The 55,433-nt window shown below is 62.8% G+C and carries 54 protein-coding genes (1 of these 54 running past the window's edge); 31 read left to right on the top strand and 23 right to left on the bottom strand.

Annotated elements, in window-relative coordinates; translation table 11 throughout:
- The 4 genes from ACAX43_RS25545 to ACAX43_RS25530 all read left to right on the top strand — a co-directional run.
- Positions 1–211, top strand: partial view of a cytochrome ubiquinol oxidase subunit I gene (locus ACAX43_RS25545; RefSeq protein ID WP_370711188.1) — the final stretch only. Its footprint begins 1,202 nt before the window's first position; the window shows 211 of its 1,413 coding nt (coding positions 1,203–1,413); its start codon lies beyond the left edge, outside the window; it ends in the stop codon at positions 209–211.
- Positions 212–248: 37 nt separating this feature from the next.
- Positions 249–1,256 (top strand): cytochrome d ubiquinol oxidase subunit II, encoded by a 1,008-nt coding sequence (cydB, locus tag ACAX43_RS25540; protein ID WP_370711187.1) that lies wholly within the window; start codon positions 249–251, stop codon positions 1,254–1,256.
- Positions 1,228–1,422, top strand: coding sequence for a hypothetical protein (locus ACAX43_RS25535; RefSeq protein WP_370711186.1), 195 nt, complete (start codon positions 1,228–1,230; stop codon positions 1,420–1,422). The genes cydB and ACAX43_RS25535 overlap by 29 nt, the downstream gene beginning before the upstream one ends.
- 334 nt (positions 1,423–1,756) lie before the next feature.
- Entirely contained in the window at positions 1,757–2,518 is a 762-nt protein-coding gene (locus ACAX43_RS25530) for a response regulator (RefSeq protein ID WP_370711185.1), read from the top strand.
- A gap of 7 nt (positions 2,519–2,525) precedes the next feature.
- Here ACAX43_RS25530 and ACAX43_RS25525 read toward each other — a convergent pair whose 3' ends face one another.
- Complete coding sequence (locus tag ACAX43_RS25525) at positions 2,526–4,334, bottom strand: hybrid sensor histidine kinase/response regulator (protein ID WP_370711330.1); 1,809 nt, start codon at positions 4,332–4,334, stop codon at positions 2,526–2,528.
- A 422-nt stretch (positions 4,335–4,756) separates the two neighbouring features.
- Between ACAX43_RS25525 and ACAX43_RS25520 the strand changes: the two genes are divergently transcribed.
- Both ACAX43_RS25520 and ACAX43_RS25515 read left to right on the top strand, forming a co-directional pair.
- Positions 4,757–5,548 (top strand): hypothetical protein, encoded by a 792-nt coding sequence (locus ACAX43_RS25520; RefSeq protein WP_370711184.1) that lies wholly within the window; start codon positions 4,757–4,759, stop codon positions 5,546–5,548.
- Between the two features lie 203 nt (positions 5,549–5,751).
- Positions 5,752–9,162, top strand: a complete 3,411-nt coding sequence (locus tag ACAX43_RS25515) for an alpha/beta fold hydrolase (protein ID WP_370711183.1) — start codon at positions 5,752–5,754, stop codon at positions 9,160–9,162.
- A gap of 26 nt (positions 9,163–9,188) precedes the next feature.
- Here the strand turns inward: ACAX43_RS25515 and ACAX43_RS25510 are convergent, their stop codons facing one another.
- On the bottom strand, positions 9,189–10,637 hold the full coding sequence (locus tag ACAX43_RS25510; RefSeq protein ID WP_370711182.1) for an FAD-binding oxidoreductase: 1,449 nt from the start codon (positions 10,635–10,637) through the stop codon (positions 9,189–9,191).
- The gene (locus tag ACAX43_RS25505; protein ID WP_370711181.1) at positions 10,634–11,623 is read right to left on the bottom strand and encodes an isopenicillin N synthase family dioxygenase; all 990 of its coding nucleotides are present in this window, start codon (positions 11,621–11,623) and stop codon (positions 10,634–10,636) included. Before ACAX43_RS25505 ends, ACAX43_RS25510 begins: the two co-directional genes overlap by 4 nt.
- 275 nt (positions 11,624–11,898) lie before the next feature.
- Between ACAX43_RS25505 and ACAX43_RS25500 the strand changes: the two genes are divergently transcribed.
- From ACAX43_RS25500 to hutC, 5 genes are all read left to right on the top strand, one after another.
- On the top strand, positions 11,899–12,726 hold the full coding sequence (locus ACAX43_RS25500; protein WP_370711180.1) for a transporter substrate-binding domain-containing protein: 828 nt from the start codon (positions 11,899–11,901) through the stop codon (positions 12,724–12,726).
- A gap of 134 nt (positions 12,727–12,860) precedes the next feature.
- Positions 12,861–13,511, top strand: a complete 651-nt coding sequence (locus ACAX43_RS25495) for an amino acid ABC transporter permease (protein ID WP_370711179.1) — start codon at positions 12,861–12,863, stop codon at positions 13,509–13,511.
- Between the two features lie 19 nt (positions 13,512–13,530).
- Positions 13,531–14,193: an amino acid ABC transporter permease gene (locus ACAX43_RS25490; RefSeq protein WP_370711178.1), complete on the top strand. Its 663-nt coding sequence runs from the start codon at positions 13,531–13,533 to the stop codon at positions 14,191–14,193.
- 19 nt (positions 14,194–14,212) lie between these two features.
- Positions 14,213–15,082 (top strand): amino acid ABC transporter ATP-binding protein, encoded by an 870-nt coding sequence (locus tag ACAX43_RS25485; protein WP_370711177.1) that lies wholly within the window; start codon positions 14,213–14,215, stop codon positions 15,080–15,082.
- Positions 15,083–15,132: 50 nt separating this feature from the next.
- Positions 15,133–15,933, top strand: a complete 801-nt coding sequence (gene hutC, locus ACAX43_RS25480; protein ID WP_370711176.1) for a histidine utilization repressor — start codon at positions 15,133–15,135, stop codon at positions 15,931–15,933.
- Between the two features lie 79 nt (positions 15,934–16,012).
- Here hutC and ACAX43_RS25475 read toward each other — a convergent pair whose 3' ends face one another.
- The 3 genes from ACAX43_RS25475 to ACAX43_RS25465 form a co-directional block, all read right to left on the bottom strand.
- Positions 16,013–16,693 carry an isoprenylcysteine carboxylmethyltransferase family protein gene (locus tag ACAX43_RS25475; protein WP_370711175.1) on the bottom strand — a complete coding sequence of 227 codons (681 nt, stop codon included), beginning with the start codon at positions 16,691–16,693 and terminating at the stop codon, positions 16,013–16,015.
- Positions 16,694–16,744: 51 nt separating this feature from the next.
- Complete coding sequence (locus tag ACAX43_RS25470) at positions 16,745–17,584, bottom strand: arylamine N-acetyltransferase (RefSeq protein WP_370711173.1); 840 nt, start codon at positions 17,582–17,584, stop codon at positions 16,745–16,747.
- Positions 17,585–17,774: 190 nt separating this feature from the next.
- Entirely contained in the window at positions 17,775–18,458 is a 684-nt protein-coding gene (locus ACAX43_RS25465; protein WP_370711172.1) for a hypothetical protein, read from the bottom strand.
- Positions 18,459–18,797: 339 nt separating this feature from the next.
- Between ACAX43_RS25465 and ACAX43_RS25460 the strand changes: the two genes are divergently transcribed.
- The 6 genes from ACAX43_RS25460 (at position 18,798) to ACAX43_RS25435 (ending at position 26,695) form a co-directional block, all read left to right on the top strand.
- Positions 18,798–20,279: a carbohydrate porin gene (locus tag ACAX43_RS25460; protein WP_370711171.1), complete on the top strand. Its 1,482-nt coding sequence runs from the start codon at positions 18,798–18,800 to the stop codon at positions 20,277–20,279.
- Between the two features lie 113 nt (positions 20,280–20,392).
- Complete coding sequence (locus tag ACAX43_RS25455; RefSeq protein ID WP_370711329.1) at positions 20,393–21,544, top strand: hypothetical protein; 1,152 nt, start codon at positions 20,393–20,395, stop codon at positions 21,542–21,544.
- Positions 21,545–21,610: 66 nt separating this feature from the next.
- The gene (gene efeB / locus ACAX43_RS25450; protein WP_370711170.1) at positions 21,611–22,906 is read left to right on the top strand and encodes an iron uptake transporter deferrochelatase/peroxidase subunit; all 1,296 of its coding nucleotides are present in this window, start codon (positions 21,611–21,613) and stop codon (positions 22,904–22,906) included.
- A 65-nt stretch (positions 22,907–22,971) separates the two neighbouring features.
- A complete protein-coding gene (locus ACAX43_RS25445) occupies positions 22,972–24,003 on the top strand; it encodes an iron ABC transporter substrate-binding protein (protein ID WP_370711169.1) in 1,032 nt (343 codons plus the stop codon).
- On the top strand, positions 24,004–25,608 hold the full coding sequence (locus tag ACAX43_RS25440; RefSeq protein ID WP_370711168.1) for an ABC transporter permease: 1,605 nt from the start codon (positions 24,004–24,006) through the stop codon (positions 25,606–25,608).
- Between the two features lie 28 nt (positions 25,609–25,636).
- The gene (locus ACAX43_RS25435) at positions 25,637–26,695 is read left to right on the top strand and encodes an ABC transporter ATP-binding protein (RefSeq protein ID WP_370711167.1); all 1,059 of its coding nucleotides are present in this window, start codon (positions 25,637–25,639) and stop codon (positions 26,693–26,695) included.
- On the opposite strand, the gene ACAX43_RS25430 is transcribed toward ACAX43_RS25435, so the two are convergent.
- On the bottom strand, positions 26,692–27,570 hold the full coding sequence (locus tag ACAX43_RS25430) for a LysR substrate-binding domain-containing protein (RefSeq protein ID WP_370711166.1): 879 nt from the start codon (positions 27,568–27,570) through the stop codon (positions 26,692–26,694). The two genes, ACAX43_RS25435 and ACAX43_RS25430, sit on opposite strands and share 4 nt — an antisense overlap.
- Positions 27,571–27,671: 101 nt before the next feature.
- On the opposite strand from ACAX43_RS25430, the gene ACAX43_RS25425 reads away from it, so the two are divergent.
- Positions 27,672–28,592, top strand: a complete 921-nt coding sequence (locus tag ACAX43_RS25425) for a DMT family transporter (RefSeq protein ID WP_370711165.1) — start codon at positions 27,672–27,674, stop codon at positions 28,590–28,592.
- A gap of 99 nt (positions 28,593–28,691) precedes the next feature.
- On the opposite strand, the gene ACAX43_RS25420 is transcribed toward ACAX43_RS25425, so the two are convergent.
- The 3 genes from ACAX43_RS25420 to ACAX43_RS25410 form a co-directional block, all read right to left on the bottom strand.
- A complete protein-coding gene (locus tag ACAX43_RS25420) occupies positions 28,692–28,943 on the bottom strand; it encodes a Txe/YoeB family addiction module toxin (protein ID WP_370711328.1) in 252 nt (83 codons plus the stop codon).
- 10 nt (positions 28,944–28,953) lie between these two features.
- Complete coding sequence (locus ACAX43_RS25415; protein ID WP_370711164.1) at positions 28,954–29,247, bottom strand: type II toxin-antitoxin system Phd/YefM family antitoxin; 294 nt, start codon at positions 29,245–29,247, stop codon at positions 28,954–28,956.
- 264 nt (positions 29,248–29,511) lie between these two features.
- Positions 29,512–30,810, bottom strand: a complete 1,299-nt coding sequence (locus ACAX43_RS25410) for an MFS transporter (RefSeq protein WP_370711327.1) — start codon at positions 30,808–30,810, stop codon at positions 29,512–29,514.
- Positions 30,811–31,000: 190 nt separating this feature from the next.
- Between ACAX43_RS25410 and ACAX43_RS25405 the strand changes: the two genes are divergently transcribed.
- From ACAX43_RS25405 to mdcH, 8 genes are read left to right on the top strand one after another with little or no spacing between them, the layout of a single operon-like run.
- On the top strand, positions 31,001–31,774 hold the full coding sequence (locus ACAX43_RS25405) for a GntR family transcriptional regulator (RefSeq protein WP_370711163.1): 774 nt from the start codon (positions 31,001–31,003) through the stop codon (positions 31,772–31,774).
- A gap of 8 nt (positions 31,775–31,782) precedes the next feature.
- Positions 31,783–33,444 (top strand): malonate decarboxylase subunit alpha, encoded by a 1,662-nt coding sequence (mdcA, locus tag ACAX43_RS25400; protein WP_370711162.1) that lies wholly within the window; start codon positions 31,783–31,785, stop codon positions 33,442–33,444.
- Positions 33,445–33,446: 2 nt separating this feature from the next.
- The gene (locus tag ACAX43_RS25395) at positions 33,447–34,475 is read left to right on the top strand and encodes a triphosphoribosyl-dephospho-CoA synthase (RefSeq protein WP_370711161.1); all 1,029 of its coding nucleotides are present in this window, start codon (positions 33,447–33,449) and stop codon (positions 34,473–34,475) included.
- The gene (locus ACAX43_RS25390) at positions 34,463–34,777 is read left to right on the top strand and encodes a malonate decarboxylase subunit delta (RefSeq protein ID WP_370711160.1); all 315 of its coding nucleotides are present in this window, start codon (positions 34,463–34,465) and stop codon (positions 34,775–34,777) included. Before ACAX43_RS25395 ends, ACAX43_RS25390 begins: the two co-directional genes overlap by 13 nt.
- Entirely contained in the window at positions 34,774–35,649 is an 876-nt protein-coding gene (locus ACAX43_RS25385) for a biotin-independent malonate decarboxylase subunit beta (protein ID WP_370711159.1), read from the top strand. The genes ACAX43_RS25390 and ACAX43_RS25385 overlap by 4 nt, the downstream gene beginning before the upstream one ends.
- Complete coding sequence (gene mdcE, locus ACAX43_RS25380) at positions 35,646–36,461, top strand: biotin-independent malonate decarboxylase subunit gamma (RefSeq protein WP_370711158.1); 816 nt, start codon at positions 35,646–35,648, stop codon at positions 36,459–36,461. The genes ACAX43_RS25385 and mdcE overlap by 4 nt, the downstream gene beginning before the upstream one ends.
- Positions 36,461–37,153 (top strand): malonate decarboxylase holo-ACP synthase, encoded by a 693-nt coding sequence (locus ACAX43_RS25375; protein WP_370711326.1) that lies wholly within the window; start codon positions 36,461–36,463, stop codon positions 37,151–37,153. Before mdcE ends, ACAX43_RS25375 begins: the two co-directional genes overlap by 1 nt.
- A complete protein-coding gene (gene mdcH / locus ACAX43_RS25370) occupies positions 37,153–38,085 on the top strand; it encodes a malonate decarboxylase subunit epsilon (RefSeq protein WP_370711157.1) in 933 nt (310 codons plus the stop codon). The genes ACAX43_RS25375 and mdcH overlap by 1 nt, the downstream gene beginning before the upstream one ends.
- A gap of 39 nt (positions 38,086–38,124) precedes the next feature.
- Here mdcH and ACAX43_RS25365 read toward each other — a convergent pair whose 3' ends face one another.
- From ACAX43_RS25365 to ACAX43_RS25335, 7 genes are all read right to left on the bottom strand, one after another.
- Positions 38,125–38,445, bottom strand: coding sequence for a type II toxin-antitoxin system PemK/MazF family toxin (locus tag ACAX43_RS25365; protein WP_370711156.1), 321 nt, complete (start codon positions 38,443–38,445; stop codon positions 38,125–38,127).
- A complete protein-coding gene (locus ACAX43_RS25360; protein WP_370711155.1) occupies positions 38,439–38,687 on the bottom strand; it encodes an AbrB/MazE/SpoVT family DNA-binding domain-containing protein in 249 nt (82 codons plus the stop codon). The genes ACAX43_RS25365 and ACAX43_RS25360 overlap by 7 nt, the downstream gene beginning before the upstream one ends.
- 175 nt (positions 38,688–38,862) lie before the next feature.
- Positions 38,863–39,963, bottom strand: a complete 1,101-nt coding sequence (yjfF, locus tag ACAX43_RS25355; protein ID WP_370711154.1) for a galactofuranose ABC transporter, permease protein YjfF — start codon at positions 39,961–39,963, stop codon at positions 38,863–38,865.
- Positions 39,960–40,991: an ABC transporter permease gene (locus ACAX43_RS25350; protein WP_370711153.1), complete on the bottom strand. Its 1,032-nt coding sequence runs from the start codon at positions 40,989–40,991 to the stop codon at positions 39,960–39,962. The genes yjfF and ACAX43_RS25350 overlap by 4 nt, the downstream gene beginning before the upstream one ends.
- The gene (locus ACAX43_RS25345) at positions 40,988–42,607 is read right to left on the bottom strand and encodes a sugar ABC transporter ATP-binding protein (protein WP_370711152.1); all 1,620 of its coding nucleotides are present in this window, start codon (positions 42,605–42,607) and stop codon (positions 40,988–40,990) included. The genes ACAX43_RS25350 and ACAX43_RS25345 overlap by 4 nt, the downstream gene beginning before the upstream one ends.
- A gap of 189 nt (positions 42,608–42,796) precedes the next feature.
- Positions 42,797–43,783: an ABC transporter substrate-binding protein gene (locus ACAX43_RS25340; RefSeq protein ID WP_370711151.1), complete on the bottom strand. Its 987-nt coding sequence runs from the start codon at positions 43,781–43,783 to the stop codon at positions 42,797–42,799.
- A 217-nt stretch (positions 43,784–44,000) separates the two neighbouring features.
- On the bottom strand, positions 44,001–44,609 hold the full coding sequence (locus tag ACAX43_RS25335; protein ID WP_370711150.1) for an alpha-ketoglutarate-dependent dioxygenase AlkB: 609 nt from the start codon (positions 44,607–44,609) through the stop codon (positions 44,001–44,003).
- A 144-nt stretch (positions 44,610–44,753) separates the two neighbouring features.
- Between ACAX43_RS25335 and ACAX43_RS25330 the strand changes: the two genes are divergently transcribed.
- Complete coding sequence (locus ACAX43_RS25330; protein WP_370711149.1) at positions 44,754–45,338, top strand: malonic semialdehyde reductase; 585 nt, start codon at positions 44,754–44,756, stop codon at positions 45,336–45,338.
- Positions 45,339–45,360: 22 nt separating this feature from the next.
- Here the strand turns inward: ACAX43_RS25330 and ACAX43_RS25325 are convergent, their stop codons facing one another.
- Entirely contained in the window at positions 45,361–45,690 is a 330-nt protein-coding gene (locus tag ACAX43_RS25325) for a hypothetical protein (protein WP_370711148.1), read from the bottom strand.
- Between the two features lie 367 nt (positions 45,691–46,057).
- On the opposite strand from ACAX43_RS25325, the gene ACAX43_RS25320 reads away from it, so the two are divergent.
- The gene (locus tag ACAX43_RS25320) at positions 46,058–47,221 is read left to right on the top strand and encodes a metallophosphoesterase (protein ID WP_370711147.1); all 1,164 of its coding nucleotides are present in this window, start codon (positions 46,058–46,060) and stop codon (positions 47,219–47,221) included.
- A gap of 127 nt (positions 47,222–47,348) precedes the next feature.
- Here ACAX43_RS25320 and ACAX43_RS25315 read toward each other — a convergent pair whose 3' ends face one another.
- Positions 47,349–47,873 (bottom strand): hypothetical protein, encoded by a 525-nt coding sequence (locus tag ACAX43_RS25315; RefSeq protein WP_370711146.1) that lies wholly within the window; start codon positions 47,871–47,873, stop codon positions 47,349–47,351.
- The gene (locus ACAX43_RS25310) at positions 47,870–48,127 is read right to left on the bottom strand and encodes a hypothetical protein (RefSeq protein ID WP_370711145.1); all 258 of its coding nucleotides are present in this window, start codon (positions 48,125–48,127) and stop codon (positions 47,870–47,872) included. Before ACAX43_RS25310 ends, ACAX43_RS25315 begins: the two co-directional genes overlap by 4 nt.
- Before the next feature lie 406 nt (positions 48,128–48,533).
- Here ACAX43_RS25310 and ACAX43_RS25305 point away from each other — a divergent pair, with 406 nt between their 5' ends.
- Both ACAX43_RS25305 and ACAX43_RS25300 read left to right on the top strand, forming a co-directional pair.
- Entirely contained in the window at positions 48,534–49,241 is a 708-nt protein-coding gene (locus ACAX43_RS25305; protein ID WP_370711144.1) for an MgtC/SapB family protein, read from the top strand.
- Positions 49,242–49,403: 162 nt separating this feature from the next.
- Positions 49,404–49,658 carry a GlsB/YeaQ/YmgE family stress response membrane protein gene (locus tag ACAX43_RS25300; protein WP_007176844.1) on the top strand — a complete coding sequence of 85 codons (255 nt, stop codon included), beginning with the start codon at positions 49,404–49,406 and terminating at the stop codon, positions 49,656–49,658.
- Positions 49,659–49,720: 62 nt separating this feature from the next.
- On the opposite strand, the gene ACAX43_RS25295 is transcribed toward ACAX43_RS25300, so the two are convergent.
- The 3 genes from ACAX43_RS25295 to ACAX43_RS25285 form a co-directional block, all read right to left on the bottom strand.
- Complete coding sequence (locus ACAX43_RS25295) at positions 49,721–51,235, bottom strand: acetyl-CoA hydrolase/transferase family protein (RefSeq protein WP_370711325.1); 1,515 nt, start codon at positions 51,233–51,235, stop codon at positions 49,721–49,723.
- A gap of 191 nt (positions 51,236–51,426) precedes the next feature.
- A complete protein-coding gene (locus ACAX43_RS25290) occupies positions 51,427–51,642 on the bottom strand; it encodes a hypothetical protein (RefSeq protein WP_370711143.1) in 216 nt (71 codons plus the stop codon).
- A 168-nt stretch (positions 51,643–51,810) separates the two neighbouring features.
- Positions 51,811–53,976: an FUSC family protein gene (locus tag ACAX43_RS25285; RefSeq protein WP_370711142.1), complete on the bottom strand. Its 2,166-nt coding sequence runs from the start codon at positions 53,974–53,976 to the stop codon at positions 51,811–51,813.
- 199 nt (positions 53,977–54,175) lie between these two features.
- Here ACAX43_RS25285 and ACAX43_RS25280 point away from each other — a divergent pair, with 199 nt between their 5' ends.
- Positions 54,176–55,177, top strand: coding sequence for a LysR family transcriptional regulator (locus ACAX43_RS25280; protein ID WP_370711141.1), 1,002 nt, complete (start codon positions 54,176–54,178; stop codon positions 55,175–55,177).
- Positions 55,178–55,433: the final 256 nt, after the last annotated feature.

The following is a 55,433-nucleotide window of genomic DNA, read 5'->3' as shown; positions in this document are numbered from 1 at the left end:
GCTCACCACGCAACAGGTCGGCATCTCGCTGATGGCGTTCGTGGTCGTCTACTTCCTCGTGTTCGGCACCGGCGTCTACTACATGCTCAAGCTGATGCGCTCGGGCCCGGCGCTGCCCGGGCAAACGCCGCACGGCGTGCCTGAGCCCACGCCGAATCAGACCGCGCGCCGCCCGCTGTCCGCCGCCGATCAGATGATCGACGCCGCGTAACCCTACCCCGCTTCACTACCTGCTTGCGAGAAAGAAAATGGACGTCACCGTAGCGTGGGCCGCGATCATCGCGCTGGGCCTTTTCATGTATGTGGTGCTGGATGGCTTCGATCTGGGCATCGGCATCGTCTTCCCGTTCTTCCCCGATGAGAAAGAGCGCGACCTGATGATGAACACCGTCGCGCCCGTGTGGGACGGCAACGAAACCTGGCTGGTGCTCGGCGGCGCCGCACTGTTCGCGGTGTTTCCGGCGGTCTATTCGACCGTGCTGTCCGCGCTGTATCTGCCGCTGATCTTCATGCTCGTGTGCCTGATCTTTCGCGGCGTGTCATTCGAGATTCGCGCCAAGGCCAATCGCACGAAACATCTGTGGGACCTGGCGTTCATCGGCGGCTCGGCGGGCGCGACGTTCTTCCAGGGCATTGTGCTGGGCGCGTTCCTGCAAGGCATTCCGGTGATCGACGGCGCTTATGCGGGCGACGCCTTCGGCTGGCTCACGCCGTTCAGTCTGCTGACGGGCCTCGGCCTCGTCATCACCTACGCGCTGCTCGGCTGCTGCTGGCTGGTCGCGAAGACCGAAGGCGATCTGCAACGCCGTCTGCATCGGGTGGTGTGGCCATTGACGATCGTGCTGCTCGGGTTCATCGCGCTGGTCAGTTTGTGGACGCCGTTACAGGACCCGAATATCGCGCAACGCTGGTTCCACGACGGCCTCTTCTACCGTCTGCTGCCGGTGCCGTTCCTCGTGGCGGTTTGCGCTTTCTTCATGCGCCGCGCAGTGCGTGCGCGGCATCACAACATGCCGTTCGTGCTGGCGCTGCTGCTCGTGCTGCTTGGTTACGTCGGCTTGCTGGTGAGCCTCTGGCCGTATGCGATCCCGTCGAGCATGACGCTCTGGGAAGCCGCCGCGCCGCGCTCGAGCCAGATGTTCACGCTGGTGGGCGCAGCGGTGATCCTGCCTATCATCATCGCCTATACGACGATGGGCTATTGGGTATTTCGTGGCAAGGTGCGTCATGGCGACCAACATCACTACCATCACTAAGCATGCGGGCGGCGGCGCTGCCCGTGACGCATCTCAAACGTCGGCGCGCAAACTACCCGGCTGGCTGTGGTTCATCGCGCTCTGGTGTTTCGGCGTGGCCTCGGCGGTGTCGCTCGGTTTCGCATTCAAGCTTCTGATGAATGCGACGTTATTCGCAGTCAAATGAAACCCGCTTTTGCGTGATTTTATCTGGCGCGCATAACCCTTCGGATTCCTGCGTGGACGACTTCAAAATGGGGGCATGCGGCTCGTCTACGTAGCAAGCCGGAACCTATGCGAGAGAGAGACCTGCCTTACCGCTAACATGGGTGCAGGGGCCCACCGGCGATCATACGAATAGCCAATCGCTGTCGTGTGTGCGGAAGGTGGTCGGCTCGCCACCGTTCGGCATATGATGATCCCGGGGTAGCAGGCAATGCCGCGATTCACGAAAATAGAAGTAAAACCAGCAGTACAGCAGTGCTAGTCCACCACGCGCAGGCCTGACTCGCGGAGACATCATGAAGTTTCTTGTGGCCGACGACCATGAACTGATCCGGCAAGGCGTCAAAGGAATGTTGCGCGGCCTCGACCCCGACGCCCAATTCGACGAAGCCGATACCTGGGAAACGCTTGCCGCCGCTGCGCGGCCGGACGCCGATCACGATCTCGCAATCGTCGATCTGCACATGCCGGGCATGAGCGGCGCTTCGTCGCTTGAAGTGCTGTTGAAGGCGCACCCCGCCTTGCCGGTGGTGGTGCTCTCCGCCGAAGAATCGCCCGACGAAATGCGCGCGGTGCTGGCCGCCGGTGCGCTCGGCTTCGTGCCTAAGAGGCAGCCCGCCAGCGTCATGCTCAAGGCGATCGAACTGGTGTTATCAGGGGGCGCCTATGTGCCGATGGAAGCGCTCAGTTTGCTGGGCTCGCGTGAGACGCAAGCCCAGCCCGCGCGCGCCGATGCGGGCGCCGCCGGGTTGTCCGCTCAGGGCGCCCCTCACGCATCAGCCCAAGGGGGCGCCGCACCGACTGAACCCATCGCGCAAATCCAGGCACTGCAACCGCACCAGCAGCATTTGCTGGAAAACCTGTCGCCGAGACAACAGGACATCATGCGGCTCGTGCATCGCGGCTGGACCAACAAGATGATCGCGCGTGAGCTGGGCGTCGCGGAAGGTACGGTCAAGGTGCATCTGTCGGTGATCTTCCGGGCGCTCGGCGTGCATAACCGGTCCACCGCGATTGCCGTGATCAACGGCTGGCTCGAAGCCGGAAAAACCCTGTAACAACGGATCAGAAGCAAGCCTCGCTCGCGCCGCCTGCCGCCGCCCGCCCCTTGTCCAACTCCGCCTGCTGCCAGAGCATTTCCAGCGTGCGCCGCAAACGCGCCGGCGTGACGGGTTTATGCAGCACCGGAATTCCCTGCAGGGCCAGCGCCGCCAGTTCCGCCGACGCCATATCGCCCGTAATCAGCAACGTCACGACGTCTTCGTGCCCGGCCCTTGCGAGCACATTGCGCACGGCCGTCAACGCCTGCGCGCCGGTTCGGTGATTCGCCAACTGGTAGTCGCATAACACGGCATCCGGCACGAAACCGTCTTCCAACGCCGCGAGCGCATCGACCTCGTCGCGCGCGCCACGCACGGTGCAGCCCCAGCGTCCCAACAGACTGGCGAGGCCTTCGAGAATCGACGGTTCGTCGTCGATGCAGAGTACGCGCCGCCCTTGCGCCGACGGGCCGCCCGCCACCGCTTCGTTCAGGCTTGCGACAATCCCGCCGGGGTCGCCCGCCTGCACCGGAAAGCGAAACACCGAGCCTCGGCCCGGCGCCGAGCGCAACTGCAACTCGCCGCCGAGCATCTCGACCAGCCGCTTGACGGTCGGCAGGCCGAGACCATGACCCTGGCGCGCGTCGCGCTGCGGATTGGCGACCTGATAGAACTCTTCGAAGATGCGCTCGCGTTCCTCCGCCGGAATGCCGATCCCTGAATCGCGCACCTCGATGAAGCCGCCCGAACGGCGCCCGGCACGGCGATAGCCCACCCAGATCGCGCCTTCCTCGGTATAGCGCACGGCGTTCGAGAGCAGGTTGCTCAGCACGCGTTCGAGCAGCACCGGATCGTCGTGCACGACCACCGAGGCCGGTGCGATCCGCAGCGCCAGCCCTTTGGCCGCGGCTTGCGGGCGGTACTGGCTGCCGACCCGCTCGAACAGTTCCGACAGCCGGAAGTGCAGCCGGATCACCTGAGTCACGCCGCTTTCGAGCCGCGCGAGATCGAGCACCTGATTGAACAACTGATTCAACGCCTCGACGTTATACACGATGTGTTCGGTGGTTTTCGCATGTTGCACGGGCGTTGCCGACGTGTCGTTGAGCGAAGCCGCCAGCAGGCCGATCGCATGCAGCGGCTGGCGCAAATCGTGGCTCGCGGCGGCGAAAAAGCGCGTTTTGGCGAGACTGGCCTCTTCGGCGACGCGCTTTTGCGCCGCCAGCGACTCCGCCAGATATTGCTGATCGACCCGCGCCTGCACGACCTGCTGAAACAGCTTGCGATAGCTCAGCGCATAGACGTTGATCGCGCAGAAGAAGAACGCGAGGACGACCGCGAGAATCGTGCGGTCGAACGTATGCGAGCCGAAATGCAGCACGATCGACGGAAACAGCAGAAACGAAATCGCCGTTGAAAAGTTCAGCAGATCGAAGCCGTTCGACATGAACACGCCGGCCGCCAGCGTGACGAGCATTACCGTATGCAGCAACGGCAAATCGGTTTGCGGGCTCTGGAACGCGAACCACACCGCGATGCCCGGCGCACTGTATAGCAGCACGCCGCGCACCGCGTGCAAGTTGATCCAGCCGCGCGGCGAGACGAGGTGCGGATAGCGGCGGTTGCAGATCCACAGGGCGAGGCTGCCGCAATTGGCCGCCGCATAAAACCCGAAGCACGCAATGAACAGCCGCGGCGACGGTATCGTCGGCCAGTAGATCGCCACCAGCACGGCGATCGAGAACCAGTGCGAAAAGAAGGCGATCGGATCTTGCGCGTACAGCACGCGCACGAGGTCTTCGTCGATTGCACGCTGGATAGGGTCAGCCCGCATCATGCGGTCTCCTTTGTCGACCAGAGTTGGCGCTTCAGCGCTTACTCTGGTCCCATGCTTGGCGGTCGACCAGAGTTGGCGCTTCAGCGCTTACTCTGGTCCCATGCTTGGCGGTCGACCAGAGTTGGCGCTTCAGCGCCTACTCTGGTCCCATGCTTGGCGGTCGACCAGAGTTAACGCTTCAGCGCCCACTCCAATCCCATGCAAGATAGTTGCTGTCAGGCACGGCGGATTCGATGGTGTAGCGCGGATGGTTTACCCGGCAGTTTACCCATCAGCTACCACTTAATCCATATAGGCGAAGCCGTCGCCGGAAACCATACTGGCTTCACATTCCAGCGCGGCTTCCAATCTTCACCACGTCACTCCGGCCTGCAGTCCGAGGCTCACCGCGCTCCCGCCTTACCCATATGGAGGCTTTCATGGGCGCAGTTCCGAGCCACGAGTTCGTCCGCAATCTCGACGATGCGATCCTGCCCGATCTGTGGCGCCGGCGCACCCAGCTGTCCGCCGACGAAATGGTGTCGATGGTCGAGCTGGTGAAGCGGGCGCTGCGGACCTATCATCCGCTCGAACTGCAGGCGCTCGGCGAGGACAAGGAAGAACTGGTGGCGCAGTTCATCTACTCGAAGGTGCTGCGCCTCGCGCCCGGCCACACGGAAACCAACGCCTGCGCCGACAGCGCGCCGTCCAATGGCTACGCACTGTGCGCGTATTTTCGCCGCTACCTGATCGACTGCCTGCGCAGCGCCTGCCATCAGCGCAATGTGTCGATGGAAAACGAAGGCATGGCGCAGGAAATCGATCTCCACGCACAAGCGCTGGAAGACCCGGTGGAAAGCGTCTTGCTGCAATATGGCCTCGACGAGCAGCGTGTGCGGCTCGCGGCGCGCGCCTTTATCGAAAGCCTCGACGAGCCGGAGCGTATCGTGCTGGCCGGCAGCCTCGGCTGGTGCTCGGAAGGGAAAGGCGGCCTGTCGGCAGTCGCTGCTCAGCATCGTGTGCCCTCGTATCACTATCGCGCCGTCAAACTGGGCGTCACCATGAAAAAGACGGCCGGTGCGGACGAATTTTCCAATACCAAGATCGGCCGCTGGCTGACTGACGTACTCGGCATCGAGATCGACATCGACAATCGCACGGCAATTCTGCTCGCGTTGAACCTGCTTGCCGCCGAATCGAGCGACAGCGAAATGAATGAAGTAGCCGCGTAATAGCGCACCTGCAGGCTAGCGCAGAGCGGCGGCAGCCTTTCCGAAAATCGCGCACGCTTCACGCACGTCTCACGCGCCCCGTACGATGCGCCTTTTTTTGTCATCGCGCACCGCCTACGATTAAAAGCCGCAGCCGCGATGCCGTCTTCCTTCCGAAGTCCGGGCTCCCTACCCGGCATCCCATTCCTGACGAGGTGGTCCTGATGAACCGCTTATCGAGCGCCATGACGGCGATGCAATCGCACTACGAAGTGGTAGTGGTCGGTTCGGGCTACGGCGGTGCGATTGCCGCGAGCCGCATGGCGCGCGCCGGCCGCAGTGTGTGTGTGCTGGAACGCGGGCGCGAATTCATGGCCGGCGACTACCCGCGCACGCCGTTCGAAGGCGCCGCGCAGGTGCAATACAACACCGCCCTGGCGCAAATCGGCTCGCCGCTCGCGCTGCTCGAAGTGCACGTGAATGAAGACGTGAATGCCGTGGTGGGCTGCGGACTGGGCGGCACGTCGCTGATTAATGCGAATGTCGCGCTCGAAGCCGATCCGCGGTTATGGGACGACAACCGTTGGCCCGCTGCGCTGCGCGCCGACAAGGCGGCCCGCGACAAAGGCTACGAACTTGCCCGCGCCATGCTGCAACCGTCGTCGGTGTCCGGCGATTTCTTGCAGTTGCCGAAACTGCTGGCGCTTAAAAAATCCGCGCAGGCGCTCGGCATGGAAGACCGCTTTTACCCACCGCCGATCACCGTCACCTTCGAGGACCGCACGAATGCCGCAGGCGTCGAGCAGAAAGCCTGCGTCGGTTGCGGCGATTGCAACTCGGGCTGCAACTACGACGCGAAAAATTCGACGCACATGAACTATCTGCCCGACGCGGTCGCGCACGGTGCACACATCTTCACGGGCACAGCGGTGCATTCGGTGTTGCGCGACGCAACCACGCAAAAGTGGATCGTACGCTTTCAGGAGGTGAAACTCGGCCGCGAGCGTTATCACGCGCCCGATCTGTTCGTGAGCGCCGATATCGTCATTGTGTCGGCCGGGACGATCGGGTCCACTGCGCTGCTGCTGCGCTCGCGCAAGGAGGGGCTGACCGTTTCGGACATGCTCGGCAAACACTTCACCGGTAACGGCGACGTCCTCGCCTTCGCGTACAACACCGAGGACGTGATCAACGGCGTCGGCTGGGGTGCTCACGAGAAGGGCGAGATCCCGCCGGTCGGGCCGACCATCACCGGCATCATCGATCACCGCGACACTGCTAACGTGAAGGACGGCTTCGTGATCGAAGAAGGCTCGCTCGCCGGACCGGTTGGCGCGGCGATGATCGCCCTGCTCGGCGGCGCCGCGCCGCTCGAAGGCGTGGCCATTCCTGGGCCGCGCCCGGCCGGCGAACGCCTCGACTACGACGCGCGGGCGATCGAGAGCGTTCTGCGCGGCCCGTATCACGGCGCCCTCAACAACACGCAAACCTATCTGGTCATGGCGCATGACGACGAAAGCGGCCAGATCAGCGTGAACGACACAGGCCGGCCGCGCATCGAGTGGCCGAACGCGGGCAAGCAGCCCATCTTCCAAAAGGTTGAAGAAACGCTCGAGAAGTCGCAGGCGCTACTCGGCGGCAAATACGTGCGCAACCCGATTTCGACCAGAATGCTCAAGAACCGCACCGTCACCGTGCATCCGCTCGGCGGCTGCGGAATGGGCGAGGACGGCGCGCGCGGCGTGGTCGACCACATGGGCCGTGTATTCAGCGGCACGGCCGGCAACGCGGTGCACGATGGCCTGTATGTGATGGACGGCGCCGTGATGCCGATGTCGCTCGGCGTTAATCCACTGCTAACCATTTCCGCGTTGGCCGAACGCAATTGCGCGCTGCTCGCGGCCTCGCGCGACTGGACGATCGACTACGCGTCCAAGGGCACGGCCGGCACGCCACCGCCCCAAAAAATCGGCCTGCACTTCACCGAAACGATGGTCGGCACCTACACACCGGTCGTCGCGGGCGACGCCGCCACCAGTCCGATCGAATTCACGCTAACCGTCGAATCGGACGACCTGGCCGACATGCTGAGCAATTCGCAACATCTTGCCCAGACTGCCGGCACGCTGACCTGCCCCGCACTCTCTGCGCAACCGATGACGATCACCGACGGCACCTTCAACCTGTTCGTGGTCAATGAATCGGACGTGGACGAGCGCAACATGAACTACCGCATGACGCTCATTGCCACCGAAGGCAAGAAGTACTGCCTGACCGGTCAGAAGATCATCACGCGTACGTCGCCGATCAATCTGTGGAAACAGACCAACACGCTATACGCCGAGATTCGCGAATCGGTGCAAGCCGACTCGCCGGTGATCGGCAAAGCCACACTGATTATCACGCCCGAGAATTTCCTCAAGCAACAGCGCACGCTTGAAGTCACCCACGCGCCCGATCTGAAAACGCGCCTCGAATGGACCTTGAAGTTCGGCAAGTTTTTCGCGGGCGTGCTGTTTGACGAATACGGCGGCGTGGCGGCGCCCTTGCAGTTTTACGACCCGAAGGCAACGCCGCGCCTGAAGCGGTCGCTGCGCGCACCGGCACCGCAGGTATTCTTCTTCGACACGCCCGATGGAACCACACTGCGGCTCACGCGCTACGCTGGCCCGACCAACAAACCGGCGCGCCCATTGCTGCTGATTCACGGCTCAGGCGTATCGAGCCGGATTTACTCCACCGACCTGATTGCGACCAACCTGGTCGAATACCTGTGTGCGGCAGGCTACGACGTGTGGCTCGTCGATCTGCGTGTCAGCATCGAAATGCCAAGCGTGCTCGTGCCGACCAACGTCGACAAGATCGCCCGCGAGGACATTCCGGCCGCCGTCGCCAAGGTGCGGGAGCTGACCGGCGTGCCGCAGATTCAGGTACTGGGCCACTGCATGGGCGGCCTGGCGTTGAGCATGTCGCTGCTGTACGGCCTCGGGGGCGTGCGCTCGGCGGTCATTTCGCAGGTGTCGGCGCATCCGGTGCCGGGCACGCTGGAAAAGATCAAGGCCGGCCTGCATATCCCGGACATCATGGAGCATCTCGGTGTGCTCGACCTGAGCGCTTTTACAGAGCACAAGTCGTGGCCCCAAAACCTGCTCGATGAAGCACTACGGCTCTACCCGCTCAATCACAAACAGGGCTGCGGCAATCCGATCTGCCACCGTGCGACCTTCCTTTACGGCTTGCTCTACGAACATGAGCAATTGAACGAGACGCTTCATTCGAACCTGCAGGAATTGCTCGGCGTGCATGACGTCGAGGTGTTCAAGCATCTGGCCGCCATGGTGCGAGCAGGCAAAGTTGTCGACGCAAAAGGCAAAGACGTGTACCTGACAGGTACGGATGGCATGAAGGGCCTTGAGGGCATGCGCTTGCCGATCGGCTTCATCCATGGCGAAAAAAACGAAACCTATCTGCCGGAGAGCACCCAACTGACCTACGACATGCTGGTCCAGCACTTCCCCGAGCAGCCTTACGAGCGGCATCTGATTCCCGGCTACGGCCACCTCGACTGTATCTTCGGCAAGAACGCGGCGGCGGAAGTTTATCCGGTGATTGCGAGCTATCTGAACGCGCATTGAGCCAGAGCGCTCGATGGTCAGCCCACTCAAAACAGCTTGCCCGGATTCAGAATGCCGTGCGGGTCCAGCGCATGTTTGATCGCGGCCATTGCGGTCAATTCAGCAGGCGAGCGTGAGATCGGCAGGAACTCGCGCTTGAGCAAGCCGATCCCGTGCTCCGCCGACACCGAGCCGTGCAAGGGCCTAAGCATCTCGTAGACGAACGCATACACCGCATGATGATCGACGCCGGGGATGGAATGGCCGTCCACGGTGACATGCAGATTCGAATCGCCGATGTGGCCGAAAAAATACGACTCGTTGCCCGGCCAGCGCTGATCGAGCGCCGCGCGGCAACGGTCGACGAAAGTGCCGATCTCGCTGATAGGCAAGCTCACGTCGAAGTTGATCGCGTCGAGCCGCACCGGAAACTCCGCGGTGCATTCGCGAATCGCCCACAGCGCGCGCACGTCGGCCACCGATTGCGCGATCACCGCATCGCGGATCGCTTCTGAATCGAGCGCTTCGGTCAGCGCGGCGGAGAAGCGTTCGCCGTCGTCGCTGGCGTCGAAACTCGCGTGTTCGATCAGTGCATAAAGCGGGTGTGAGTCGGCGAACGGCGAGCGCGTGCCCGTCAGCTTCACGCCGAAATCGTAGAAATCCGGCCACATGATTTCGAACGCGCCAATGTCGTTGCCAAAACGCGTTGCCAGGCGGCGCAGCAGGTTCACGGCGGCGGCGTAACCGTCGAGTGCAACCAGCGCCGTGTGGCGCGCCGCGCGTGGCGGATGAAGCCGCAACACCGCGCGCGTAATCACGCCGAGCGTGCCCTCCGAACCGATGAACCAGTGTTTCAGGTCATAGCCGGTGTTGTTCTTGACCATCTTGCCGAGCGACGTCAGCACATCGCCGTTGGCCAGCACGACTTCGAGTCCGAGCACCTGGTCGCGCGCGGTGCCCGACTGGATCACGCGATTGCCGCCCGCGTTGGTCGCCAGATTGCCGCCGATCTGGCAAGAGCCGCGCGCGCCTAGATCGAGCGCGAGTTCGAAGCCTGCTTCGGCGGCGGCTTCCTGCGCGGTTTGCAAGGTCGTGCCGGCGCGCACGGTCAGCGTGGCCGAGGCGGCATCGATTTCTTCGACGCCAGTGAGTCGTTCTAGCGACAAGGCGATATCGGTAGAGCGTGCAATCGCGCCGCCTGCGAGGCCGGTCATGCCGCCCTGCGGCACGACCGGTTGATGGGCAGCGTGGCAGATGGCCAGAGCGCGCGAAACTTCTTCCGTGCTGCGCGGCAAGAGCAGCGCAGCGGGACGCGTCGGATCGTGGCGCGTCCAGTCGGTCATCGCGTGTTCACCGATCTGCTCGCCGACACGCACCGCGTCGTCACCGAGCGCGGCGCGTAGCGCATCGAGTGTTTCGGAAAGCGGCGCGGCGCTGTGGGTTGCGCGATGGCTTGTGTTGCTCGCCCCGCCGTTTTCCCTATTTTTATCTGTCATGCGGTGGTTCCTTGCGTTCCTTCGACTGCCTGTTTCTTCCGATAACCCATCGAATCGTTGATCCGCCCGAGGATATAGTCGCCTGCGGCGACCGGTTGGTACTTGAGGTCGGCGTCGCTGGTACCAAGCTCACGCGGATCGACCCTCGCGCCGTAAGTCGGATCATAGAACGTCGCAATCGAATAGCGCTCACGCCCCGACGTATTGATCACGCGATGCAAGGTGGAGCGGAAGCGGTCGTTGGTCCAGCGCGCCAGCAGATCGCCGACGTTCACCACGAAGCTGCCTTCGATCGGCGGTGCATCGACCCACGTATCGTTGGCGATTTCGCGCACCTGCAGGCCGCCTACCTGATCCTGCCACAACAACGTGATGCAACCGTAGTCGGTATGCGGCGCGACGCCGAACTGATCCTCGTCGGACTGGGGCGGCTGCGGCGGATAGTAGACCATCTGCGTGCGCTGCATCCGCTTCGTATAGCGTGGCGCGAAAAAATGCTCGTCGACGCCGAGGCTCACCGCCACGGCCCGCAGCAGATCGGCCCCGCACGCGGCGACCGCTTCGTAATAGCCATAGAGCGCAGGACGCAACGCCGGCATGAAGTCCGGCCAGTTGTTCGGCCCGCGCAACGCCTGCCCGGCGAGTACATCGGGATCGTCCTCCGGCAACTCGAGGCCAATGCTGAAGAACTCCTTGTAGTCGGGACGCTTCGCCTGGTACATGGTCGCGTCGCCGAGCGCATTGAAACCACGATGCCGTTGATTGACCGCCGCGCGCCGCTTGGTCTCCACCGGAAACGCGAAGAACGTGCGCGCCGCCTGTTCGGCTGCATCGATCGCCGCTTGCGGCACGCCGTGATTGACGATGTAGAAGAAGCCGATCGTCGTGCATGCTTCGTGGATTTCGTGCGCCACGCGCGTCAGAGCCTGCGGGTCGCCCGCGCGAACGCCGGCGAGGTCGATGATCGGAATGCGGGTCACGGGCATCTCCATGCTCCTTGAAAGGCGGCCAATTCAACTGACGAAAAAGGCGCGCGAATCGCTTGCGACCAACCTCGCGCGCCTCGCGCATTCCAGTTGTATATACCGCCAAAAGCGCCTTCGCAAGTCGCTTCGTAGCGCCTCAAATAAGGGCTTTTCTCTACTCGTTCGTTTATTTATTTCAAACGAAAACTGCGGTATATACTGCTTCGCATGACTCGCGCCGAGCCCGTTCCATGAGTCGCTATCGCGCAACATCGCTTTGCCAACCGGAGAATCCCATGAGCATCCTTGCAGGCTGGAAGTGTCGTTTGGTCATGATGGCGTTGTGCGCGGCGAGTGTGACCGCCCACGCGGAAGACCAGCTCGCCAAAGTGAAGAAAGCGGGCGAACTGGTGGTCGGCACCGAAATGCAGTTCGCGCCTTTCGACTTCCTTGAAAACGGCCAGCAAGCAGGCTTCAACAAGGATCTGTTCGCCGAGGTCGGCAAGGAAATGGGTGTGAAGGTGCGCTTCATCGATTTGCCGTGGCCGAGCGTGCTGCCGGGGCTCGAAGCCGGCAAGTTCGACATGGTGGGCGGCCCGCTGACGGTCACCAAGGCGCGCATGGAGCGCTACACCTACACCCTGCCGATCGCGGACGCCACCGACGCGCTGCTCAAGCGGGCCAACGATTCCTCAGTCAGGCAATCGTCGGATATCGCCGGCAAGACGGTCGGCGCGGGCAAAGGTTCGGCACAGCTCGACCAGTTGAAAACCTATGTCGCCACCTTGCCGAAGCCGCCTGAAATCCGCGAATACGTCGACAACAATCAGGCTTATGCCGATCTCGCCGCCGGCCGCATCGCGGCGGTCGCGAACTCGATGACCAATATCGCGTATGTCGCCAAGCAGCGTCCCGAAGCCTTCGCCGTGGTGCAGCCGCCGTTCGGCGCGAAAGTGTACTTTGCTTACTGCCTGCGTAAAGACGCGGACAGCAAGCCGCTCGCCGATGCCTTCAACGCCGCGCTCGTGAAAATGCACAGCGACGGGCGCCTCGCGGCCTTGCAGAAGAAGTGGTTCGGCGTTGCGATGGATGCGCCGACTACGATGCCGGCGCCGAACTATTGACGTGCTGATGCATTGACGGCCTGACGGCCTGATGGCCTGATATTTTTTGTTTTGAGGCAGGCGTTTTCGATGTATGCGATGCCGGCTCTCCGATGAGCCGCATCGCCCTCTCCGTTCTACCGAGTGCAACGCTTATGTTCAGCACGACCGTCTTCGTTCAGGGCTTGCCGCTGCTGCTGCACGCGGCGCTCGCCACCATCGGCATTTCGCTGACGGGCCTTCTGATCGGGTTCTTCGTCGCGATCGGCGTATGCGCGGCACGCCTCTCCCCTAAGCGTGCGGCCCGCATGTTCGGCGGCGCCTACGTGTTCTTCTTTCGCGGCGTGCCGATGCTGGTGCAACTGCTGCTGGTGTACTACCTGCTGCCGTTCGCCGGGATCAATGTGTCGCCCATCGTCGCGGCGGTCAGCGCCGTATCGCTGTGCTCCGCATCCTATATCGCCGAGATTCTGCGCGGCGGCTTTCTCAGCATTCCGCCGGGTCATATCGAAGCCGCGCGCATGCTTGGGCTGTCGCCATTCGATATGCTGCGGCGTATTCTGGTGCCGCAAGCATTTCGTTTGACGCTGCCCTCGCTCGTCAATGAAATGGTGCTGCTGATCAAGGCTTCGTCGTTGATCTCGGTGGTGGGCGTGGCGGAGCTGACGCGTACCGCACAGAACATCGCCGCCAGCACTTACCGTCCGCTCGAAGCGTACCTCGCCGCCGGGCTGATTTACTTCGTGATCTGCGGTACGTTGGCGCTTGTCGCGCATGCCGCCGAATACCGTTTGCAGCATGCCTGACCGAACCTGAGCCTACGTCATGCAAAAGCTCGACCCTACCGTCATCACGCACAACCTGCAGCCCATCGCCGCCGGTCTCGCGACGACACTCGGCACGTGGGCCACAGGCGTCGCGATCGGTATTCTGATCGGCTTTCTGATCGCCGTGCTGCAGCTCTTTTGCGGACGCTGGGTGCGCGGCGTATTGCGCTTTTATATCGAGCTGTTTCGCGGCACGCCGTTTCTGGTGCAACTGTTTTTGCTGTACTACGGCGGCCCATCCTTCGGTCTCACGCTTGAACCGATGACGGCCGGCATACTCGGTTTAGGCCTCTACGGCGGCGCCTATTTCGCCGAAGCCTTCCGCTCCGGTTTTCAATCGGTGCCGCCGGGTCATCTCGAGGCGGCGTCCTGTCTCGGGCTCACCCGCTGGCAAGCCGTCTTGCGCATTCAGGTGCCGCAAATGCTGGTGCTGATCGTGCCCGCGCTGACCAATCTGATTATCGTGTTGAGCAAGGAAACCGCGGTGCTGTCGATCGTCACCGTGCCCGAGCTCACGTTCGTGCTGACCGGCATCGGTTCGGCCACCTTCGCTTTCGTCGAAACGTTGCTGGTGCTGTGCGCATGCTATCTCGCGCTGGTCGAACTGACTTCGCGCGCGGGTATGTGGGCCGAAACCCGCATCGCGCGCTTCATGGCATGAACGGAATCCGGACAATCTTATGAACGCCATCGCCGACATGCCCTCCCCTGCGTCCACCGCTGCCATCGATACGCCACCCGGCGCGCCGCTGGTGGAAGTGCGCGACCTGCGCAAACGCTTCGGCGAAGTCGAAGTGCTGCGCGGTGTCGATCTCGAGATCGCCCGCTCCGAAGTGGTTTGCATTATCGGGCCGTCGGGCTCGGGCAAGAGTACGCTGCTGCGCTGCCTCGCCGCGCTCGAAACTTATGATCAGGGCGACGTGCGCATCGAGGGCGAACTGCTCGGCTATAGCGAGCGCAATGGCAAACGCGTGCGAGCGTCGCAAAGCGAGATCAATCGCGTGCGGCGCAACGTCGGCATGGTGTTTCAACAATTCAATCTGTGGCCGCACATGACGGCACTCGGCAACGTGATGGAAGCGTTGCTGCGCGCGCGCCATCTGTCACGCGACGAAGCGCGCCGCCGCGCCAATGCGATGCTCGAAACGGTCGGCCTCGCGCACAAGGGCGATGCGTACCCATCGAAACTCTCGGGCGGACAGCAGCAGCGCGTCGCGATTGCGCGCGCGCTGGCGATGGAGCCGCACATCATGCTATTTGACGAGCCAACCTCGGCGCTCGATCCGGAACTGGTCGGCGAAGTGCTGCAAGTGATGAAGCAACTCGCGCGCGACGGCATGACGATGGCCGTGGTCACGCACGAAATGGGCTTTGCCGCCCAGGTGGCGGACAAAGTGATGTTCATCGACCAGGGCCGCATCGCCGTGCAAGGCAAGCCGCGCGAAGTCTTTCACGATGCCGGGCAGCCGCGGTTGCGGCAGTTCCTGCAAAACTACTTCGACCGCAATGCGTTCTGGGCACGCGGTCCTGATGATGCGGAGCCGGTATGAGCGCGCACCTGGCTCAGCCCGTCTCACACCGATCGTAGCGAAGGCCGCCGATGTCCTCCACGGTTCGCAGCAAAGCTCACGACAAGCCGCCTGCCGCAGCGTTGAAAACCGCGCGCGTTGCAGTCGACGCACCGGCCGCGCGCTACGAACAGGTCAAAAACCATATTCGCCAGATCATCGAATCGGGCGCGCGGCAGGCGGGTGACCGTCTGCCGTCCGAGCTGGACCTGGTCGCGACGCTAGGCGTGTCGCGCATGACGGTGAATCGCGCGCTGCGTGAACTCGCCGATGAAGGACTCGTGACGCGCGTGTCCGGCGTCGGTACGTTCGTCGCGCAAACCAAGCCGCAATCGACGCTGCTGATGATCGCCCATATCGGCGACGAGATCCGCTCGCGGGGTCACGAATACAGCTACGACATGGTGCTGTCGCAACGCGAAACCGCGCCGGTGACGGTGTCGAACGCTTTGGCGCTCGCGCCCGGCACTTCCGTCTTTCATGTGATTTGCGTGCATCGCGAGAACGGTTTGCCGGTGCAGCTCGAAGACCGCTATGTGAATCCGGCGATCGCGCCGGACTTCCTGAAGCAGGATTTCTCCACGACCCGGCCGTCCGAGTATCTGTACGAGATCGTGCCGGCGCACGACGTCGAGCACGTCGTCGACGCGGGCCTGCCGACGCACACCGAAGCCGAGCTCCTCGAAATCCGCGCGGAGGAGCCGTGCCTGACGCTGATGCGCCGCACGTGGACGAGCGGTGTCGCCGTCACGTTCGCACGCTTTGTGCATCCGGGCTCGCGGTATCGGCTGGGTTGCCGCTTTTCGCCGGAGCTGTCGCAGCGCCAGGGTTAGCGGCGCAAAAGATGCGAAATTCCGCGCGCTGGAGCGGCGCGAGGCTCGTGACGCGCTTCGAATGGGCGCATTGCGCGCCTTACCAGATGAGCGGCACGAAGCGGTAGCGCACGCGTGTGGTGTAGCCGGTATAGCCGTCGAGTTGCACTGCCAGTACGCGCTCCTCGCGCACCGCGCGCCAGCCCATACCCATTATCAGCACCGGCACGCAGGCAAGACCCCACCACGAGCCGAGCAGGAGCGGCGTGCCGACGAACAGCAGCAGCGCGGCGGAGTACATCGGATGACGGACATAGGCGTAAGGGCCGGTGTCGATGACTTTGTGACCACGGCTTGCCTGGATCTTCACGACGGGCGCGGCATAGCTATTGACGCGGAACACGATCCGGCACATGAAGAGGCAGAGGAAGATGCACAGCGAGCCGAGGCTCACCAGCCATATCGGCAGCGGCGCCGACCACCGATAGCGCATCGCGTCGAGTCCCATCAGGACGAGCCAGGCGCTCCACATCAACGCGACACCCACCATGAAGAAGCGGTCCCAGCGGCTTTGCTGCGCCTGCACGATCGGCGCGAGACGCTCGGCGAGCAGGCCGGGATCGTGGCGCGCCAGCCAAAGCCCGATCCACAAACTCAGCACGCCGGTTTCGATCAGATACCACCAGCCGGCGGCCCACGCGAGCGTGCCCGCGGCGCCGAACAGCAGTACGCCCATGCATGCGAGCCAGAGTACCGTTTGCAGGATGAGGCGCGTGATCATGGTTCGTTCCTGACACTCATTGCGCTCATTGCGCTCGTTAAGTTCTTTGACTCAGGCGGCGGCCGCATCGGGGGAACGCACCCGGCCGAATAGGTCGGCGATGTCGATGTCGCCGGTGTTCAGGCCGAATTGATCGCGCAGGCAGGCGCCGAGTTCGTCTGCGTTGTGCAGTTTGCGCTCGTTGATCAGCTGGCCGTCCGCGGCGCGTTCGTTCAGTTGGTCGTTGAGCAGCGTAAGACGCGATTCCGGCAGGACCCGGCACACGATCAGGTTGTTCAGGAAGACAGAATCCGGTGCGGTCGAGGTGTACCAGTTCGAGGTTTCGTAATCGATCCATTCGACCGGGTGCAGGTCGAAACGGTAAACGCGGGACCAGGTTTCATCGCGAGACTGCACTTCGAGGTAGAGCGCGTCGTGCGATGCATCCGCCAGCCGGAACGTGCCGAGTTGCGTGGACTGCGCGGTGCCTGCGATCAGGCGCAACGGTGCTGTTAACGTCACGCTGCCGAAACCGACGTCAGCGATCCATGCTTCGTCTTTTATGTCGACGCGCAGGACCATGTGCGTGCGAGGGGGAATTGCGTCGGGTTCGCGGCCCCACAGGACGCGGCCTAGCAGGGGTGTTACTTTGAAACCCAACTGCGTCAAGGCGCTCGCGAAAAGCGCGTTTTGTTCGAAGCAATAGCCGCCGCGTTTTTGGGTTATCAGCTTTTCCTCAATCGATTCGAGGTCCAGTTTTATCGGGCGGCGGGCGAGCGGGTTCAGGTTTTCGAAGGGGATCGCTCGTGGGTGCAGCTTGTGGAGTTCCTGGAGTACTTCGAGCGTCGCCGTACGGGAGCCTGGGTAGCCTATGCGGGTGAAGTAGTTTTCCAGATTCACTGTGTGTGGCATCGGTGTCGTCCCGGTATGGGTTGGGGTGCTGGGCGCTTAAGGGCTTTGCGCTGCGCTTGACCCGGGGAGATGATCATAGCTTTTTTTGTTGCCTGCCCAGGGAAGCAGGCTTCCCTGGGCAGATCACGTCATTCTCTCAATCCTGTAAAGGCGCATACCCTTGCCTGTGCCGGGGTGGTGCAGTTCATCGTTACTGCCCACCCCTCAATGCCGACGATGCAATCGACGGCACGCTGATCCCATGGCTTGATGCAAACTGTACCGCCGAGCTCAGCGTCGACATCAACGACTGCAATTGGCCCGGCGCGGACTGCGCGATATAAGACGCGCTCTGCGCCGTCTGCGGATTCATCCCCGCCTGCAAGAGCGAAACCGGATTCATCTGGCCGATACTGCCCAGCCCCGACTGCAAACTCGAGTACTGGCTCACACCTTTACCCAGCGACGCCAACCCATCCGTGAACGCCTGCTTGTTCACCTGCGTGGCCGACGCGCCGCCGCTCGCGCGGCTCGCGAACGCCTGGGTCAGCGTCTGCGACAACGACTGCTGCGTGCTGCCCATCTGAGTCAACTGACTCACCGACGGCGTTCCGCCACTCAGCAATCCGGCCGCCTGTTGTGCCTGCCCCGCCGCGCTGCTCATTCCCATCGCCGAGGCAAGACTCGATTGGCCGCTCAGCACCTGCTGGTTCGCGCCCACGTACGTCTGCAACAACTGCGATAGGCCACCCGACGATGCGCTCGCACCTGCATCCGCCGAACTATTCCCGCCACCTATGCCGAACTGCTTCAGGTTCAACTGCGCGTTCGATACGCCACTCACCAGCACACCGCCGCTTGCAAGCAACGAAAGCAAAAGGATGCGTTTTTTCATCTCTATCTCCTGACTGTGACCTTACGGGATACTCGTGCGCTTCGACATCGCTCTCCGGCACGGGTTCGATATGAACTTCACCCTACATAAACATTACCGATTAATTCTTTTTTACTTACATTCAAATGACTGGAATTAACAGTACGTTAATTTCTAAATTACACACTCGTAATATTGATGCGAATCGTTCTCATTTGTGTTGACGCATTTATTTCGCATGCGTACGATCTCGTCATCTGCTGCATCCGGCGTCGCCGCCCGATGCAGCCAATCGCCGGCACACCGTGAAGTAACGCCGCGATGGTTAGATCAGTCGATACAACACAAACAAGGATTTCGATGAAGTTCGCTCGAACCAACAGACCCGCCGCTCAAGCGCATTCGCGTTTGCCTTCGATACGGCGCGCCGCGCTGTGCACGGCGTTCGCCTGGGCCTCGTTGACGGCCGGCGCAGCCATGGCCGAAGCCAATCCCGATGCCGCACCGGAAGCGCCTGAGGCCGACCTCAACATCAAGGCGACGCAAACGAATCAGTGGACCGGCTTCTGGAATCGTCCGACGATGCTCGGCGACATCGGCGGTTTGCGCCCCTGGCTCGGCAAATACGGCGTGACATTCGCGCTCACCGAAACCAGCGAAATTCTCGGCAACGTGCGCGGCGGTCTCGCGCGCGGCGCGGACTACGACGGCCTGACGACGGCAACCGTGCAAATGGATACGCAAAAAGCGTTCGGTTTGCCGGGCGGCCTGTTCAACGTCAGCGCATTGCAGATTCATGGGGCCAATCTCAGCGCCAACAAGCTCGGCACGCTCAACACGGCGAGCGGCATCGAAGCCGACGACACCACGCGCCTGTGGGAACTGTGGTACCAGCAGTCGTTCCTGAACAAGCGCGTCGACGTCAAGATCGGTCAGCAAAGTATCGACCAGGAATTCATCACCAGCACGAGTTCGGCACTGTTCGTCAATACGATGTTCGGCTGGCCTGCCCTGCCGTCGTATGACATGCCTAGCGGCGGCCCCGCTTATCCGCTGGCCGACCTCGGCGTGCGCGTGCGCGGCCAGATCACGCCTTCGTTGACGGCGCTGGCCGGCGTATTCGACGGCGATCCGCTCGGCAACAATCCGAACAACAAGAGCGGTACCAACTTCAACCTGCATAACGGCACGCTGTTCATCGGCGAGTTGCAGTACGCGATCAACCAGCCGGCCGACGGCGAAATGGTCGGTGCGGGCGGTGCTGGTTTGCCAGGTACCTACAAGCTCGGCGTCTGGTACAACAACGGCCGCTTCGCCGACCAGCGCTTCGACAACACCGGCCTTTCGCTTGCGAACCCGGCGAGCACCGGCATCCCGCAGAATCATCGCGGCGACTATAGCTTCTACGCGGTAGCCGACCAGATGATCTGGCGCCCGGATCCGGACGGCCCGCGCAGCCTCAACGTCTTCGCGCGCGTCATGGGCGCACCGGGCGACCGCAACCTCGTGAGCGTCGCAGCCAACCTGGGCGTCGTACTGAAAGCCCCGTTCGCCGGCCGCGACAATGACAGTGCCGGCATCGCGCTCACCTACATCAAGATCGGCAACCACACGAACGGTCTGGACCAGGACAACCTTGCATTCAGCGGCGGCCCGTACGGCGTGCGCACCAGCGAAACCGCGCTCGAAGCGACCTACCAGTATCAGGTCAACCCGTGGTGGCAGCTGCAAGCCGATGCGCAATACACGTTCAATGCCGGCGCCGGCCAGAATCCAAACGACCCGACGCAGCCGCTGCGCAACACATTCGTCATCGGCGTGCGGACCAACATCACGTTCTGATGAGGTTTGCGCTCATTCCACACGCGAATTCGCCCGCTCTAGCCAAATCGAATCCCATGCTTTCGATCATGACCGCAATCACCACTTTGTGCGCAGGCACGACAGGCTCACTCGTGAACAATCCCACGCGCCTTAGTTCGCCGCGCGCCGCGCGGGCCCTGATCGCCGCCACCGTCAGCGCCGCTGCGTTCGCGACGGCCGGCATCGCGCACGCCGAGCCGCAAGGTTTCCTCGAAACCGTCAAGCATCACACCACGCTGATCAACACCGTGCCGGAGAACGGCGACCAGAACCCCTACGCGGTCGTGGTCGCGCCGGTCACGGCCGGTACCGTCAAACAGGGCGACGTGCTGGTCGGCAACTTCAATAACTCGACGAATCTGCAAGGCACCGGCAGCACGATCATCAACTATCACCCGGACACCCGGCAGATGACGGTGTTCGCCACGGTGCCGCGCGATCTGAAGGAATGCCCGGGTGGCATCGGCCTGTCGACCGCGATGACAATGCTCAAGTCGGGCTACGTGATCGTCGGCAGCACGCCGAGCAACGACGGCACCACCGGCACCAAGGGCGCCGGCTGCCTGATCGTGATCGATCCGAACGGCAAGGTCGCCTCGACCATTAGCAGCCCGAACATCAACGATCCGTGGGGCAACATGGCGGTCGTCGACCACGGCACGAGCGCGACGCTGTTCGTCAGCAACGCGGGGTTCGGCGTGGGCGGTGCGGACGGCAATCCGCCGGTGTTCAAGCAGGCCACCGTGCTGCGTCTGGACCTCGACGTGCCTACGGGCAAGCCGCCGGTCGTGAGGAAGGAAACCGTGATCGCCAGCGGCTTCGGCGCGCAGGCCGACAAGGGTGTGTTCCTCGTCGGTCCGACCGGCCTTGCGCTGTCGGGCGATCAGAAACTGCTGTACGTGTCCGATGCAATCGGCAACCGCGTCACCGAAATCGATGATCCGATGACGCGCGACAGCAGCGCAGGCGTGGGCCGCCAGCTGACCGCCGACGGCCTGCTGCATCGTCCGCTTGCGATGGTCACCGCGCCCAATGGCCACCTGCTCGTCACCAACGCGCTGAACGGCCAGATCGTCGAAATCGATCCGGCCAGCGGCAAGCAACTCTACGCACGCTGGATCGACACCGACAAGGCGCAATCGCCTCCGGGCAACGGCGACCTGTTCGGGCTTGCGATGACGCCGGAAGGTGACGGTTTCTACTACGTGCAGGATGACGTGAACACACTCGTGCTGGCGAAGTAAAGCGAAGCGAACCCGCACGCGGATGCCCACGCCGCCCATTCAAGGCCAAACGAAGGCGAAGTAATCATGGCAAACGATCACCCCCCGCGGCCCTCACGGCGCGGCTTTCTCAAGACGGGCGGCGCAGCGGTAGCGGCCGGCGCGAGCCTCGGTGCGGGTCTGGGTACACCCCAGGCCGCGCTCGCCAGAACGCCGGCGCACCATGCCGATCCGCAGATGGCGATCGAGCCGTTCTACGGCTTGCATCAAGGCGGCATCGTCACGCCGCAGCAGAGTCACACGTACGTTGCCGCGCTCGATCTGACGACCGGCAAACGCGACGACGTCATCGGCCTGCTGCGCGCCTGGACCGATGCCGCAGCACGCCTCACGCAAGGCGGCACCGCCGCGCCCTTGCCCGCTGGCGACGACAAGGCCGCCCCCGATTCCGGCGACGTGCTCGGTCTCGGCCCGTGCGGCCTGACGATCACGTTCGGCTTCGGCCCTAGCCTCTTCACGCATGAAGGCAAGGACCGCTACGGGCTGGCCTCGCGCCGCCCTGCCGCGCTCGTCGATCTGCCGCGCTTCAACGGCGACCAGCTGATCGCCGGGAAGACCGGCGGCGACCTGTTCATCCAGGCCTGCGCGAACGATCAGCAAGTCGCTTTCCACGCGGTGCGGCAACTGTCGCGCCTCGGCTACGGCGTCACGACGATGCGTTGGGGCCAGTCCGGCTTCCTGTCGGGTCCGCGCGGTCAGACACCGCGCAATCTGATGGGCTTCAAGGACGGCACCAACAATCCGTCGACCGCGAAACCGCAGTTGATGAACGAATTCGTCTGGGCCGGCGCCAGCGCCGACGCGCCGTGGATGGAAGGGGGCACCTACACGGTGGTGCGGCGCATCCGCATCACGCTTGAACACTGGGACAACACCGAAATGGGTTTCCAGGAGCAGGTATTCGGCCGTCACAAATACAGCGGCGCGCCGATCGGCAAAAAGAACGAATTCGACGCCGTGGACCTGAAGGAAGAGGACAAGGACGGCAATCCGGTGATTCCGGAGAACTCGCACGTGCGTCTGTCGAATCAGGCGAGCAACAACGGGGCGCAGATTCTGCGCCGCTCGTACTCGTACAACGACGGCACGAACTTCTACATCGAGCGCTGGCCGCCATGGCGTCAGGAAACCGAGTACGACGCGGGTCTCATCTTCATCGCCCATCAGGGCGACCCGCGCACCGGCTTCATTCCGATCAACGACAAGCTCGCGAAGTTCGACATGATGAACCAGTTCACGACGCACGTCGGCAGCGCCGTGTTCGCCGTGCCGCCGGGCGCGAAGCCGGGTTCGTACATCGGCGCGGGGCTGTTCGAGACGTAATGCAAGCCGCGAAGCACGCGGCACACCACAGATCAACGACAACATCATTAACGGATTTTAGGATCATGGCTCATTCCTGGTTTGTCACCCGCCTGCGTCTGCTTGGCAGCGCAGCCGCGCTCACGCTCACGGCCTTCGCAACGGTGCCCTCGGCGGCGCACGCTGCATCGATCACGCTATACAGCGCGCAGCACCAGCAGGTCGTCAACCTGCTGGCTAAAGACTTCGAAAAAGAGTCGGGCATTTCGGTGAAGATCCGCAGCGGCGAAGGCCCGGCGATGGCCGCGCAACTCGTCGCGGAAGGCACGGCCACGCCCGCTGATGTGTACTTCACGGAAAACTCGCCCGAGTTGATGCTGCTCGAAGAGAAAGGCCTGCTGAGCAAAGTGAACAGCTCGACACTCGCCACCGTGCCGGCCCGCTTCAATTCGCCGAGCGGCGCATGGGTCGGCGTGACCGCGCGTGAAAGCGTGCTGGCCTACAACACAGCCAAGGTCCAGGCATCGCAACTGCCGCAATCGCTGTTCGACCTCGTCAAGCCGGAGTGGAAAGGCAAGGTCGGCATTGCACCGAGCGACAGCGACTTCCTGCCGCTCGTGAGCGCCGTGCTCGCGCTGAAAGGCGAAGCGCAAACCGTGCAATGGCTCAAGGGCCTGAAGGCCAACGCGCAGATTTTCGACGACGACGAAGGCGTGATCGCGGCAGTAAACCGCGGCGGCGTCGCAACCGGTCTGATCAACAACTACTATTGGGCCCGTCTGCATGCCGAGATCGGCGATGCGAAAACCCGCAGCGCGATCTACCACTTCGGCAATGGCGACGCCGGCGCGTTAGTCAACGTGTCGGGGGCGGCGGTGCTGAAGTCTGCGCACAACGCGGACGGTGCGCAGAAGTTTCTCGCCTATCTGGTCAGCGAACGCGCGCAGAAGCTGATGGCGAACAGCCACATCGAGTTCGAATATCCGCTGCACGCAGGCGTCGCGCCGGACCCGATTCTCAAGCCCTTCACTGAGTTGAACCCGCCGGCGCTGACCATCCAGCAACTCGGCGACGACAGCCAGGCCGGCAAACTCCTGCGCCAGGCAGGCTTGCTGTAAATGAGCGACGCCGTGTCAGCCGGCCCTCCGGCTGTACCCCCCGGCCCGGTGCGCGCCCGTTCGCGCGCGCCGCGCGGTTTGTTTGCGGCAGCAGCACTCAGCGCTTTGCTGGTGCTGCTGCCGATTGCGTTTACGTTCTGGCGCGCGGCGAGCTTTGGTATCGGCGAAGCGGTCGATCTGATCTTCCGGCCGCTGGTCGGCGAATTGCTGGTCAATACGCTGCTGATCACGGTATCGACCACGCTTGTCTGTGCTCTCGTCGGCACGGCGGCGGCATGGTTTGTCGAACGCACGCATTTGCCGGGGCGCCGTATATGGGCCGTGCTCACCGCCGCGCCGCTCGCGATGCCGGCGTTCATTTCGAGCTACGCCTGGGTCTCGCTGAGTCTGGATTTGCAGGACTTCAACGGCGCGTTGCTCGTGCTGAGTTCCGCGTATTTCCCGCTCGTCTACTTGCCGGTGGCAGCGGCGTTGCGCAGCATGGACCCGGCGCTCGAAGAAAGCGCACGCGCGCTCGGCTGCAACCGTTGGACCACCTTCATTCGCGTGGTGCTGCCGCAACTGCGCCCCGCGCTGCTCGGCGGCATGCTGCTGGTGGCGCTCGGCGTGCTGTCCGAATTCGGCGCATTTACGCTGCTGCGCTTTCGTACGTTCACCACGCAAATCTACGCGGAATACCGCACCAGTTTCGATGGCGGCGGCGCTTCGCTGCTCGCGTGCCTGCTGATCGTGATCTGCCTGATCGTGCTGGCGTTCGAGTTTCGTGTGCGCGGCGCGGCGCGTTATGAACGCGTCGATCGCGGGACACGGCGCGCGGTATTGCGCTATGACCTCGGTATGTGGCGTTGGATCGTCGTGGCCGGTTTCGCCGCGCTGGCAATCGCAACGCTCGGCGTGCCGCTTGGCATGATCGGCTACTGGCTCACGCAACCGGGCGCGGCCGCCGTCACGCCCGCCGATGTATCGCCCGAACTGCTGTTCAACGCAACGATCTCATCGCTCGGCTTCGGCCTCGCCGCCGCGGTGCTGACCACGCTCCTGGTCGTGCCGCTCGCGTTCCTGCTGGTGCGCTATCCGACGCGTTTCGCCACGCTGTTCGAGCGCACCGTGTTTCTCGCGCAAGGCATTCCGGGGCTCGTGATCGCGCTGGCGATCGTGTCGCTTGCGGTGCACGCGCTGCAACCGCTTTATCAAAGCGCGACGCTGCTGGTAATCGCCTACGCGATGCTGTTCATGCCGGTTGCGCTGGTGAGCGTGCGCGCCGCCTTCATGCAGGCCCAGCCGCGCCTCGAAGAGACCGCGCGCGCGCTCGGCCTGACCTGGTCGCAGACCCTGTTTCGCGTGGTATTGCCGCTGGCGGGCCCCGGACTCGGCGCGGCGGCGGCGATGGTGTTCATCTCGGTCGTCACGGAACTGAACGCGACGCTGCTGCTCTCCCCCATCGACACGCAGACGCTCGCGACACAAGTCTGGGCCGATACTTCGACGATGGCGTTCGCTGCCGCCGCGCCTTATGCGGCGCTGCTCACCGGCATTTCGCTATTCGCCTCCGGTCTCCTGTTCGCGCTGCTCGGCAAATCGGCGCTGCTCGGCGAACGCAGCTGACGCGGCGCGCCTTTTCCATCGGATTTTCATGAGCGACCTTCGTATACGCGGACTGCAGAAATCGTTCGACGGCCATCCGGTGCTGCACGGCATCGACCTCTCCGTCGAGCGCGGCACGCTGCTCGCGCTGCTCGGACCGTCCGGCAGCGGCAAGACCACCTTGCTGCGCCTGTTATGCGGCTTCGAACGCGCGGATAGCGGCAGCGTCGAAATCGACGGCCGCCGCGTGGCCGGCGACAACCTGCATGTGCCGTCCGAACAGCGCCGTATCGGTTATGTGCCGCAGGAGGGGGCGCTGTTTCCGCATCTGTCGGTGGCGGACAATATCGTGTTCGGCTTGCCTCGGACGCAGCGTCGCGCGCGTCATCGGGTGGCCGAATTGCTGGAGCTGGTCGGCTTACCGGCGAACTTCGGCGAGCGTGCGCCGCAGCAGTTGTCGGGCGGTCAGCAGCAGCGGGTGGCGGTGGCTCGCGCGCTCGCGCCGTCGCCCACTTTGGTGATGCTCGACGAGCCGTTCTCGTCGCTCGACGCGGCTTTGCGGCTCGAAACGCGACAAGCCGTGGCCAGCGCGTTGGCCGCAACCGGTGCGACTGCGGTGCTGGTAACGCACGATCAATCGGAAGCCCTGTCGCTCGGCCATGAAGTCGCTGTGCTGTGGAACGGCAGGCTGATCCAGACCGCGACGCCGGAGACGCTTTATCGACGGCCAGTGACGCGTGAGCTGGCATCGTTTGTCGGCGAGGCGGTGTTGTTGCCGGGTGTGGTCAGGCAGGATCGCGTGAGTTGCGAGCTCGGTGAATTGCCGTTGTGTGCGCCGATGGGTAATGGCGCGGTCGATGTGATGGTGAGGCCTGAGCAAATCCGTCTGCTACGTGCCGAAGAAGCGATGCCGAATGGCATGGCGTCCCATGACGCCGTCGTGCAGGAAGTGATCTTTCAGGGGCAGGACGCAGGCGTCGCGCTGCAGTTGCAGTCCGATGCACGGACGGTGGTGCGCGCTCGGGTGCCCGGGTATCTGTCGCCGCGGCCGGGGGAACACGTGCGGCTCGCGGTGGATGGCACGGTGACGGCTTATCCGCGGAGTTAAGCGGCCCCACGGGTCTGCGTGCGCAGCGACAAATCCTGCACCATCTGCGCGGCCAGATAATCACAGGTCGGCCGGTCCGATTTGGCACTGCGCGCCACCACGATTTCCAGCGGCGCGATCTTCGGCAAACCTTGCGCTTCGCCGAGAATCGCCAGCCGCGCCGGCACGCTGCAACGCGTGAGCGCGATCACTGAAAGCCCCGCATCCACGGTCGCCACCAGACCCATCAGGCTCGCACTGCTAAACGCAGCCCGATAACGGATGCGCGCACCGTCCAGCGCAGCCAGCGTATGCTGGCGCGCGACACATCCCGGCTCATAGAGCCCGACCGGCAAAGGCGACGCCGCCAGCACCGGCGTATCCACCGACGCCCCCACCCACACCATCGGCTCACTGCGCACGAATTCGCCGCGCAATTTTTTGTCGCGCGTGACGAAGGCCAGATCGATCTTGTTATCGGCCAGCATCGGCGCGAGCGACGTGCTCTGCGCGCAGACGATCTCGATCTCCACGTGCGGATACAGGTTCGAAAAGCGCCGCAATACCGGCGACAGCAATGACGACACGTAATCGTCCGGTGCGCCGAGCACCACGCGCCCGGTCACCTCGGGGCGCACGATCGCCGACCATGCCTCCTCATGCAGCGCCAGCACGCGCCGCGCGTATTCCAGCAGCGTGTTGCCGGGCCGCGTGAGCGACAGATTGCGCGTATTGCGGGCAAACAGCGTGGTGCCGAGCATGGTTTCGAGCCGCTTGATCTGCATGCTGACCGCCGCCTGCGACCGGTGCACGGTTGCCGACGCTTTCGTGAAGCTGCCCGTTTCCACCACCGCAACGAAGGTGCGCAGCAAATCGACGTCGAATTCGGGGTGCATGATTCATCAATTCGGCTTATGGAATTACTCAATTTAATTCGTTTGTCGGTGACACGCAAGCGGCGCAATACTGAAGGCTTCATTGTTCGGAGCCGTTTCGCATGTCCCTCACCCAACGTCGACAAGGCGCAATTACGCTGGCCAGCGGCGGCCTTTTGATGGGCACGATCGGCATCTTCGTCGAGGAAGCGCGACTCGGCGCGCTGACGCTGGTGTTCTTTCGCTGCCTGTTTGGTTTCCTCTCGCTCGCCGCGTATTGCGCGTGGAAGGGGTTTTTCACGCGAGCGCATTTCACGCGGCGCACGGTCGTACTGGCGCTGATTTCCGGCGTGCTGATGGTCACGCAGTGGGTCGGCTTCTTCGATGCGATTCACCGCACCAGCATTGCGGTAGCGACGGTGGTGTTTCATGTGCAGCCGTTCTGGGTCGTGCTGATGGGCGCAGCCCTGTTCAATGAGCGCCTCGGCGTCGACCGGCTCGGCTGGATCGCAACCGCGTTCGTCGGACTCGTGCTCGCGTCGGGCGTCGCGTCCACCGGGAATCTGCAGGGGCATGCGAGCTATCTGATCGGCATCGGTGAAGCGTTGGTTGGATCGGTGCTGTATGCGAGCGTCACGCTGATCGCCAAAGGGCTCGGCGATTTGCGGCCGCATTTGCTGACGCTCGCGCAATGCGCGGTCGGTGTGGTGTGCCTGCCATTCATCGCGCCACTCACTGCCGCGCATATCGGACCGATGCAGTGGTTCTGGCTGGTGGGCATGGGCGTGCTGCATACGGGGCTGTCGTATGTGCTGATCTACGGCGCGCTGCCGAAACTGACCACGCCGATCATCGCCGTGCTGCTGTTCGTCTATCCGCTGACAGCGATCGTGGTCGATGCCGTCGTGTATGGGCGGGCGCTGTCGGTGCCGCAACTCGCGGGGATGGGACTGATCGTAGTGGCGAGTCTGGGCGTCAATCTCGGCTGGCCGCTGCTTTCGTTACTGCGTCCTCGTGGGCAGGCGCGGCATCACATTGAATAAGCGTTAGGCGCACGGGCCTGGGTGAGGGGTTTCGGCTTCGCGCGCCCGGTGGCTTTTCAAGCGTCGAATGAAAAACCGGGCGCTGTGCCCGGTTCTCTTTCAGTCGTCATAGTGGAAGCGGCAGGCAATCACGTAGATCTTGCCGTCCCGCGGCATATAAACGAGACGATCGGAATGCGTAATACGGCGTGACCAGAATCCACTCAAGCTGCCGACCAGCGCCTCCGGTTTTCCGGTGCCGTTATACGGATCACGCCGGCACTCCTCAAGCAACGTATTGATCTTGCGCAGCACTTTGCGATCAGCGTTCTGCCAGTGCAGGTAATCATCCCAGGCATCGTCGGTGAACATAAAAACACTGTCAGCCTTGACGGCCTCCTCGTTTCGGCTTTTCTGTTGGTTCATCGGTTTGCAGTTCACGCGCAACCGCACTGCCGGCATTCATTTGAGCAATAGACCTGGCGAGCCGCTGGGCGTTCTTCGACGAACTCAACAGATACAAGGTCTCCTGCATCGCATTGAAGTCTTCGAGCGAAACCATGACCACGTTCTCGCCACCCTGCCGGGTTATCAGCATAGGCGTGTGATCGCGGCAGACGTCGTCCATCGCTTGCTTAAAGCCGGCACGCGCCTCGCTATAAGTAAGGACATTCATTCGCTTTCTCGACTTGAGGGGGTGCCCTCCAGTCGCTCCTGTCAAAAAATTAGAGATGGTTCCCACCACCGAACGGGATGCCTAGCCGCGCAGCAGTGGCCAGTTGGACCAAGGGCGGAAATACAAGCCATTGGGAGCCGCGCAATCATTGTACAGTTATCGGTACAATTCAGCAAACCGGATACGGCGCGGGAACACGTCGTCTAATGGAGAGAAAGCATGCCCGCTCGCGCCCGCGCCCGCCACTCAGCCAAACGGCCAACCTCACTGCGGCAACACCTCTCCCTTCGTCTCCGGCGCAAACGGAATCACGAACAAACCCACGATAAATGCAAGCGCCGTCAACGCGACCGGCAAGCCCAGCGTATGCATATGCAACACAGCCGCGCCGAGCAAAAAATTGACGCCCGCGCCGACAAACCGCCCGAACGACGTGCAGAACGCAAACGCCGTCGCCCGTACGCGGGTCTCGAACTGCTCCGGCAGCCACAAGCTGAACAACGCGAAATTGCCGCCGAAGAAGCCCAACACGAAGAGCCATGCAATGAACGGCGCCAATCCATTCGGCAGATAGAAGGCCCACCCGAAACTGCCGACAATCGCCACCGCCATACCGATGAAGTAAATCGCCAGCGTCTTCTTGCGGCCGATGCGCTCAGCCAGCGGCGGCAACGCCAGACAGCCGAGAATCGTCGCAATCGACAACAAGCCGGTCGCAAGCGACGCCGTCCTGATCGCATCGTTCTTCGCCATGCCGGCCTTCGTCGCCAGTTGAATCACCGCAGAAGGCTCATACACCGCGCCCGCCCACAAACCGACGATCGCGATCGTCAGCAGAATGCACGCGACCCATGTCCGACGCCGATACGCCGGCCCGAGGATTTCGCGCAGCGGTTTGACGTGCACGGTGCCCGCTTCCGCCTTCTGCCACTTCTCCGACTCCTTCACGCGCAGCAACACCAGAATCGCGACCACCACCGGCACCGCGCCGGTCAGGAACATCGCGCGCCAGCCGTAATGCACGCCGATCGTGTAATTGAGCGCGGCAGCGAGGAAGAACCCGGCGTAATAGCCTGTTTGCAGATAACCCGCGCCCATCTTGCGGCGATCTTCCGGCCACGCTTCGGCGACGTACGTTCCCGCCAAGGCCCACTCGCCGCCGATCCCCACCCCGGCAATGAAACGATAGATGGCGAGCTCCCACACGTTGTGCGAGGTTGCGGCAAGTCCCGTGAAAATGGCGAACGTGAAGATCGTGCCGGCCAGCACCTTGGTACGGCCGAAGCGGTCGGCAAGCGGCCCCCAGATGAACGACAGCCCCCAGCCGACCAGGAACAGCGCGAACAGAATCGAGCCGGCGAGGCCGACATTCGCGGGCGTCGCCGCGTAGCCCGAACGCGGCAACAGCTCAGTCAAGGCCGGCGTCAACACGAGCGCGTAGATGAACGAGTCCATCCCGTCGAGCGTCCAGCCGGCCCACGCTCCCCAAAAACCTGCGATCTGCGAACGATTGAGCGGCGTGCGGCGCCGCACGACCGACGTGCGGTCGGTTAGTGAATTCATCATGCTCCTCCGGCCCTGCGGTTGGCGTACGTGGCGTACATAAAAGGGAACGACGAGATCGCGCGCTTGATACTTGAGCGATGTGCCTCGTATAACCATGAGAGACACCGCAGGCGGCCGGCAATGGTGGAAAACTTTCCGGGTTTGCCCGCCTGTAAAACGCATCTTTTTATATATAATATTTGATCCTATGAGCGACGCAACAGATGGTTTTCCCCTGGACGCCCCGGCGCGCAGCCCGCTTCTCCCCGCGGCGGCGCCGCGTGAGAGCACGTCCCACGTGATCGCGGAGGCGCTGCGCGCGGCGATCGTCGACGGCACGCTGGCGCCTGGCGCGCCGCTGCGGCAGGACGCGATCGCGCGGCATTTCTCGGTCAGCGCAATTCCCGTGCGCGAGGCTTTGCGGCAGCTCGAAAGCGAGGGCTGGGCCAAGGCCGCCGTGCATAAAGGCGCGACCGTCGCGCCTTTATCGGCGGATGAAGCCCGCGAAATCTACGAGATTCGCTCCGCGCTGGAGAGCCTCGCCATCGGCCTCGCGATTCCGAATCACACCGCCGTCACGCTGCGCGAATCCGCCAGCCTGTGCCGCGCCGCCGAACGCGAGGCGGACCCGTCTCTGTATGTCGCGCGCAATGTCGCGTTTCATATGAGCCTGTATGCGCCTGCCGCCCGTCCGCAACTCGAGGACATGATCGGCACGCTGCATCGGCGTGGCGAACGGTATTTGCGGCTGAAGTTCGGCTTGCCGTCGTACAAAGGCGAATCCGACGAAGAACACGCCGCCTTGCTGGACGCCGTGCAACGCCGCGATATTCCAGCGGCACAGGCGCTGGTCGTCGCGCATCTGCTCGGCACCGGCGACCTGCTCCATCATTTCCTCACTGACCGCGCGCAGGCCGAAGCCGCGCTTGCGAATCAACCCAAGCCGCGCGCCAGACGCGCGCGCATCACCACCGGGAGCTGAATCCGCCGATGAACCGACCCGCCGAAGCGTCACCCGCCCCACGTTCATGGACCACGCGCCGCGACGAGAAGAACCGTCGCCTCGCGGCCATTGCACCGTGGCTGGAAGACGGCGTCCTGCCGACCCACCGCATCGTCGATGCGCTCGAAACGCTGATTCGACCTGGCGACCGCGTCGCGCTCGAAGGCGACAACCAGAAGCAGGCCGACTTCCTGTCGCGCTCGCTCGCCAAAGTCGATCCGCAAAAAATTCACGACGTGCATCTGCTGATTTCGAGCATCGGCCGGCCTGAGCATCTGACGCTGTTCGAGCGCGGTATCGCGCACAAGGTCGATTTCTCGTTCGCGGGGCCGCAGAGTTTGCGCGTCGCGCAATTGCTCGAAGACGGTCATCTGGAAATCGGCGCGATCTACACGTACGTCGAGTTGTACGCGCGGATGTTCGTCGATCTGACGCCGCACGTCGCGCTGCTGTGCGCGGAGAAGGCCGACCGTCACGGCAATCTGTACACCGGCCCGAACACCGAGGACACGCCCACCATCGCCGAAGCCGCCGCGTTCCGGCACGGCATCGTGATCGTGCAGGTCAACGAGATCGTCGATGAACTGCCGCGCGTGGATATCCCCGGTTCGTGGGTCGACGTGGTCGTGCAGGCGGATAGGCCCTTCGCTGTCGAGCCTTTGTTCACGCGCGACCCGCGTCATATCGGCGACTTGCAGGTGCTCACCGCGATGATGGTGATTCGCGGCATCTATGAACCGTATGGCGTGACGTCGCTGAATCACGGCATCGGTTTCGATACCGCGGCGATCGAACTGCTCTTGCCCACCTACGGCGAATCACTTGGCCTGAAGGGCAAAATCTGCCGCAACTGGACGCTCAATCCGCATCCCACGATGATCCCGGCGATCGAATCGGGCTGGGTCGACAGCATCCATTGCTTCGGCAGCGAAGTCGGCATGGAAGCGTATATCGAAGCGCGCCCCGACGTGTTTTTCACCGGCAACGACGGCAGCCTCCGCTCGAATCGCGTGCTGTGCCAGTTGGCCGGCCAGTACGGCGTCGATCTGTTTATCGGTTCGACCTTGCAGATCGACGCGGACGCGAATTCATCGACGGTGACGCGTGGCCGTCTTGCCGGCTTCGGCGGTGCGCCGAACATGGGCCACGATCCGCGTGGCCGGCGTCATTCGAGCGAGGCGTGGCTCAAGCTGCTGAAGGATCAAGGGCCGGTTTCGCGCGGACACAAGCTGGTCGTGCAATTGGTCGAGACGTACAAGAAAGGCGGCGAGCCGACCTTCGTCGATGAACTCGATGCGGTCGCGGTCGGCGCGAAAAGCGGCATGCCGATCGCCCCCGTGATGATCTATGGCGACGACGTGAGCCACGTCGTCACCGAAGAGGGTATCGCGCACCTGCACAAAGCCGAAGGCATCGAGGAACGGCGCGCGGCGCTGGCCGCCGTGGCCGGCGTGACGCCGATCGGGCTGCGCGCCAAGCCGGAGAAGACGGCCGAGTTGCGCCGCCGCGGCATCGTCGCGTATCCGGAAGATCTCGGCATTCGACGCGGCGAAGCGAAGCGTTCGTTGCTGGCCGCACGCAGCATCGACGATCTGGTGACGTGGTCGGGCGGCTTGTACGCGCCGCCGGCGCGCTTCAGGAGCTGGTGACGATGGGCTCGCGCGACGCTTTGCTCGAACCCGCGGTCGAAGGCGCACCGCAGCAGAAGATGGAAGATGAACTCGCCGCCCTGCGCTGGCCCGTTGCGCCCGCGCGCCACCCAGGCACGGCGGTGCATGGGGCGCGCACGGCAAACCGCGCTGCGGTGGTGGGGCAGACAGGACTGTCCGATGCGCAGCTCGCGCGCTACGCCGTGACCGCGCTGATCGAAGAAGCGCAACTCACGCCGAAACCCGCGTTGGTCGACCGCCGCGGCAGCGGTGCGCATCGCGACCTCGATCTCGCCACCATGCTGCGCTCGGCACATGCGCTCGAGCCGACGTTCGCGGCGCTCGCGCGCGCGGCGCGGCGGCGAGGTGAACCCTCCGCGCTGTTACGTGCCGAACTCGCGCAAATTGGCCGCGCCGGTGAGCAGGACATGCTGCACGCCACCGGCGGCAGCAACGCGCATCGCGGCGCGATCTGGATCGTCGGCTTGCTGGTGGCGGGTGCGTCGATACCGAATGGCGCCGCGCGTCTGAGCGCGTCGCACGTCTCTACACTCGCTGCCCAGATTGCCTGCTTCCCGGACCGCTTCGCCGCGTCCTCCGATAGCCACGGCGAACGCGCGCGGCAGCGTTACCAGGTGGGTGGCGCGCGCCGCGAAGCGCAAGACGGTTTCCCGCATGTCATCGGTATCGGCCTGCCCGCGTTGCTCGCAGCGCGAGCCGGCCGAGTCGACGAAAACGCCGCGCGCATCGACGCCCTGCTCTCGATCATGGTTTCGCTCGACGACACCTGTCTATTGCATCGCGCGGGTTTGCCCGGTTTGCACGCCGCTCAACAAGGCGCGCGCCGCGTGCTGGAAGCCGGCGGGAGTTCCACGCCGGACGGGCACGCCGCCCTCGCCGCGCTCGAACACGAATTGCTGTCGCTCAATGCCTCGCCTGGCGGCGCAGCCGATCTGCTCGCCGCCACCCTCTTTCTCGACAAGCTGGCGCATCACGACGCTGGCGGGAGTTCAGTCTTATGGAACATCTGACCTTCGACTATCCGGCGCAACGCGCTGTCACGACCCGCGCGCACGTCGGCGTGGTCGGTTCGGGCGATCTGGAAGTGCTGCTGTCACCGGCCGATAACGCCAGCGCGCTGACCGCGCACGTGGTCGTGCGCACCAGCGTCGACGGCTACAGTCACATCTGGAAAAGCGTGCTCGACCGCTTCTTCACCCGCTACGATGGCGCAGCACAAATCGAAATCAACGACTTCGGCGCGACACCCGGCGTCGTGGCGCTGCGGCTCGCGGAGGCCATTGAAGCGGCGGAACAAGGAGACGACGCATGAATACCGTCGCTACCACCCGTCCCGCGCCGATGCTGCGCGAGAGTTTCATCGAACTGCCCGCACGTGAGCGCGCCCGTACGCTGCTGGACCCGGGCACCTTCCGCGAACTGCTCGGACCGTTCGACAAGATCGAGTCCCCGTGGCTGCCGCTGCAAGGCGTCGTCTGCCAGGCGGATGACGGCTGCGTGATCGCGCGCGGCACCATCGACGGCGAGCCTGCCGTGGTCGCCGCGATCGAGTCCGCGTTCCAGGGCGGCAGCATCGGCGAAGTGTCGGGCAGCAAGATCGCCGCGGCACTCGAAATGGCGCTGCGCGACTGCGAACGCGGCAAGATCGTGCGCCCTGTCGTGCTGTTCGAAACCGGTGGCGTGCGGCTTCAGGAAGCCAATCTCGGTCTTGCGGTGATCGCCGAGATTCAGGCCGCGATCGTCGCGTTGCGCCGGCATGTGCCGGTGGTCGGCGTGATCGCGGGGATGGTCGGCTGCTTCGGCGGCATGTCGCTGGCGGCGGCGCTGTGCTCGTATCTGGTCATGACGAAGCAAGGGCGGCTCGGCATGAACGGCCCCGAAGTGATCGAACAGGAAGCCGGCATCGAAGAACTCGATGCGAGCGATAGGCGCCGCGTGTGGCAATTGATCGGCGGCGAGCAACGAGCGGCGACCGCACTCGCCGACCGGTTGGTCGACGACGACGCTAACGCAGTGCACGCCGCAGTGCGCTCAGCATTCACGCAAGGACGGCCGGATGCGCACCGCAGCGCACAGGTCGACGCGTTTCTGCACCGCCTCGCGCAAATCGACCCGGCCCGCGTCACGCCGGAAACGATGCGTGACGTGTATAACCCGCATGTCCCCGGTAAGGAGCAGGTATGAGCGACACCCACCTCAGCCGCGGCGCGCGCTGGTTCCATGCGCTGGCCGGTGAACCATCCGGCAAGGCGCCCGTATGGAGCGGCGATGCACCGCTCGGCGACGAGATCGCGCGTTTCATCGCGGTGGTTCCCGATCCCGACAACCGCTTTCCGCGCGCGACCGATAACGTCGTCGGTCTCGAGCAAGGCTGGCAGCTTGCACGCGCTGTACGCGAGGCCATCGCCCAGGACGAAACGAGCGGCACGCCTCGCCCGATCGTCGCGATCGTCGATGTGAAAAGTCAGGCCTATGGCTTTCGTGAAGAGATGCTCGGCATTCACCTCGCCTGCGCTGCGGCGGTCGATGCGTACGCATCGGCGCGTGACGCCGGGCATCCGGTGATCGCGCTGATCGTCGGACCGGCCATGTCGGGCGCCTTCCTCGCGCACGGCTATCAGGCCAACCGGATCGTCGCGCTCGACGCGCCCGGCACGATGGTCCATGCAATGGGCAAGGAAGCGGCGGCACGCGTCACGCGGCGCACCGTCGAAGCCCTCGACGCGCTCGGCGAAACCATCGTGCCGATGTCGTACTCGATGGCGTCGTTCGCCAAACTCGGCCTGCTCGACCAGTTGATCGAAGGCGTCGATGCGGATGCGCCGGATGCCGCGCAAATCGAGCACGTGTGTCAGGTGTTGGCCGAGCAGATCCGTAGCGCGCGCGACGGTCGCCGCGATCTGTCGCATCGTCTGGAATCGGCGGCGGCTCGAGAGAACCGTGCGGCGTCGATCGAAGTGCGGCGGCGCCTCGCCGAACAATGGGATGCCGCGTGATGCAGGTCTGCGCAGCGCCGCCGTTTGCAGCCGATCACGCGTTGTCGTGCGATGCGCGGTGGCGGCCGCATGATCTGCTGCGCTTGCACTGCTTGCCGCAGTTCGACGGGGAACCGGCATGGGTTCGCGACGCTTTCGAACGCGCGCCGTATGCGGTTGTGAGACGCGCGCTGGCCGCCGAAGGCTTCGTTGCGATCGGCCTGCGCGGTATGGAGCGAGCGCAACGCTACGGCACGTGGGTGCATGTAGACGACATCGAGACCGCTACGCCGCCAGACGCTTTAGCGCGACGCAACCCTCTTGCGGAGCGCAACGCATTGCCCGCTTTCGTGGGACTGGCTGAATTGCAACGCGACACATCCGGCGCGTTGAGTGGATTCGTTTGGGGACCGACCGGCAGCGCAGGCTTCGAACTGGCAACACAGGTGCCCACGGTCACTGCGGCGAGCGATCTCGACCTGCTGATTCGCACGCCGCAAAAACTCTCGCGCGATACCGCCCTTCAGTTGCTGAACCCTCTGCAGGCGCTCGCGCAACGCGTCGGCATTCGTGTGGACGCGCAACTGGAAACGCCCGCAGGCGGCGTTGCGCTGGCTGAATGGGCAGCGGGCAAAGCACGCGTGATGGCGCGCCACGCTCGCGGCCCGCAGTTGATTGCCGATCCGTGGGCGCCCGCTCACGGCGATGCCTGATGCTGGCCCTTCTGTTTCCTGGTCAAGGCGCGCAAACAGACGGTTTCCTGCACCGTCTGCCGGAGCACCAGGCCGTGCGCGACACGCTCGAAGAAGCGTCTCAGGTACTCGGCATCGATGTCCTGACACTCGACACCCCCCACGCGCTGCACTCCACCGTCGCTGTGCAGATCGGCCTGACCGTCGCGGGCGCGGCCATCACACGCGCACTTGCCGAGGAACGACTCACGCCTGAGATCAGTGCGGGTTTGTCGGTGGGGGCGTATGCCGCGGCGATCAGTTGTGGCGCGGTTCGGTTTGGCGACGCATTAAAGATGGTTCGTAAGCGTGCCGAGCTAATGGAGACGGCGTACCCGTCGGGCTACGGTCTCGCGGCTGTGTCGGGGCTGACTGAACACCAACTGGAAACGCTTGCCGCGCAACACGCTGATGCGGGCGAGCAGCACGTCTATATCGGCAATGTGAATGCGCCACGTCAGATCGTCATGGCGGGTGCGAACGCCGCGCTGGACACATTTATAGAGCGCGCACTAGCGGCAGGTGCTCGCAAGGCCACTCGCCTCGCCGTAAGCGTGCCGTCGCATTGCGAACTGCTTGCGCATGCAACAGACGAACTGGTTGCGTACGCGCAGGATGTGCCTTTTCATGCGCCCCAAAGCATCTACATCGGCAATCGCGGCGGCCGGCCTTTGTACACGGCTCAAGCTATTCGCGACGATCTCGCGACCAATATGTGCTACACCGTGCGTTGGTACGATGCGCTTACAGTCATGCAGGAAATGGGCGCACACGTACTGATCGAAGCGCCACCGGGCCAGGTACTAACGGACATTGCTCGCGAGAACTTTCCGGACACCACCGCGTTTGCCGCGAGCAGCTTTTCGTTCGACAGACTCGTGGCGACTACCCGACGGCGCCTCGAGACAGACTGAGCGAACTACGCCGCCAGTCGGCCGACGCACGCATCATCTTCACTCGACGAAGATTTCCTGCAGCGTAGACAACGCATTCGACAGTGCCGTATCCGACACCGAGCCGGCGCGCTTCACAAGCCGCGTCTTGTCTACCGTGCGAATCTGGTCGAGCAGGATCAAACCCTTCTTGCGCAAGAAAGTGAGCGGAACGCGAAAAGGTGCTGCACGGCCGGCAGTGGTCATCGGCGCGACGATCACCGTGCGCAGGTGATCGTGCAATTCGGGCGGCGAAACAACAACGCAAGGACGCGTTTTCTGAATCTCGCTGCCAACGGTGGGGTCCAGCGCGACGAGCCAGACTTCGCCGCGCGCTACCACTCGAGCTCCGCGTCATCGGCATTGGGAAATTCACCCATGACCAGCGCGTCGTCTTTGGACGCCGCCAACGAACGGCTTGCATCGGCCCATCCCACACGCGCCTTTTTCTGCGGACGCCGTATTACGAGCGTGTTTCCTTCCACTTGCATATCCACTTCATCCTCCAGCCCAAGTTGGGTCAAGATCGGTTTCGGAATCAGTACGCCATGGGAGTTACCCATTCTGCGGATAGTCGTTTTCATGGCTGCACCTGAACTGGAATCCTAAGCGGTTGAACCTGGAAAGTAAACACAATGTTAGTACATTGTAGCACGGCAAATGGCATAGGACGAATGACGTATTTGTTGCGCTTTTACGCCCGCCTTACGGCCGCGCTGACGTTGCCGGAAACCAAAGGCGGTGAGCTCGGCGCTTGTCCTACAAGGCCTGTTCCGGCGCGCGTCCGATCGCATGTGAATCGGACGCCGCGGCTGCATTGCCGCAGCCGCGCTTACGGCCTGGCGTCACGACCGCGCCGGTGCCACCCGGCCGCTGCACCGATTTCGCATGCCGCTCGATCAGCCGTTGCAGCAGGCAGAACGCACACAACAGCGCGCCGATCACAATGCGGGTCCACCACGAACTCAGCGTGCCGTCGAAGGTAATCAGCGTCTGGATGGTGCCGAGAATGCCGACGCCGAACAGCGAACCGATCACGTAGCCGACGCCGCCCGTCAGCAAGGTTCCGCCGATCACTGTCGCCGCGATCGCGTCGAGTTCCATGCCCTGCCCTTGCAGGCCATAGCCCGACAGCACATAAAACGTGAACACCGCACCGCCTAGCGCCGAACAGAAACCGCTCAGGGCATACACGCCGATGCGCGTACGCGCAACCGGCAAGCCCATCAGCAACGCCGAGCGCGCATTGCCGCCGACCGCATACACGTTGCGGCCAAAGCGCGTGAAATGCGCTACATAGATCGCCGCGACGAGCGTGACGAAAGCGATCAGCACGTTGGCTGTGACCGAACCGACGCCGATGTCGAGGCGAAACGCCGAAATCTTCTGAAACGTTGGATCGGTGATCGTGATCGACTGCGTCGTGATCAGAAAGCACAAGCCGCGCGCGAAGAACATGCCGGCCAGCGTGACGATGAACGCCTGCAAACGGAAGAAGTGAATCAGCGCGCCCTGCACGGCGCCGAACACGGTGCCCATCAACAACACGATCGGCACGATCAACCAGACCGGCAGATGCATGTGCTCGGACAGCACCGCTTCGACGATCGTGGTCAGCGCCACCACCGACCCCACCGACAGGTCGATCCCACCCGACACGATCACAAACGTCATGCCAATTGCGACAATCAGCAGGAACGCGTTGTCGACCAGCAGATCGAGCAGCACCTGCCACGAGAAAAAGCCGGTGTACATCACCGAGCCGAAACCGAACAGCGCGCAAAACAGCAGGATGGTGACGACGATCGGCAGCGTGCGCGGATCGACGATACGGGCCCAGACTTCGAGAAGTCGCCTCATCGGGCCACCCCGCGCTGCGTGAAGAACGACAGGGCGAGCGCCCGGGCCGACGGCGACTGGATCACACTCACCGCGAGCACCACGGCCGCCTTGACGACGAGCGTCGCCTCCGGCGGCACGCCGATCGAATAGGTCGTGTAGGTCAGCGTCTGGATGATCAGCGCACCCAGCATCGTGCCGGTGAGACTGAAACGGCCGCCGAGCAGCGATGTGCCGCCGAGCGTCACAGCCAGAATCGCGTCGAGTTCGAGCAGCAGGCCGGCGTTGTTGCCGTCGGCGCTGCGCACATTCGAACTGATGAGGATGCCTGCCATCGCTGCGGTCAATCCCGAGAAACCATACACCGCGAATACGAGCGCTTTCGAGCGCAGGCCGACGAGGCGCGTCGCGACCGGATTCACGCCGATCGCGCGGATGAACAGCCCGAGCGCGGTGCCTTCGACCAGCAAGGCAGTGGCCAGCACCGCAACGCTCGCGATCCACACCGAGCACGGCACGCCCAGCCAATACCCGCCGCCGAGGAACAGATAGCCCGGTGCGCCGATCGGAATGATCTGCCCCGCCGTCAGCAATTGCGCAACGCCACGGCCGGCGACCATCAGGATCAACGTCGCGATGATCGGTTGCATGCCGACGAACGACACCAGCAACCCGTTCCACATTCCACTCGCCATGCCGACGACCAACGCCGCCATCAGCGCCTGTGAGATCAATCCGGCACTCGGCACGGGTTGCGTCGCCAGTATCGTGGCTGCGGCGGCGCCGGCAATCGCCACCACCGCGCCGACCGATATATCGATGCCGCGTGTCGCGATCGCGAGCGTCATGCCGGTCGCGACCAGCGCCAACGGCGCCGCGCGGTTCAATACGTCGATCGGCGCGCCGAACAGGTGGCCGTCGAGCATCCGTAAAGAAAGAAAATGCGGATTCACCCACAGGTTCAGGCCGCACAACAGCATCAGCGTGACACATGGCCAGAGCAACGGACGCTCCGCGCCATCGCGCACGAACCAGTTCGATCGCTTCATTCGCCGCTCCCCGCAATGAGTCGATAGATGTTGTCTTCATTCGAAGCGTTGCCGGCCACTTCAGCGATCTTGCGGCGGTCGCGCAGCACCGCCACGCGATGGCTCACGCGCAGCACCTCGCTAATCTCGGACGAAATGAACAAGATGCTCAGACCGTTCGCGCACAGCGCCAGCAAGCGGTCCATGATGTCGAACTTGGCAGCCACGTCGATGCCGCGGGTGGGTTCATCGAGAATCAGCAGCTTGGGGTCCGTGGCAAGCCAGCGCGCCAGCAGCGCTTTCTGCTGGTTGCCGCCGGAGAGCAGCCCGATCGGCTGTTCGGCATCCGTCGCCTTGATACCGAGGCGGTCTATCCACATGTCCGCGAGTTCATGCGCGCGATGCCGGCTGATCTTGCGCCACCAGCCGCGCCTCGCCTGCAACGCCAGCAGGATGTTCTCGCGGATCGACAGTTCGGCGACGATGCCTTCCTTTTTGCGGTCCTCGGCGCAATAACCAATGCCGTGACGCACTGCGTCCCGCGGCGAACGCAGCCGCACGGGCCGCCCTTCAATCAGGATGGTCCCGCTGTCGGCGCGATCCGCCCCGAACAACAGCCGCGCGGTCTCCGTGCGGCCTGAGCCGAGCAGACCGGCCAGGCCCAGGATCTGGCCCGGCTGCATGTCGAGGTCGATCGGCTGCATCGTGCCTCGCCGTCCGACGCCGCGCAGTTCGACGAAGGGCTGAACCGATTGCTTGCTCTGCGGCGCTTCATGGACAGCGTGCCCGTCATGTGCCGCTTCGCGCAACCGCGCGCTCATGCGCTCGTGACCAACCATCCTCGCGACCAGTTGATCGGCCGGCAGATCGCGTGCGAGATACTCGCCTTCACGCTCGCCATTGCGCATTACCGTGATGCGATCGGAGATGGCATAGGTCTGCTCGATAAAATGCGTGACGAACAGAATTGCCATTCCAGACTTCTTAAGATGCCGAAGTATTTTGAAAAGCTGGGCGACTTCGCTGTCGTCGAGGCTCGAGGTTGGCTCATCGAGGATCAACACGCGCGCATCGACGGACAGCGCTCTGGCAATCGCCACCATCTGCTGAACGGCGATCGGATAGGCATCAAGCGATCGGGTGACGTCGAGTGTCACGTCGAGACGCGCAAGCGCGGCCTGCGCACGCCGCTTGATATCGGGCCAGTCGATCGCGCCAAAGCGTTTCGGCTGCCTGCCCGCAAAGATGTTCTCCGCCACCGAGAGATTCGGGCATAGGTTTACTTCCTGATACAGCGTGCGTACGCCGGCCGCCTCGGCCTCCTGTGGCGAAGCGAACGCCACGATCTCGCCACCGAGGCGGATCGTGCCGGTGTCAGGCGCGACCACGCCGGTCAGCACGTTGATCAAGGTGGATTTGCCGGCGCCATTCTGCCCCATCAGCGTGTGGATCTCGCCGGGGAACAGGCGGAAGTCGACCCGTTGTAGCGCTTGCACGCCCGGAAACGTTTTGCTGACGCCCGCGGTGGCCAGAATGGGCGCGAGTGCGTTCGAGGCGACGACTGCGCGAGCGTTGGCTGAGATGGCGCTACGGGTGCCGATGGCCGGCGGATTCGGTTCGGAAGCGGGATGCGTCATAGACCTCGCTCGATCGGCTGTGCGTTGGCTCGGGCGGGTTCAGCCCGGCTCAACTGAAAAGAGACCGCCCGCGGCCGAAGCAGCCGGGCGGTCAAGCACCACTGGAGAAATCCTGCGATCTGTCCGTACTTCGCTTGCGTGCTGCGCCTATCGTAGGGATCGCTAATTAATTATCTCGCGTACTTCGCATCAGTACTTGCGTGTCGGCAGAGTCTGCGCCGCGACGCTCATCGGGAACACGGTCTCTTCCGTCAGGATGCGCTTGGGCAGCGGCTTGCCTGCCACCACGTCCTTGACCGCCGACATCAGTTGCGGCCCCAGCAGCGGGCTGCATTCCACATCGACGTTCATCTTGCCCGCGGCCATCGCCTGGAAGCCGCCCTTGGTCGCATCGAACGAGACGACGGTGATGTCCTTGCCCGGATGCATGCCGGCCTCTTCCATTGCCTGGATGGCGCCGAGCGCCATATCGTCGTTATGCGCATAAACTACATTTATTTTATTTCCATAAGTTTTTATAAACGCTTCCATCACCTGCTTGCCGCCGGCAAGCGTGAAGTCGCCGCTTTGCGACGCGATTATCTTGAATTTGGGATCGCTCTTGATCACTTCGATCAGGCCTGAATGCCGGTCGTTGGCGGGCGCCGAGCCGACCGTTCCCTGCAGTTCGGCGATGTTGACGGGACCTGGGTCATTTTTATAGTGATCTGCGAGCCAATGCCCACCGCGCCGTCCCTCTTCCATGAAGTCCGAGCCGATCATCGTGACGTACAAAGAGGTGTCCTTCACGTCGATGTTGCGGTCGGTCAGAATCACCGGAATCTTCGCGGCTTTGGCCTCACGTAGCACTGGCTCCCAGCCGGATTCGACCACCGGCGAAAACGCGATCACGTCGACTTTCTGCGCAATGTAGGAGCGGATCGCCTTGATCTGGTTTTCCTGCTTTTGCTGGGCGTCGGAGAATTTGAGTTTGATCTTCGCGTCCGCCGCCGCGGACTTCACCGACTCGGTATTGGCAGTTCGCCATGCGCTTTCCGCGCCGACCTGCGCGAAACCGAGCGTGATCTGTTTGTCTTGCGCATAAGCGCCCGGCGTTGCCAGCGTCAGCGCACCGATGCCCGCGCAAAATGCGAGCGCACCTAACGCACGACATGCGGCGCGTCGTGTATTCGCCATGACTGTCTCCTGATCGTTGTTGTGTAGGCGATCCATCGAACCCGCCCAGCGTTGCGGCCCTCTCGGTGCGTGGATCGTGATGTAGCGTAGTGTCCAGGGCGTTACCCGTCCAATCATATGATTCGCGTCGGCGATATCAATTTCGGTATAGCGGGCTTTCGGGATGATAGGCTGATGGGCCAAGCGCCCACGCGCCCAAGCGGCTAACGGCCAACGGCTAGAGCGCACTCCGGAGCGCCGCGCGCGGCGTCACCCAACGGAACGTCAGATTGATTCGCTCGCCGGCCACACGCGGCTCTTTCGGCACGCGGTGCCGCCAGTCGGCCTGTGTGTCGCCTTTCATCACAAGCAGGCTGCCGCCCTTCAGCGAAAACGACTGCACGACGCCGGTCTTGTTGTGCCGCAAATCGAAAGTGCGCGCCACACCTAGGCTGATCGACGCTATCACCGGCTGTGCGCCGAGTTCGGGCTCGCGGTCGGCGTGCCACCCCATGCTGTCGGTGCCGCTGCGATAGCGGTTGATCAGCACGCTGTTAAAACGCGTGTTGCAGGCCGCCTCGGCGGCGACCCTCAATCCGGCGACGGTGGCGGTCCACGGCTGCGGCACGTTACGAATACCGGAGTAGACATAGACAGCGTCCGGCTCGCCCTGCCAGGCAGTCAGCCGCGGCAGCGGCACACGGCCGGCAGGCGTGCCCATCATGTCCTGACGCCATTCGACTTCGCCGATGAGTTGCGTTAAAGCGTGCGCCGCGACGGCGGGCGCCAGCCAGTCGGGATACCAGTCCACGTCGGGCGCCGGAAGGTCGTCGAAAAGGTCCGCCATGAGATTGCCTGGATGCGATTGCGCACGCGACGCGTGCTCGAGTGAAAACCTTGGCTATTATGGCGGCAACAACAGCGCTGCTCACGCCTGCGGCTTGCGCTGTCATCTTGTCTTCTCTCTCTGCTACTTCAACGGACCACCACCATGATTCTTTCCGATCAGGCTCTAGATCAGCTCTTTCGCGAAGCGCGCACGCATAACGGCTGGCTGCCCAAAGCGGTCGACGACACCGCGCTCAAGCAGCTCACCGAACTTGTGCTGCTCGGCCCGACTTCGGCCAATTCGAGCCCTGGCCGCTTCGTCTACGTGAAAACGCCTGAAGGTAAAGACAAGCTGCGTCCGGCCTTGTCGCAGGGCAATCTCGAGAAAACAATGGCGGCGCCGGTCACGGTGATCGTCGGGATGGATATGGCGTTTTACGAGCATCTGCCGAAACTGTTTCCGCATGCCGACGCGCGCAGCTGGTTCGCCGGCAACGATAAGGCGATCGCGGATACGGCCTTTCGCAATTCGACGCTGCAAGGCGGCTATCTGATTCTCGCAGCCCGCGCGCTCGGTCTGGACACGGGTGCGATGTCGGGCTTCGACGCCGCCAAGGTCGACGAAGCCTTCTTCGCCGGCACGACCGTAAAGTCGAACTTCCTGGTCAATCTGGGCTACGGCGACGCATCGAAACTGTTCCCGCGCAGCCCGCGCTTCTCCTTCGACGAAGCCGCGCGGATCGTCTGACGGGTCTGGGCCGCCGGTGCATTTATCTGAAGAGCGCCACGTAGAACACCACTGCGCCGATCAACGCTCCGACAAAGCAGAAGCCTTCTTCGGCGTCGTCGCCATTGGAACGCAACCACGCGCCGACGACGCCAAACAGCCCCGCGATGCCCAGCGCGACGCACACCATCACCACATCGAACAACGCGCTTTTGCCTAGTTCGGAGAAGTCGATGTCACGCACGCCGAAGTACAAAGCGATCGCCATCAACGATATGCCCACCAACGGCAGCATGACGTGACTGCCTTCGTGTCCAACGTGATGCACGTGATGGACGTGGGGTGCGTGATTGCCTGATCTGAGCAGTTTCATGATACGTCTCCTGCCTCGCCTTCTGCCGACCACAAAACGAACCGCCTTTGGGCCGCGACGGCCCTGATATAAGCCGGTTCTCTTTGAGAATAGTCCACGCGAAACGCAATTCAAAGCCCATTTAATTAGGTTGCCGCGAATGTTTTCCCGGGCTTCGTGCAGTAAGGGAGATTGCTGCAATGCCGCACCGGTGTGCAGTCGCCGGCATGAACTGGTTCGCCTTCCTCCGAAGCGAATTTGGCGCCGTCGGCACGCGGTTGCACATGTCGGTAGAATGATTCGGCTCGCCTACCAGTTCACAGTTGCGGCTGACGAGCTGCCGCCGTTCCTCCGCTCGAGTCGGCCCCTTCCCGCCCCTATCCTCTCTATGCGCCGCTCATCGTTTCTTGTTCGCATCATCCTGATTGGCATCCTGCTGCATATCTACGTCGGCTTCCGCCTGATTCCCGATATGCCGGTCGATACGGCTGGCCGATGGCTGTGCGCGTTATGGCTGGTGTCGTCGATCCTTCTGATTCCGCTCGGCATGCTGGCGCGCACCATCAAGCAGCAACCGCTCGCCGACCGGCTCGCGTGGGTCGGCCTGCTGGCGATGGGCTTCTTCTCGTCGTTGCTGGTCCTGACATTCGTGCGCGACCTGGTTCTCGCTTCGCTGCTGACCGTCGATGCAATCTGGCCGAACACCATCGCCATCGCGCACTGGCGTACCGGCTCCGCGGCGGCGGTGCCGTTGCTCGCGCTGCTCTCCACGCTCGTCGGCCTGTTCAACGCACGACGCCGCGCCAAGGTGGTCACGATCGAGGTGCCGATCGACGATTTGCCGGCCGCACTCGACGGTTTTACGATCGTTCAGATCAGCGATATCCACGTGGGCCCAACCATCAAAGGCCGTTACGTGGATGCGATCGTCGACGCGGTGAATCGTCTGAAGCCGGATCTGATTGCCGTCACTGGCGACGTAGTGGACGGCAGCGTGCCCCAGTTGACCAGGCACACGCAGCCGCTGTCACGGCTCAGCGCGCGTCATGGCGCGTTCCTCGTGACTGGCAACCACGAGTACTACGCCGGCGCGAACGCCTGGATTGACGAATTCCGGCGTCTGGGACTGACCGTGCTGCTTAACGAGCACGTGATCGTCGACCACGACGGCGCGCGCGCCGTGATTGCCGGCGTAACCGATTACTCGGCGGGTCACCATGATCCGTTACATCGCAGCGATCCCGTTGCGGCGCTCGCCGGCGCGCCTGGTGACGTGCTGATCAAAGTGCTGCTCGCCCACCAGCCACGCTCGGCTGAAGCCGCCGCAGCAGCAGGCTTCACGTTGCAGTTGTCCGGCCACACGCACGGCGGCCAGTTCTTCCCGTGGAATTTCTTTGTGCGCTTTCAGCAGCCGTTCACGGCCGGTCTTGCGCGCCTGAATGGCCTGTGGGTCTACACGAGCCGCGGCACCGGCTATTGGGGGCCGCCGAAGCGCCTTGGCGCGCCTTCTGAGATCACGCGATTGCGCCTCGTGCCCGGCGAGCCCGACTAAGGGCATCAAATTGAGCGCCGAATCAAGCGGCGTCCCAAGTCATATTGGATTGAGCTGTAAAAAAGCGCGGACATCCTGACAGGACGACCGCGCCTTGGCGCTAACGCGCCGCTTCAGTTCAATTGCGTTACTGCGCGGGAGCCACAGCCACGCTGACTTGCGGTGCAAATGCCACCGACACTTGCATGCCCGGCGCCACGTTAGCCACCTTTGCCGGCTCGCGACCCTGGATATGAAACACCGCGCCATTCGGGCCCTTCAAGGCCATGATGCCCGAGGCGTGGTCGACAGCCTGAACTTCGGCAACCACGTTCTGTACCGTGTTCTGCTGCACCGGCTGAGCAGCCGCGCCGTGACCGTCAGCACCACGCGTTACGCTGACCATGGCGGTGCGCATCATGCGGATGTGGACCTTGCCGCCCTGTTTGATCTGCGCCAGATTGCTCGTATCGGTGATATTGAACGAAGCTTCGCCGCCCTGCGCATCGAGTACCGTCACCGAATGTTTCGCCTGGTCCACGTACTTGACGACACCATCTGCCTGGAGCGTGCTGCTGCCTTCAAACGGCGCGGGCAGACCAGCGGCAAACGACACGAGCGGAGCGGCAGCAATCAACGCGCCGGCAATGATGCCAAGAGCTTTATCTTTCATACATTCCTCAATTGGGGTGAACAGCGAAAAGAGATGATGTCGTGCGGATCGGATGCGCCTGGCATAGCGCAAGGACAACCGAACAATGCCTGGGCGAAACCGTAAGGAGTGAAACGCGGATTGAGCGCCAAAACAGCACGACGTGTTTCGAAGTGTGCCAACAGTGTGTTTTCCGGGATGAACACCGTCAACATTCGGAGTCCGTATTTATGCAATGAAAATTCCGAGTGCGCCGCAGAAATTTCCTCGATCATGCGAAAACGGATCCCGCCGCCCTCCTTCATCCCGGCTTGACTTAACTTTACAGAGCTGCCTAAAATTCGCCCAGTTTATTTAACCGGAATCACGATCTTGGACAGTAGCAGTAGTACCAGTCGAGCTTCGATCCGCCCGATCGCCTGATCGGCAAGATTTCCGCGCCAGCCTTTTTCCTGTCGCCGTCTTGCCTTCGGGCCTGACGGTGCACGTCGCTATACCCTCGTACTGCCAATGAAGCGCCGCATGGCTCGATGCCTTGCGCATGCTCCATGAGTTTGCGTCGCGAGCCCTGGCTCGCGTGCCTCGCCACGCCTGACCCCAGCCGCGTTCCACATCCGGAACGCACCACTGTCACGCGTGGGGTTCACACTGTGCGAATACGCGCCCTAACCTTTCTTATCGATGACAATTGAATTCGTCTGGCGGCTCTTTGCCGCCTTCTCCTGCGGCGTCGCGATCGGCCTCGAACGGCAGATGCGCCAGCGCAGCGCCGGCCTACGCACCATCACGCTGGTCGCCAGCGGCGCGTGTCTGTTCGTTACGCTCGGCGTGCTGACCGGCAACGGCACGGCCGGCATCACGCAGATTGCCGCGTATGTCGTGTCCGGCGTCGGCTTTCTCGGCGGCGGTGTGATCATGCGCGACAAGGGTTCCATTCAGGGGATCAACACCGCAGCGACTTTATGGTGCTCGGCGGCGGTCGGTGTACTGTGCGGTGCGGGCTATTACGGCCCGGCGCTCGCCGGCACCGCAGTCGTACTGCTGACCAATACGGTGCTGCGTGAAGTCAGCCGTACTATCAACGCGACGCCCGTTTCGAACGCCGACCTGGTGCGTGAGTACGTGCTGACAATCGTGTGCAGGGAGGCTGACGAGATTCACATCCGTACCGCCGTATCCAACTCGATGTATTCGACGCCACTGTCGTTCCAGAGTCTCACGAGCGAAGACGTCGAAGGCGATGCAGGACGCATTCGCGTGACAGCGACGTTAAAGCTGCATCCGAAAGATCAGTCGAAGCTAGAACAGATGGCAAGCCGCATTAGCATGGAAAAGAGTGTATCGAGCGTGAGTTGGACAGCTAGAGAAGCGGAGCCCTCGCCGGAGTGAGTCGTCATGCGCAAGTTCCCCCTATTCGCGCGCATCGTCTACACTTAGCTGGCAATAGATTTAGACAATGTTAATTCCGCGTCCTGAATATGGACTGTCCCATAACCTTCGACTAAGCTCTGTCACCGTGAATTTTTCACACTCAACCATGGAGTCTCGATTATGGAACACGGCATCATTGCATGGCTCATCATCGGCGCGATCGCCGGCTGGCTGGCTGGCGTGCTTGTCAAAGGCGGAGGCTTCGGCCTGATCGTCGACATCATCGTCGGGATTGTCGGCGCGTTCATTGGCGGCTGGCTTGCCGGCGTGCTGCATATCTCGCTGGGCGGCGGCTGGATCGGCTCGATCATCACTGCCGTGATCGGCGCGGTCATTCTGTTGTTTCTTATCCGGCTCATCCGGCGTGGTACCTGAGCGTAGCACCTGATGTCCTTACGGCGTCAGAGGCGAATGCCGCCTGACGCCGGCTTAACTGCTTAAAGACCCGCTTCCACTGCCGGCAGCATCGAGCCGGTATCACGCAGCCGCGTATGCCATGCGAAAGCCTGGTCCAATCGATGCGGCGTTTGCCCACCCCATTGCAAGGCGTCCCGATAGTAGTCGCGAAGCAGATCGCGATAGAGCGGATGCGCGCAGTTTTCGACAATCAGTGTGGCGCGTTCTCGTGGCGCCAGGCCGCGCAGATCGGCGAGGCCCTGTTCCGTCACGACCACGTCCACATCGTGTTCATTGTGATCGCAGTGCGGCACCATCGGCACGACGCTCGAAATGCGGCCATCCTTGGCCATCGACTTGGTGGCAAAGATCGCGCATGACGCATTACGCGCGAAATCTCCCGAGCCGCCGATGCCGTTCATCATGTGTGTGCCGCCCACGTGCGTGGAATTAACGTTACCGTAAATGTCGAACTCCAACGCGGTATTCAATGCGATCAGACCGAGCCGGCGAATCACCTCAGGATGGTTGCTGACCTCTTGCGGACGCAACACCAGGCGATCGCGATAGCGTTCGAGTTCGCCGAACACCTGCACCTGGCGCGCGGCCGACAACGTGATCGACGCACCTGATGCAAAGGTCACCTTGCCGGCATCCATCAGGTCGAAGGTGGAATCCTGCAGTACTTCTGAGTAAATTTCGAAGGCTTCGAAAGGCGAGTCGGCAAAACCGGCCAACACCGCGTTGGCAATCGTGCCGATGCCGGCCTGCAACGGCGGCAAGTGCCGGGACATCCGCCCGCGCGACACCTCGTGCTGGAAAAATTCAATCAGATGACCGGCGATCAATTCGGTTTCGGTATCCGCGGGCAGAACGGTGGACGGGCTGTCCGCCTTATCGGTGATCACGATCGCCGCGATTTTTTCGAACGGGATCTCGATCGCCGGCGTGCCAACGCGGTCTTGCGGACGCACGATCGGCAGCGGTTCGCGGTTCGGTCTGCGGCCCGGAATCCAGATGTCGTGCAGCCCTTCCAGAGCGAGCGGCTGGGCAAGATTGATTTCGACGATGACCTTGTCGGCGAGGATCGCGAAGCTGGCCGAATTGCCGACCGAGGTGGTCGGCACAATGCCGCCGGTTTCGGTGATCGCGGCGGCTTCGATAATGGCGACGTCGAGTTTGCCAAGCTGATTCGCGCGCAGCATCTCGACCGTTTCGGAGAGGTGCTGATCGACGAACATCACCTCGCCACGGTTGATCGCATCGCGCAGGGTCTTGTCCACTTGAAACGGCAAGCGGCGCGCCAATACATGAGCCTCAGTGAGCATGCGGTCCACATCATGACCAAGCGAGGCGCCGGTCATCAATGTAATTTGCAGCGGCTTGCCTTCGTGGCGCACCCGCTCGGCAAGCGCGACAGGGACGGCTTTCGCGTCGCCCGCGCGCGTAAAGCCGCTGGCGCCGACGCGCATGCCGTCCTGAATCAGAAGCGCCGCCTCAGCGGCTGAAGTGATTTTTCCGCGCAGCGCGGCACAACGAATCCGGTCTTCATACATGAAACTGAGTCTCTCCATATCACCAGTCCAGTCTACCGGTGCGCACGTCTGTGGTGTGCTTCGCTCAGTAGCCAGATTGTCGCACCAGCCGCGGCGTCTCATTAGGACGGCTTCGCAGCCAGGCATTTCGTCGCACGCAAAAGTCCGGCGACATGTCGTGCAGGTACTGCTGGTGTTACGCGTGGCGCTATTTAGCTGCCAAAGTAGATATTGCAGAAGCTCACAGGGCCGACGCACTCTTCGGCTTTGGCCGCCAGTGCAGCGACGCGCGCTTGCGCGGCGACGCTGTTGGCGAGCTGTCCATTCGCTTGCGCAACCTGCTGCTTCGGGGCGACCGGCGCCGTTTGTGCATGAGCGCCAGCAGCGAACAAAGAGCAGGCAATCAGGGCAATCTTCAACACTTTCATTTCGTTCTCCAGTACTTACCGGGTACGCTCCGGCAATCCCCTTGGGGGACTGCGTGGCAGTGATGAAACTATATGACCGCCACTCACGCAGATAAACGGGGCGGAACGGAAGTGATCTTTCCATCTGGCAGAAGAATCGCGGCGAACAGCCGATCCAAAGCGCATCGGTCAACGCGCGTTGAAAGGCGCGTCTTTGTCGAGCAACGCTGTACGAATGAAATGCAGGCAACTCAGGATACGTTGCAGATCGTGGCGCCTGTTGCGGTCGGCATAAACGGTTATCAGCACGTCCTGCGCTATCCACGTAGCACAGCGCACGGATACGAGCGCCCGCTCGAGACCACGCGCTTCAGGCCGCGCGAAGAGCTGCGCGAGATCGTCCCGGATATGCTTGAGGCTGCTGCTCCAGCGTGGATGAAGTACTGCAGCGTAGTCGGCACGAGCCGCTTCGTTGCGTAGATCGATCACAGCGTGACCGACTTCGAGTGTGGCAAGCATCCAGCGAAGGGCATCACGGCGGCGTCGGGAGCGGCGCGTCAGCAGCATGCGCAACTGCGAGGCCAGATCGTGTGTGCTCGACTGAAAGCGCTGATTGAGCCCTGGCAGGTCGTCCTTGCACGCGGACACGACTTGCGCGCGCAAATCACCCATGGTTCTCTCGATGAGCCACGGCATGTCGGCAGGGAAAACCACCGCGAAAACGATCGCCGCCAACAGTAGCGATGCCGTGATCGCTAGGCCGTTGTTGATCAGCAGATCGGGGGAATACGTGACGACGTTGTCCGGCCCGGCGAGCAGGCAGAAGAACACCGAAAAGCCGATGCCATATCCCGCCGCGAGCTTGCTTTGCGCGATGAACGCGCCGAATGCGAGCACCGGGGCGAGCATCGCGCAAAGCAAGGGAAAGCCGTCGATCATGGGATACACGTAGCAGGTGAAAAGGTAGCCAGCCATGGTCGCCAGTACTGCACCAACTGCCATCTGAACGGCCATCTTCGACGCGTTCGGCGCAGCGGATGTCAATGCGCAGGCCAGCGCTGCGCCGATCAACGCAAGACCGCCGCTCGGCCAGTCGGTCGCAATCCAGAACCAGCTGGTTATCGCCATGACCGCAGCCGATCTGGCGAACGTGAACGCGACGACAAAGCCGTTCGTCTTACTTACGTATCGGCCGACGGTGCGCTGCTGGCCTCCGGGCTTGCTCCGCGCCAAAGACGCGTAAGTCTCCGAGTAACGGATCCACTCGTCGACAAACCGATACAGCAATTCCGCGGCCGTATCGAAGTCCGCTAGTGATTCAGCGGGCGCGGCTTCCAGTGGCCGTCTCGTTTCGCGCACACGTCGTGGCAAGCTCGCCTGAAAGAGCCGCATACGGGCTGCCAGGTGCGATGCAGTGACGCTCCCGCCGCGGCTTGGCGCCAGCAGCGCCGATAGCTCGTGGAAGTACGGGGTGATGGCGTCGACCATCCAGCGCGGGCCATTGGCGCGCAGACGCTTGAGCAGCTGATGCAGTGCATGCAGTCGCGCGCACGCGTCCATGAATTCGCCGTTCAGCCGGCCCAGATGCTGGCTGCGCAAACGCATGGCCGGATCTTCGAAAGCGGCAAACGCGCGTGTCGCTTCGAAACCGACGATCTCGTCGACGAGGTCCGCGAAGCGCCGCTCGAACCGGCCACGCTCGATGCCATGGCCCAGCACGTCGGAGGCGAAGGCAGTAAAATTTGTATATCGAATTTGTAGCGCACGCCGCAATGCAAGGCTGGAACGCTGGGGTGCGATCAGCGCGCTCACCGCGCTCGAGCACACAATGCCGAGCGCCACTTCCGCCGCGCGCGTGAGCGCCGCCAGAAACAGGTCGTGTGGCGCCGAGACATTCGGAACGCCGATCAGGGCGGCGGTGTAACCCGCCAGTACAAAGCCATACCATCTGAAATGCCGATACCGGACCGCTGCAGCGATACAGGCGCTCACCCAGCCGATCATGCCGAGCATGTACAGCTCGCGCTGCTGGATGAACAGCGCGCCGAGTACCAGTGCCGCGACCGTGCCCACGGCGGTTCCGAGAATCCGGTAGAAACTCTTGGCGAGCACCATGCCGCTGAACGGTTGCATCAGCACAAACACTGTCGTCATCGCGATGCGCGGCTGCGGCAGATCCAGCAGCATCGCAATGCCCAGTGCGAGGAGACCCGCAGTAACGGTTTTCAGCAGATGCAGCCAGATCAGAGCGTCGCTGTTGGCCCAGTCGCGAATGGCCACGCTGAGCGCTGGCAACATACCGTTCCACGGCTGGCGGGAAGCCGCCGTCGGTTTGATCGCATGTTGGCGTTTCATCAGAATGCAACGCGTCCCCGCTTATCGCTGACAGAAGCGCCGATGAACTCTCCGCACACCGGCAGGCAAGGCGCCGATTGTAGGAGCATGCGTTGCGCGCATTAATACGACGGGCGCGGAACGTCCCTTCCAGAACGAACAACAATGCGCGTGCGGGACAGGCGGACAATATGGCTTCAGCCGTGAAATAGAAGGATCGATGGATACGTTACAAAATATGCGAGTGTTCGTGCGCGTGGTCGAAGCCGGAAGTTTCACCGCCGCCGCGCAGTCGCTCAATTCGACGACCGGCGCGATGTCTCGCGCGGTCTCGGAACTGGAAGCTCATCTGCGTACGCGCTTGCTGAACCGCTCGACGCGGCGGCTCGCGCTCACCACAGCGGGCGAACGTTACCTGAAGCGATGTCAGCAGATCCTTGCGGACGTTGATACGGCGGAAGAAGAAGCAAGTTGCGCGCACGAGCGTCCTAACGGCGCGTTACGCATGCACAGCTTTGCCAGCATCGGCCAACATTACGTGCTGCCGGCTATCTCGCGCTACCGCGCGCTTTATCCCGAAGTGACCGTCGAGCTGACGTTGTCGCAGCGCATGCCTGATCTATTCGAAGGCAGCGCCGACGTCGCGGTGATCACCGCCTCGACTTTGCCCAATTCGGAGCTCGTGTCGCTCCCGCTTGGCACAACTTTCAGCATCCTGTGTGCATCGCCTGCCTATGTGCGTGCGCATGGCGCGCCGCAACAGCCGAGCGACCTGGCGCATCACGAGTGTCTGATCTTGCACACGCCGGCGTTTCCGCCCCACGAATGGGTGCTTGACGGCCCCAATGGCAGCGAGATGATGGAAGTGAACGGACCTGTGCACGTGAACATCGCGGAATCGCTGATCGTCGCGATTCGCGAAGGAATGGGCATCGGTATGGTGCCGCTCTATGCGGTAATCGCTGGATTGCGTGATGGGACGCTAGTCCGCGTGTTGCCCGAATATACGCTGCAGAAGACGAACGTTTATGCGCTGTATCCGTCACGCAAGTTCATTGACGCGAAGACGCGGACGTGGGTCGAGTTTTTGCGTACCCATCTGCCGAAGGTGATTGCGCGCGACGAGGCGTTGCTTGTGGAAGTCGGCAAGACTGATGCGGCAGATGGTGTGGCGCCTGTTCGTACTACCCGTTTTGGAGACGAGGACGTCGCTGCGCATTGAAGCAAAAATGCACGACGAGACGCCGAGTGCGCTTGCGCGCTGCGACCGCTGTTATCTCACGAGGGCGGCCGATTATGGACGCCGCGCATGCCAGACAGATTAGCGCTTTACATCGTTACGGACTAAGCTACAGCCCGGATTTTTTTCGTTACAGCTTCCGGCTGCCGTAAACGCAGAAACCCCACCTTTGAGGGGTGGGGTTTCTGGCCATGCAGGGGAGCCTGACGATTACCTACTTTCACACGGGAATCCGCAC

The sequence above is a fragment of the Paraburkholderia sp. IW21 genome (assembly GCF_041321145.1).
Classification (GTDB): Bacteria; Pseudomonadota; Gammaproteobacteria; order Burkholderiales; family Burkholderiaceae; genus Paraburkholderia.
This window is presented reverse-complemented; position numbering and strand designations above follow the sequence as displayed.

What these genes read in the sequence shown, in the direction of transcription:
- ACAX43_RS25330 (WP_370711149.1), top strand. Translation starts at nt 44,754, where the DNA reads ATGATTCTTTCCGATCAGGCTCTAGATCAGCTCTTTCGCGAAGCGCGC.
- ACAX43_RS25510 (WP_370711182.1), bottom strand. Translation starts at nt 10,637, where the DNA reads ATGACAGATAAAAATAGGGAAAACGGCGGGGCGAGCAACACAAGCCAT.
- ACAX43_RS25315 (WP_370711146.1), bottom strand. Translation starts at nt 47,873, where the DNA reads ATGAAAGATAAAGCTCTTGGCATCATTGCCGGCGCGTTGATTGCTGCC.
- ACAX43_RS25375 (WP_370711326.1), top strand. Translation starts at nt 36,461, where the DNA reads ATGCAGGTCTGCGCAGCGCCGCCGTTTGCAGCCGATCACGCGTTGTCG.
- ACAX43_RS25415 (WP_370711164.1), bottom strand. Translation starts at nt 29,247, where the DNA reads ATGAATGTCCTTACTTATAGCGAGGCGCGTGCCGGCTTTAAGCAAGCG.
- ACAX43_RS25440 (WP_370711168.1), top strand. Translation starts at nt 24,004, where the DNA reads ATGAGCGACGCCGTGTCAGCCGGCCCTCCGGCTGTACCCCCCGGCCCG.
- ACAX43_RS25535 (WP_370711186.1), top strand. Translation starts at nt 1,228, where the DNA reads ATGGCGACCAACATCACTACCATCACTAAGCATGCGGGCGGCGGCGCT.
- ACAX43_RS25465 (WP_370711172.1), bottom strand. Translation starts at nt 18,458, where the DNA reads ATGAAAAAACGCATCCTTTTGCTTTCGTTGCTTGCAAGCGGCGGTGTG.
- ACAX43_RS25530 (WP_370711185.1), top strand. Translation starts at nt 1,757, where the DNA reads ATGAAGTTTCTTGTGGCCGACGACCATGAACTGATCCGGCAAGGCGTC.
- hutC (WP_370711176.1), top strand. Translation starts at nt 15,133, where the DNA reads ATGTCCTCCACGGTTCGCAGCAAAGCTCACGACAAGCCGCCTGCCGCA.
- ACAX43_RS25310 (WP_370711145.1), bottom strand. Translation starts at nt 48,127, where the DNA reads ATGATCGAGGAAATTTCTGCGGCGCACTCGGAATTTTCATTGCATAAA.
- mdcA (WP_370711162.1), top strand. Translation starts at nt 31,783, where the DNA reads ATGAACCGACCCGCCGAAGCGTCACCCGCCCCACGTTCATGGACCACG.
- ACAX43_RS25435 (WP_370711167.1), top strand. Translation starts at nt 25,637, where the DNA reads ATGAGCGACCTTCGTATACGCGGACTGCAGAAATCGTTCGACGGCCAT.
- ACAX43_RS25350 (WP_370711153.1), bottom strand. Translation starts at nt 40,991, where the DNA reads ATGAAGCGATCGAACTGGTTCGTGCGCGATGGCGCGGAGCGTCCGTTG.
- ACAX43_RS25280 (WP_370711141.1), top strand. Translation starts at nt 54,176, where the DNA reads ATGGATACGTTACAAAATATGCGAGTGTTCGTGCGCGTGGTCGAAGCC.
- yjfF (WP_370711154.1), bottom strand. Translation starts at nt 39,963, where the DNA reads ATGAGGCGACTTCTCGAAGTCTGGGCCCGTATCGTCGATCCGCGCACG.
- mdcH (WP_370711157.1), top strand. Translation starts at nt 37,153, where the DNA reads ATGCTGGCCCTTCTGTTTCCTGGTCAAGGCGCGCAAACAGACGGTTTC.
- ACAX43_RS25475 (WP_370711175.1), bottom strand. Translation starts at nt 16,693, where the DNA reads ATGATCACGCGCCTCATCCTGCAAACGGTACTCTGGCTCGCATGCATG.
- ACAX43_RS25485 (WP_370711177.1), top strand. Translation starts at nt 14,213, where the DNA reads ATGAACGCCATCGCCGACATGCCCTCCCCTGCGTCCACCGCTGCCATC.
- ACAX43_RS25360 (WP_370711155.1), bottom strand. Translation starts at nt 38,687, where the DNA reads ATGAAAACGACTATCCGCAGAATGGGTAACTCCCATGGCGTACTGATT.
- cydB (WP_370711187.1), top strand. Translation starts at nt 249, where the DNA reads ATGGACGTCACCGTAGCGTGGGCCGCGATCATCGCGCTGGGCCTTTTC.
- ACAX43_RS25405 (WP_370711163.1), top strand. Translation starts at nt 31,001, where the DNA reads ATGAGCGACGCAACAGATGGTTTTCCCCTGGACGCCCCGGCGCGCAGC.
- ACAX43_RS25460 (WP_370711171.1), top strand. Translation starts at nt 18,798, where the DNA reads ATGAAGTTCGCTCGAACCAACAGACCCGCCGCTCAAGCGCATTCGCGT.
- ACAX43_RS25295 (WP_370711325.1), bottom strand. Translation starts at nt 51,235, where the DNA reads ATGTATGAAGACCGGATTCGTTGTGCCGCGCTGCGCGGAAAAATCACT.
- ACAX43_RS25305 (WP_370711144.1), top strand. Translation starts at nt 48,534, where the DNA reads ATGACAATTGAATTCGTCTGGCGGCTCTTTGCCGCCTTCTCCTGCGGC.
- ACAX43_RS25495 (WP_370711179.1), top strand. Translation starts at nt 12,861, where the DNA reads ATGTTCAGCACGACCGTCTTCGTTCAGGGCTTGCCGCTGCTGCTGCAC.
- mdcE (WP_370711158.1), top strand. Translation starts at nt 35,646, where the DNA reads ATGAGCGACACCCACCTCAGCCGCGGCGCGCGCTGGTTCCATGCGCTG.
- ACAX43_RS25290 (WP_370711143.1), bottom strand. Translation starts at nt 51,642, where the DNA reads ATGAAAGTGTTGAAGATTGCCCTGATTGCCTGCTCTTTGTTCGCTGCT.
- ACAX43_RS25390 (WP_370711160.1), top strand. Translation starts at nt 34,463, where the DNA reads ATGGAACATCTGACCTTCGACTATCCGGCGCAACGCGCTGTCACGACC.
- ACAX43_RS25505 (WP_370711181.1), bottom strand. Translation starts at nt 11,623, where the DNA reads ATGCCCGTGACCCGCATTCCGATCATCGACCTCGCCGGCGTTCGCGCG.
- ACAX43_RS25300 (WP_007176844.1), top strand. Translation starts at nt 49,404, where the DNA reads ATGGAACACGGCATCATTGCATGGCTCATCATCGGCGCGATCGCCGGC.
- ACAX43_RS25385 (WP_370711159.1), top strand. Translation starts at nt 34,774, where the DNA reads ATGAATACCGTCGCTACCACCCGTCCCGCGCCGATGCTGCGCGAGAGT.
- ACAX43_RS25335 (WP_370711150.1), bottom strand. Translation starts at nt 44,609, where the DNA reads ATGGCGGACCTTTTCGACGACCTTCCGGCGCCCGACGTGGACTGGTAT.
- ACAX43_RS25410 (WP_370711327.1), bottom strand. Translation starts at nt 30,810, where the DNA reads ATGAATTCACTAACCGACCGCACGTCGGTCGTGCGGCGCCGCACGCCG.
- ACAX43_RS25325 (WP_370711148.1), bottom strand. Translation starts at nt 45,690, where the DNA reads ATGAAACTGCTCAGATCAGGCAATCACGCACCCCACGTCCATCACGTG.
- ACAX43_RS25340 (WP_370711151.1), bottom strand. Translation starts at nt 43,783, where the DNA reads ATGGCGAATACACGACGCGCCGCATGTCGTGCGTTAGGTGCGCTCGCA.
- ACAX43_RS25320 (WP_370711147.1), top strand. Translation starts at nt 46,058, where the DNA reads ATGCGCCGCTCATCGTTTCTTGTTCGCATCATCCTGATTGGCATCCTG.
- ACAX43_RS25515 (WP_370711183.1), top strand. Translation starts at nt 5,752, where the DNA reads ATGAACCGCTTATCGAGCGCCATGACGGCGATGCAATCGCACTACGAA.
- ACAX43_RS25425 (WP_370711165.1), top strand. Translation starts at nt 27,672, where the DNA reads ATGTCCCTCACCCAACGTCGACAAGGCGCAATTACGCTGGCCAGCGGC.
- ACAX43_RS25525 (WP_370711330.1), bottom strand. Translation starts at nt 4,334, where the DNA reads ATGCGGGCTGACCCTATCCAGCGTGCAATCGACGAAGACCTCGTGCGC.
- ACAX43_RS25395 (WP_370711161.1), top strand. Translation starts at nt 33,447, where the DNA reads ATGGGCTCGCGCGACGCTTTGCTCGAACCCGCGGTCGAAGGCGCACCG.
- ACAX43_RS25420 (WP_370711328.1), bottom strand. Translation starts at nt 28,943, where the DNA reads ATGTTCACCGACGATGCCTGGGATGATTACCTGCACTGGCAGAACGCT.
- ACAX43_RS25345 (WP_370711152.1), bottom strand. Translation starts at nt 42,607, where the DNA reads ATGACGCATCCCGCTTCCGAACCGAATCCGCCGGCCATCGGCACCCGT.
- ACAX43_RS25430 (WP_370711166.1), bottom strand. Translation starts at nt 27,570, where the DNA reads ATGCACCCCGAATTCGACGTCGATTTGCTGCGCACCTTCGTTGCGGTG.
- ACAX43_RS25470 (WP_370711173.1), bottom strand. Translation starts at nt 17,584, where the DNA reads ATGCCACACACAGTGAATCTGGAAAACTACTTCACCCGCATAGGCTAC.
- ACAX43_RS25520 (WP_370711184.1), top strand. Translation starts at nt 4,757, where the DNA reads ATGGGCGCAGTTCCGAGCCACGAGTTCGTCCGCAATCTCGACGATGCG.
- ACAX43_RS25285 (WP_370711142.1), bottom strand. Translation starts at nt 53,976, where the DNA reads ATGAAACGCCAACATGCGATCAAACCGACGGCGGCTTCCCGCCAGCCG.
- ACAX43_RS25500 (WP_370711180.1), top strand. Translation starts at nt 11,899, where the DNA reads ATGAGCATCCTTGCAGGCTGGAAGTGTCGTTTGGTCATGATGGCGTTG.
- ACAX43_RS25445 (WP_370711169.1), top strand. Translation starts at nt 22,972, where the DNA reads ATGGCTCATTCCTGGTTTGTCACCCGCCTGCGTCTGCTTGGCAGCGCA.
- ACAX43_RS25490 (WP_370711178.1), top strand. Translation starts at nt 13,531, where the DNA reads ATGCAAAAGCTCGACCCTACCGTCATCACGCACAACCTGCAGCCCATC.
- efeB (WP_370711170.1), top strand. Translation starts at nt 21,611, where the DNA reads ATGGCAAACGATCACCCCCCGCGGCCCTCACGGCGCGGCTTTCTCAAG.